The organism is Paenibacillus sp. E222 (genome assembly GCF_013401555.1).
Lineage (GTDB): Bacteria > Bacillota > Bacilli > Paenibacillales > Paenibacillaceae > Paenibacillus.
Genome location: NZ_CP058552.1, coordinates 2076169 through 2133839 on the forward strand (window position 1 = coordinate 2076169; position 57671 = coordinate 2133839).

The following is a 57671-nucleotide window of genomic DNA, read 5'->3' on the forward strand; positions in this document are numbered from 1 at the left end:
GTGTTGCTGGATGCCGCGAAAAAATATCAGGTTACCAAATATGTTCAGGTGTCTACGGATGAAGTATATGGCTCGCTTGGTCCAACAGGTTTGTTTACAGAAGAGACGCCTCTAATGCCGAACAGTCCTTACTCTGCCAGTAAAGCGGGTGGGGATTTGCTTGTAAGAGCGTATCATGAAACCTTTGGTTTGCCTGTAAACATTACACGTTGTTCGAACAATTATGGACCTTTCCAATTTCCAGAGAAGCTTATACCGCTTATTATATCTCGTGCATTAAATGATGAGGCTATTCCTGTCTATGGGGATGGGCTTAATATTCGTGATTGGCTCTATGTAGAAGATCACTGTAGTGCTATCGATCTGGTCATTCATAATGGCAAGATTGGAGAGGTATATAACATCGGGGGAAATAATGAACGTACTAATATATATATTGTTGAAAAGATTCTAGAACATCTAGGCAAACCTGCAAGTTTGATTCAATATGTAAAGGATCGACTGGGCCACGACCGACGTTATGGGATTGACCCGACCAAATTGCATACCGAACTTGGCTGGAAGCCCGTGCACAATTTTGAGACAGGGATCAAGGAAACCATCCAGTGGTATCTGAACCATCAGGAATGGTGGACACGAATTCAATCGGGTACGTATCAAGATTATGTAAAGCTTCAGTATGGTAATCGAATGGGTGATCCTGCAGAATGAAGTATAGAGTGATGGTTACAGGGGCTGCGGGACAGCTCGGATACGACGTTGTAAAGACCTTTCAAGCAGGTGGTCATGATGTCATGGCCTGTGACAGGGATCAATTGGACATTACAGACCAACAGCAATGCAGAGATACCATTAACGCTTTTCAGCCTCACATCATCGTTCATTGTGCTGCCTATACAGCCGTTGATAAGGCCGAGTCAGATGAGGATATGGCGTACACAGTCAATGTAACAGGCACTAGAAATATAGCCGTTGCTGCAGAGAAAGTGAAAGCCAAACTGATCTATATTAGTACCGATTACGTATTTGATGGCACCGCAACGAGACCTTATCAGGAATTTGATTTGACGAACCCGCAGACCGTGTATGGCAAGTCAAAGCTTGCCGGAGAGAGATTGGTCGAGAGTCTCTGCACGCGATGGTTTATTATACGAACATCATGGGTGTTTGGAGTACGCGGCAGTAATTTTGTCAAAACCATGCTGGAACTTCTGGAGAAGCGTCCCCGACTGCAGGTGGTTCATGATCAACAAGGGTCGCCCACATATACTGTGGATTTAGCCAGACTCGTGAGTAACCTTTCATTAACTGAGAAATATGGTATCTACCATGCCTCTAATTCTGGAACATGCACCTGGTATGAATTTGCACAGGCGATTGCAGAAGAAGCATCCAAGCAATCCAGATTCAAACAGAATGCTGTTCTCGAGCCGTGCACCACCGGACAATTCCCACGTCCTGCTCCTCGACCTCAATATTCCGTAATGGATCATCTCGCTATTCGTACAAACGGTCTGCCACCCATGAGAGCTTGGCGTGAAGCTTTGATCGCATTTCTGAATGAATTGAGTATACAACAAGCCGAATAGATGCTGCTTCTTATCCATCCGAAATACTGCACCCCTAGATTTAACAGCCGCCTTCGGGCGGCTTTTTGTTTTACACCTCTCCAATCAGGGTAGTTAGCTATCAAAAAGGAAATACCGCACATGCTTCGTCATATCATAATTATCATACTTTCTTTCTTCCCTACCACCTTACTAAGGATGTGAACGCCATATGAAACGAATTGCCGCCGTCATTATACTACTCATCGTAACCGTGGGCACACTCTTTTTTGCCTATGACAGTCAAAGTGAGGAGCAGCATGATGGGTTTACGGCCTATCGACTGATTGCTCATGCGATGGGCAGTATCCGTGAGCAGCCTTACACCAACGCCTATGAGGCGATGATTGCCAACTATGAGAAGGGTACACGGGTGTTTGAGATTGACTTTATGCTGACCTCGGACCGCAAAGCAGTAGCCAGACATGAATGGACCGCCAACATGAGCAAAATGCTGGGACAGGACGAGGAGTTACCCGAAGACAAACAGGCTGGAGCATTGACACATGATGAATTTATGAATACGCCCATTCTGGGCATGTACCAACCGATGGATGCCGAAGGCATTATGGATGTACTGGCCAAGTACCCGGATATGTATATCGTGACTGATACCAAAGAACAGAAGGACGAGGATATTCAGCAGGTGCTGAAATCACTCGTGGACGCAGCCAAGAAACATGACCCTTCAATCCTTAATCGGGTTGTAGTTCAGATCTATAACGAGCCAATGCTCGAAACCGTGAAAGAAATCTATGCGTTTCCTTCTATTATCTATACTCTTTACGCTACGCAGGATACTGAAGCTCAGGTGGTTGATTTTGTACAAAAGAATGACATCGATGCCGTAACCATGCCGGAATATAAAGTAAACCAGAATTTTGTTGCCAAGCTGAAGCAGGCAGGAGCCGTCACCTACGTGCATACCATTAATGACACCGACCAGGTAGCGAACTATGAGAAATGGGGCGTGTACGGCGTGTATTCGGATGTATTAACCGAGCAGGAACTGGATGAGATGAACACACGTTTTGCCTGGAAGCCTTAAGTATTAAATAGTGCTTCAAATCATGCAGTTGCTCCTACTTGAGACTGTTTAACCCCACCTAAGATATGCATGTTCGTGTTCGTAGTAACACCAGGCGCTGACTTAAATTTTGTTGCATTACACCCCTGCCATCTAAAATTACAGGCTTCTCCTGCAATTCCAGGGAAAAGTCTGTGATTTTTTGTTCCCCTTTTTATACGAACATTGACACTCACTCCCTGCTGACTTAGACTTAGTTTACAAGCTTTTTAGGATGCAGAAGAACCTCTGGAGGAATGTTCGTTGATAGACATGATTAAGCAGTGGAGACATGTACTTAAGCTAGACCCGGACCGGGAAATAACGGATGAAGCACTCGACCTGATCTGCATGTCGGGAACCGATGCCATTATTGTTGGCGGGTCTTCGGGAATTACCTATGACAACACGGTGGACCTGATGTCCAGAGTACGTCGCTACGAGCTGCCCTGCGTGCTTGAAGTATCCGAGCTGGAGGCAGTTGTGCCTGGTTTTGACGGATATCTGATTCCGATTGTGCTGAATGCAACGGATAGCAAATGGATGATCGGACAGCACCAGCAAGCCATCGAGCGTTACGGATATCTGATTCCATGGGATTTGCTTATTGCAGAAGGCTATATTGTCCTCAATGCCGAATCCACTGTTGCCCGAATGACCGGAGCGGATACGGAATTAACGACGGATGCTGCAGTTGCTTACGCCCAGGCTGCGGAACGTCTGCTGAACCTGCCTATCGTATATATGGAGTACAGCGGAACGTTTGGAGATATGGAGCTGGTTGGAGAGACACACAGACAACTCACCAAGGCGCATCTCATCTATGGCGGCGGGATTGATAGTCCGGAGAAAGCTGGACAAGCCGCACAGGTCGCAGACACCGTAGTGGTTGGCAACATTGTGTACAGTGATTTGAACAAGGCGTTGGAGACGGTCCAAGCTGTGAAACAATCCGTTTAATCGGTTTAGTTTACCATTCCCCCAATTTCCCCTCTTGATCTGTTAAAATAGAACTTTGACCTTACTGATTAAGCAAATAAGTTGTATAAACGGAATGTTGTATACACTACAACGGAGACTGCAGGACCAATCTGAAGAAACGAAGTGGTCGTGTTTATCACCGGATTTTCCCTTTGAAGAAGGGGATCAAAAAATCTGGGGATAACAACGATCGGAAGATGGTACTGCCATCGGAGTGACAAGTGTAACCTTCTGATTTTGCTTAACCGATTAACCAACGAAAGGAGCATGCATGCATGCAACCTGTAAATATACATGATGCCGTTGCACGGCTTAACCCCCCTCAACGGCAAGCCGTCGAGGCGACGGATGGACCGCTATTGATTATGGCCGGAGCGGGCAGTGGCAAGACCCGGGTGCTCACACACCGGATTGCCTATCTTATTGCAACACGCAAAGCACCCCCGTGGGGCATTTTGGCTATTACGTTTACGAACAAAGCAGCACGCGAGATGCAAGACCGGGTATCCCAACTGGTTGGCGGCTCTCAGGGTCGTGACATCTGGGTATCAACGTTCCACTCCATGTGCGTGCGTATTCTGCGCCGTGACATTGAACGCATCGGCTTCACCTCCAATTTCAGCATTTTGGATTCATCTGATCAATTATCTGTAATCCGTAGCTGTATGAAAGACCAGAACATCGACACCAAGAAATTTGAACCAAAAGCTGTTCAATCGATGATGAGTACCGCGAAGAATGAATTGATCAGTCCGGAGCAATATGAGAAGCAGGCTGCTGACTATTTTGAAGGCATTGTGGCGAAAGTGTATAAGATGTACCAGAAACGGCTCCGTGCTAACAACTCGCTCGACTTTGACGATCTCATCATGGCGACTATTCAACTTTTCAAAGAGGTACCGGAAGTTCTCGACTTTTACCAAAAGAAATTCCAGTACATTCACGTGGATGAGTACCAGGATACCAACCGTGCGCAGTACATGCTGTGCCGTATGCTCGCTGATAGTCATCACCGCATTTGCGTCGTAGGGGATAGTGACCAATCAATCTACCGCTGGCGTGGAGCGGATATCAGCAACATCCTGAATTTTGAGAAAGACTACCCTGAAGCCAATACGATTTTGCTCGAGCAGAACTATCGTTCCACTTCGAATATCCTGAATGCAGCGAATGAGGTAATCGGCCTGAATACTGGGCGCAAACCGAAGAAACTGTGGACGGACAAAGAGGGTGGCTCCAAGATCAAGGTGTACCGTGCGGATTCCGAACATGATGAGGGGTATTTTGTAACTTCCGAGATTAGTAAAAATGTGAAGAACGGCAAATCCTATCAGAATCACGCTGTTTTGTACCGTACCAATGCCCAGTCCCGGGTTATAGAGGAAATTCTGATCAAGTCTGATATTCCGTATCAGATCGTTGGCGGCATCAAGTTCTATGATCGTAAAGAGATCAAGGACATTCTGGCGTATCTGCGCCTGCTTTCCAACCCTGATGATGACATCAGCCTTACCCGGATTATTAATGTACCGAAACGCAGCATTGGTGATACAACGGTAGCGAAGCTGGCAGCTGCAGCAGGAGAACGAGGGATTTCAATATACCGTGTGCTTCAGGTCGTGGATGATCTCGGTTTTGCCGGTCGAACGCGGAATGCGCTGGTGGAGTTCTATGACATGATCGCCGCGCTGCATCAGATGGTAGAATACTTGTCTGTGACCGAATTGACCGAGAAGATTCTCGAGATGAGCCAGTACCGACTTGAGATGCAAAATGAAAACACACTTGAATCCCGTGCACGGCTCGAGAACATCGATGAGTTTCTGTCCGTTACCATGGAATTTGAGAAAAATAATGAAGACAAAACACTTGTTTCGTTCCTCACCGATCTCGCACTGATTGCGGATATCGACAGCATGAACGATGATGAAGAAGATCAGAGTGACGCGGTTACTCTGATGACGATGCACAGTGCCAAAGGTCTGGAATTCCCTGTCGTCTTTATCGTTGGTATGGAGGAGGGAGTTTTCCCGCACAGCCGGGCCTTTATGGATAACGAGGAGCTGGAGGAAGAACGCAGACTGGCTTATGTGGGCATTACGCGTGCGGAAGAACAACTCTTCCTGTCTTGCGCACAAATGCGGACCTTGTTCGGACGCACAACGGCGAACCCGCCTTCACGCTTCCTGGATGAAATTCCGGATGAGCTCAAAGAAGATACCTCCATCGCTCGTGACCGCTATCGTCGTGGTAGCAGCGCAGGTGGATCATATGGTGGCCGTGGACTTGGTGCAAGTGGAGGGAGCAATTTTGGTGGCGGAGCAAGCAAGCTGTTTGATCGTCAGAGCCAAAGCGGTTCTTCCGCTTCGTCAGTTACTTCCTCACGGGTTACCATGAGTACGTCGTCCAGCACATCCAGCACGCCTGCCCCGTCGTCGGCATCTAAACCGGTTGCTGCCGGAGCTGGTTCTGATGGTTTCAAAGCAGGAGATAAAGTACAACACGGAAAATGGGGAACAGGTACCATTGTTGGGGTGAAAGGCTCGGGTAATGACACAGAGCTTCAGATCGCATTCCCGGCCCCGGTTGGCCTAAAACGTCTGCTTGCAGGCTTTGCCCCAATCACCAAAGTGGAATAGATATTCATGAACGAACGTAGAGATTGCTCTAACGTTCGTTCTACATAGATCCAAATTATAATAACGGAGGGATGGCCCTGTATGGACCCGATGCACCGGATGGAGCAACTCGTTACCGAGCTGAACCAGCATAATTATCAGTACTACACGATGGATCAGCCGCAGATCAGTGATAAGGAGTATGATCTTCTGTACGACGAACTGGTTACGCTGGAACAGGAGAGTGGTATGGTTTTGCCTGATTCTCCGACACAGCGTGTGGGTGGTGAACTGCTCAAAGGGTTTACACCGCATCGACATTTATCCTCATTGTGGAGCTTGGACAAAGCCCAGAATATAGAGCAGCTGCGAAGCTGGAATACTCGCGTGCTCAAGCTGGTCAATGACTACAACACCAAAAATCCGGACAATCCGTTGCCCGAACCTGGCTATGTGATTGAACTGAAGTTTGACGGTTTGACCCTGAATCTAACGTACACAAACGGTGAATTGGTTCAAGCCTCTACGCGTGGAAACGGAACCGTAGGCGAGGGCATTTTGGCACAGGTTAGAACGATTAAGTCGGTTCCCCTCAAAATACCTTATACAGGCGGCACGATTGAAGTCCAGGGTGAAGGCATCATGAACCTGTCTGTATTGAATCGTTATAATGAAACAGCAGCAGAGCCGCTTAAAAATGCCCGGAATGCCGCAGCAGGAGCACTGCGCAACCTGAATCCGAAGACTACCGCTGAGCGGCGGTTGAACGCCTATTTCTATAATGTAGGTTATTCGGATGATATTCAGTTTGCCAACCATCAGGAGATGATGGACTTTCTCCGTGAGAATCGATTCAAAGTCAATCCATCCATTACGTATTTCCATGAGTTTGATGATGTGATGGAGCAATTGGCTGCGATACAGGAGAGCCGTGGTCAACTGGACTACCTGATTGATGGAGCTGTTATCAAAATCACAGACATGCGCACCCGTGAGGTACTGGGTTACACCGATAAATTCCCTCGTTGGGCGGTAGCTTACAAGTTTGAGGCGGAAGAGACCACGACCGTTCTGAACTCTGTTGTCTGGAATGTGGGCCGTACCGGTAAAGTGACACCACTTGCTCGAGTTGAACCGGTTGAGTTAGCTGGGGTAACGGTACAGAACTGCACGTTGAATAACGTAGGTGACATTGAGCGGAAAAATCTGAAATTTGCCTTGGGTACACGTGTCTTTATCCGTCGTTCCAATGATGTCATTCCTGAAATCCTGGGTAAAGTGACTGAAGAGAGTGACGGCGAGGAGATTGTATTCCCTGAGCAATGTCCGGCATGTGGATTCCCGCTGGAACAGCGTGGAGCGCATTTGTTCTGTAACAACAAGCTGGCGTGCAAACCGCAGACGGTGGCCCGGATTTCTCATTTTGCTTCCCGTGATGCAATGGACATTGAGACATTCAGCGAGAAAACGGCGATTCAACTGTACGATGAATTGAATGTGCGTGAGCCCGCTGACCTGTATACATTGCAATTCGATGATTTGGTGAAGCTGGAGCGGTTTGGTGAGAAGAAAGCAAACAACCTTATTGCTGCCCTAGAGCAGAGCAAGGATCGTGACCTCGCTTCGTTCCTATACTCACTGGGTATTCCGAACACAGGTAAATCAACTACACGTATGCTGGCTGACCATTATCGCGACCTGCATGCCATTATGAATGCAACGGCAGAGGAGCTCGTTGAACTTCCGGACGTAGGCGGCATTGTAGCTGAGAGCATCGTGACTTTCTTTGCAGACCCGTTTACACAGGCAGCTATCGAGAAGATGCTGAATTTGGGTGTGAAAGCCCAGGCACCTGAGGCACCAGCAGCGATTGTGGAAGATTCCTTCTTCAGTGGCAAAACGGTCGTGCTGACCGGAACGCTGCATCAACTCACGCGGGAAGAAGCGACGCAACGACTAGAAGCACTTGGAGCGAAGGTAACGGGCAGTGTCTCCAAAAAGACAGACCTCGTTATAGCCGGAGAGAAGGCAGGTTCTAAACTGACCAAAGCTCATGATCTCGGCATTCCTACCATTGAGGATGAGGACGAACTTGTACGTCTTTTGAATCAAGAAGGATAGATTCTGAATGTGGAGTAGGCTTTGATTAAATCGCAGCGTAACTCGAATAAGTAATAGATAACTTAAAGACCCCTGTACCACGATAAGTGGAACGGGGGTCTTTGGTTTGCACATTTATTTAAACTCAACTGTATATCGACAGTAACTCCAATCAGGAACGCGCCTGAGAAGCGCCAGTAAGCCATGCATCCTTGTCGTAACCTCGTTCTTCCCAGTATCCGATATGTTCGCTGTCAATCAGTTCAATACGATTCAGCCACTTGACGGACTTATAGGCATACATCTGGGGAATGACCAATCGTACCGGACCGCCCAGATCTGCTGGAATCGGTTTACCATCATGCATGACAGCTACCATAATATCCTCCATCTGAGCTTGATCCATCGTAATGGCGTCCGTATATACACCATCGCCGGAGTAGAACTTAACGCTGTGCGCTTCGGGTTTTACGCCGGCTTGGTTCAATAGTTGCTTAAGAGATATGCCTTCCCAGGTGTTCTTATATACAGACCAGCCTGTAACGCAATGAAAGTCACTGACCTGAACGGTACGTGCAAGCTTCACAAACTGCTCCCAGTTCCATACTTGCGCCCGTTCAACGAGCCCATCAATCCGGAATGACCAGTTTGCATTGGAAAAGGAAGGTATCGGTGTTACGGTGTATACGCGAAAATGTCCTTCAGCCCCGCCTCCGACGGGCGGTGAGGAAGCTGGCAGTGCTTGTGGCAAAGGCACCATGTGATTGGGATCGTTCTCCAGCATGCTATCTATACTGTTGTCTAGTTTGAGGTTTCGTCCAACCCATGATATAAAAGTAGGCCCTAAAGTCACAGCTAGGCTCACGCCTACAGCAGACCGAATAAAGGCCCGCCGTGTATACACGGGTTGAGGTTTCTCTGGTTGATGGACAGGACTCTCCTTAATGGTACGTATAGATTCGGTGGAAACTAACGCAGCTGGCGTCGTATTTTCATCAGGAGCATCAGCTGGATGCACCATATTTCTACCCTCTGCTACAACTGTCGTTGCTTTTACTGCACGGCGTGCAGGATCTTTTAACCATTTCGTTCGCGTGATGGAGTGGTAGATAATATAAGGCAGGCCAAACCATGTCAGCAAATCATGAACCAGAAGCGCGGTATTCGACAATCTCGGCCCAGCGAGCTTGAACTGCCATAACACAATTCCTGATAACAGCCACCCTACCAGCAGTATAAGAACAACGATTGTATTTGCTCTTTGCCAAGGCCGATTACGAAGTTGTTTCCAATGCTTTCCGGCCAAAAGTAAGTAATACACCACGGGTGCCAGCATAGCTAGCCCGACGACAATATGTAGCCACTTTAACCATACGCGTCCAATCCCAAGTAACTCGCGCCAGAAACCACCGACCAACATAAGGCCTGTTACCGCGAGGATGACAACAATCCAGGCATTCCAGGCATGAATGGAAACGAGCTTTTTACCATAACCCTTTCGAATGTTCTTCAGCCATTGCAGCATTTGCGTTCACCCCATATAGGTTATTCATCAGAGCATCTTTGATATAAATGAAGTCTTATTGTGATTAGAGAGAGGGTTCTGAATTTAGTATTATTGAGTATTGTGTCAGTGACTACTTGAGGGAGTATCATATTCATTCCTTATTCTATATTATATATACCTTATTATAGAGCGTTTGGATCACTTGCATCAAAAGGGGAGGGGAAACACCTCTTATATAAAAGTATCCTCTAAGTGGTTATCTAAATACTATTTGTTCACAAGTAGATGTGTTCATCTATTTTTAGTAAATAGAATTCATTTATTCAGTAACCCGAAGTATCTTTATGTAAATAGAGTTGATCCTTCTGCATTCATATAATCTGTCGAATGATGTAGTTGAGAGTCTCTTGAGTTAGCGGGAGTTGTGGATTATAAATCATTTATATAAAGGTTATTAAAAAGTGCTTGCTAAATAAATTAGATCATGATATATTATTTCTTGTCGCCTCAAACGAATGATTGTCGAAACGCTTTGAACGCTGACGAAAAAAAGAGTTGACAGTTAGTTAGTCAACATGATAAGATAAGATTCCTGTCCGGTTGACAAGCATTAACACGAACGGACAACAAGTTCCTTGAAAACTGAACAAATGGATAGTAACTTTTGATTCATAATGAATCGTCAGTTTCAAAATGAGCTTATCGCTCTTTTCAATACTTTATTGGAGAGTTTGATCCTGGCTCAGGACGAACGCTGGCGGCATGCCTAATACATGCAAGTCGAGCGGACTTGATGAGAAGCTTGCTTCTCAGATAGTTAGCGGCGGACGGGTGAGTAACACGTAGGCAACCTGCCCTCAAGCTTGGGACAACTACCGGAAACGGTAGCTAATACCGAATAGTTGTTTTCTTCTCCTGAAGGAAACTGGAAAGACGGAGCAATCTGTCACTTGGGGATGGGCCTGCGGCGCATTAGCTAGTTGGTGGGGTAACGGCTCACCAAGGCGACGATGCGTAGCCGACCTGAGAGGGTGATCGGCCACACTGGGACTGAGACACGGCCCAGACTCCTACGGGAGGCAGCAGTAGGGAATCTTCCGCAATGGGCGAAAGCCTGACGGAGCAATGCCGCGTGAGTGATGAAGGTTTTCGGATCGTAAAGCTCTGTTGCCAGGGAAGAACGCTTGGGAGAGTAACTGCTCTCAAGGTGACGGTACCTGAGAAGAAAGCCCCGGCTAACTACGTGCCAGCAGCCGCGGTAATACGTAGGGGGCAAGCGTTGTCCGGAATTATTGGGCGTAAAGCGCGCGCAGGCGGTCATTTAAGTCTGGTGTTTAATCCCGGGGCTCAACCCCGGATCGCACTGGAAACTGGGTGACTTGAGTGCAGAAGAGGAGAGTGGAATTCCACGTGTAGCGGTGAAATGCGTAGATATGTGGAGGAACACCAGTGGCGAAGGCGACTCTCTGGGCTGTAACTGACGCTGAGGCGCGAAAGCGTGGGGAGCAAACAGGATTAGATACCCTGGTAGTCCACGCCGTAAACGATGAGTGCTAGGTGTTAGGGGTTTCGATACCCTTGGTGCCGAAGTTAACACATTAAGCACTCCGCCTGGGGAGTACGGTCGCAAGACTGAAACTCAAAGGAATTGACGGGGACCCGCACAAGCAGTGGAGTATGTGGTTTAATTCGAAGCAACGCGAAGAACCTTACCAGGTCTTGACATCCCTCTGACCGGTACAGAGATGTACCTTTCCTTCGGGACAGAGGAGACAGGTGGTGCATGGTTGTCGTCAGCTCGTGTCGTGAGATGTTGGGTTAAGTCCCGCAACGAGCGCAACCCTTGATCTTAGTTGCCAGCACTTCGGGTGGGCACTCTAAGGTGACTGCCGGTGACAAACCGGAGGAAGGTGGGGATGACGTCAAATCATCATGCCCCTTATGACCTGGGCTACACACGTACTACAATGGCCGGTACAACGGGCTGTGAAGCCGCGAGGTGGAACGAATCCTAAAAAGCCGGTCTCAGTTCGGATTGCAGGCTGCAACTCGCCTGCATGAAGTCGGAATTGCTAGTAATCGCGGATCAGCATGCCGCGGTGAATACGTTCCCGGGTCTTGTACACACCGCCCGTCACACCACGAGAGTTTATAACACCCGAAGTCGGTGGGGTAACCGCAAGGAGCCAGCCGCCGAAGGTGGGATAGATGATTGGGGTGAAGTCGTAACAAGGTAGCCGTATCGGAAGGTGCGGCTGGATCACCTCCTTTCTATGGAGAATCGTTTCCTGCGTGGAAACATTCAAATACGCAGGTTCTTAGAACCTGCGGCAGCGATTCATTTCGGTCCATCACATTAGTGTGGATGAAATGAAGAGCAAAACACAGTTACTTATCCATTTGTTCAGTTTTGATGGAATTTGAGGGGCCATAGCTCAGCTGGGAGAGCGCCTGCCTTGCAAGCAGGAGGTCAGCGGTTCGATCCCGCTTGGCTCCACCAAAGAATTTCGTCTATTTAGCTTGTTCTTTGAAAACTAGATATCGAAACGAAAATTGCGAATTAGAACATTCCTTTTTAAGCTGAACTTGTGTTAAAACAAGTTTCAATAAAAACGGTAGATTGCATGAGCGAGTGATCGAAATGGAGCGACTTTTGGCTTTGGACGCAGTCCAAAACAAGCGGAGCGACAGCTCGAACACGAGCGGAATGGTTAAGCTACTAAGAGCACACGGAGGATGCCTAGGCGCTAGGAGCCGATGAAGGACGTGGCGAACAACGAAACTGCCTCGGGGAGCTGTAAGCAAGCTTTGATCCGGGGGTGTCCGAATGGGGAAACCCAGCTGGGGTAATTTCCAGTTACTCACAACTGAATACATAGGTTGTGTAGAGGCATACCAGGGGAACTGAAACATCTAAGTACCCTGAGGAAGAGAAAACAATAGTGATTCCGTCAGTAGCGGCGAGCGAACGCGGAGAAGCCCAAACCAGAGAGCTTGCTCTCTGGGGTTGTGGGACATCTCACATGGAGTTACAAAGGAGCCGGTTAAACGAAGAGGTCTGGAAAGGCCCGCCAAAGAAGGTAAAAGCCCTGTAGTTGAAAGTCTGCTCTCTCCGAGATGTATCCCGAGTAGTGCGGGGCACGTGAAACCCCGTATGAATCCGGCAGGACCATCTGCCAAGGCTAAATACTTCCTAGCGACCGATAGTGAAGCAGTACCGTGAGGGAAAGGTGAAAAGCACCCCGGAAGGGGAGTGAAATAGAACCTGAAACCGTGTGCTTACAAAAAGTCAGAGCCCGTTTTAGGGGTGATGGCGTGCCTTTTGTAGAATGAACCGGCGAGTTACGTTCCCGTGCAAGGTTAAGGTGAAGAGCCGGAGCCGCAGCGAAAGCGAGTCTGAATAGGGCGATGTAGTACGTGGACGTAGACCCGAAACCGGGTGATCTACCCCTGTCCAGGGTGAAGGTGCGGTAACACGCACTGGAGGCCCGAACCCACGCACGTTGAAAAGTGCGGGGATGAGGTGGGGGTAGCGGAGAAATTCCAATCGAACTCGGAGATAGCTGGTTCTCCCCGAAATAGCTTTAGGGCTAGCCTCGGAAAACAGAGTCGTGGAGGTAGAGCACTGATTGGGTGCGGGGCCCGCAAGGGTTACCAAGCTCAGTCAAACTCCGAATGCCATAGACTTACTTCCGGGAGTCAGACAGTGAGTGCTAAGATCCATTGTCAAAAGGGAAACAGCCCAGACCATCAGCTAAGGTCCCCAAGTGTGTGTTAAGTGGGAAAGGATGTGGAGTTGCACAGACAACCAGGATGTTGGCTTAGAAGCAGCCACCATTGAAAGAGTGCGTAATAGCTCACTGGTCGAGTGACTCTGCGCCGAAAATGTAACGGGGCTAAACACACCACCGAAGCTATGGCTTGATGCTTTGCATCAGGGGTAGGGGAGCGTTGTATAAGGGTTGAAGGTGTACCGTAAGGAGCGCTGGACATTATACAAGTGAGAATGCCGGTATGAGTAACGAAAAGATCAGTGAGAATCTGATCCGCCGAAAGCCTAAGGGTTCCTGAGGAAGGCTCGTCCGCTCAGGGTAAGTCGGGACCTAAGGCGAGGCCGAAAGGCGTAGTCGAAGGACAACAGGTCGAAATTCCTGTACCACCGTAAGCCGTTATGAGCAATGGGGGGACGCAGCAGGGTAGTGACGCGGACTGATGGATGTCCGTCTAAGCAGTGAGGCTGATGTGTAGGCAAATCCGCACATCATAAGGCTGGACTGTGATGGGGAGCGAAAATTATAGTAGCGAAGGTCATGATCTCACACTGCCAAGAAAAGCCTCTAGCCAGGTGATGGTGCCCGTACCGCAAACCGACACAGGTAGGCGAGAAGAGAATTCTAAGGCGCGCGGAAGAACTCTCGTTAAGGAACTCGGCAAAATGACCCCGTAACTTCGGGAGAAGGGGTGCCCCGGTAGTGTGAATAGCACGAGGGGGCCGCAGTGAAAAGGCCCAAGCGACTGTTTAGCAAAAACACAGGTCTGTGCGAAGCCGTAAGGCGAAGTATACGGGCTGACGCCTGCCCGGTGCTGGAAGGTTAAGGGGAGTGGTTAGGGGTAACCCGAAGCTATGAACCGAAGCCCCAGTAAACGGCGGCCGTAACTATAACGGTCCTAAGGTAGCGAAATTCCTTGTCAGGTAAATTCTGACCCGCACGAATGGCGTAACGACTTGGGCGCTGTCTCAACGAGAGATCCGGTGAAATTTTAATACCTGTGAAGATGCAGGTTACCCGCGACAAGACGGAAAGACCCCATGGAGCTTTACTGCAGCTTGATATTGAATTTGGGTACGATCTGTACAGGATAGGTGGGAGCCTTTGAAGCATGAGCGCCAGCTTGTGTGGAGGCACCGTTGGGATACCACCCTGATCGTATCTAGGTTCTAACCTGGTACCGTAATCCGGTGCGGGGACAGTGTCAGGTGGGCAGTTTGACTGGGGCGGTCGCCTCCTAAAGAGTAACGGAGGCGCCCAAAGGTTCCCTCAGAATGGTTGGAAATCATTCGAAGAGTGCAAAGGCATAAGGGAGCTTGACTGCGAGACCTACAAGTCGAGCAGGGACGAAAGTCGGGCTTAGTGATCCGGTGGTACCGCATGGAAGGGCCATCGCTCAACGGATAAAAGCTACCCTGGGGATAACAGGCTTATCTCCCCCAAGAGTCCACATCGACGGGGAGGTTTGGCACCTCGATGTCGGCTCATCGCATCCTGGGGCTGAAGTAGGTCCCAAGGGTTGGGCTGTTCGCCCATTAAAGCGGTACGCGAGCTGGGTTCAGAACGTCGTGAGACAGTTCGGTCCCTATCTGTCGTGGGCGTAGGAAATTTGAGAGGAGCTGTCCTTAGTACGAGAGGACCGGGATGGACGTACCGCTGGTGTACCAGTTGTTCCGCCAGGAGCACCGCTGGGTAGCTATGTACGGAAGGGATAAGCGCTGAAAGCATCTAAGCGTGAAGCCCCCCTCAAGATGAGATTTCCCAGTATGTAAGACCCCTTGAAGACGACGAGGTAGATAGGCTGGGGGTGGAAGTGCAGCAATGCATGGAGCTGACCAGTACTAATCGGTCGAGGGCTTATCCAAGATATGCAGGTTGTAAGTTGCAAATTTCGTTTCGGATCTAGTTTTCAGAGAATAATCTCTGAAATGAAAATTGGTACATCACAGAATGTGCGTATGATTTTCAGTTCCATATTGGATTTCAAGAAGCTATGCTTCGACAAATCGCGTTTGGTGGCGATGGCGGAGGGGTTCCACACGTACCCATCCCGAACACGACCGTTAAGCCCTCTAGCGCCGATGGTACTTGGACCGCAGGGTCCTGGGAGAGTAGGACGCCGCCAAGCGAAGAACCACTGCCGATGTTATTCGGTGGTGGTTTTTATTTGCGTTTTTTTACTATAGATCACAGGTGGAACAATTATTATACACGAAAAAAATATTCCCGAGAGATGCCCACGCATCTCTTGTTTGACTTTGTCCCGTTCCTCTGACACACTCATAAATAGATACATACATCACGTATCAGGCCATGATTTGAAAGATATCATAACTTAGAGAACGGGGTGCAGGACGACATGGAAATTCAGAAATTAACCGTAGATGATTTTGAGCCAGCTATGGCACTCTCCGAGTATGCTTTTCAAGTGGTAATGAGTGAAGAACAAACGGAGAAGCGACGGAGTCAATTTGATTCACAGGATATATGGGGTGTATTTGAGGAAGGACAATTGGGTGCCAAACTTCACATTATTCCTTTTCAAACTTATATTCACGGAAGATCGTTCGAGATGGGCGGTATTGCGGGAGTAGCCACATGGCCAGAATATAGACGCAAAGGCTGGGTAGCCGGGCTATTGAAGCATGCGCTGGAGGAAATGAACCGTAACAAACAAAGTATATCGTTTTTGCATCCGTTCTCTTTTGCATTTTATCGGAGATATGGATGGGAGACGTATGTTGAGTTTAAACGATATAAAGTGCCTACAGCTCATCTGCCTGCAAAAAAGGCAACCCCTGGAACAATTCGGCGTGGCGATCCGGGAATCAGCGTATTAAAGGAAGTATACAGTGCGTATGCTGAGCGCTATAACGGAACCTTAATCCGAGATGATGCGAGATGGGAGAATTCAGTTCTCACTAATGGAGCCAGCCAGAAGGCTGTATATTATGATGAAGCTGGTAAAGCACAAGGCTATGTTTTATATGAGGTTAAGGAAAGAAAGTTTACCATTAAAGAGATCATTTATCTGAATGAAGAGGCAAGACAAGGTTTGTGGACCTTTATAGCCAACCATGATTCCATGATTGAGGAAGTCACTTTACAGGCACCAGCCAGTGATATGCTTGCTTTTCAATTAGATAATCCGCGGATTCAGCAGGAAATTGTACCTTTCTTCATGGCACGTATTGTGAGTGTCGAACAATTTATTTCCCAGTATCCTTTTGCGAGCCCAGACTCACCAGTACAGATTAATCTCCAGGTAGAGGATGCATACGCACCATGGAATGAAGGGGTATGGCAATTAAATGTGGCGATGAACGGTACAGCTTCAATATGGAAAACATCTGAGCCTGCTGCTAAAGATCAGACTGTTAAAGTAGACATTCAGACGCTTACCGCTATGCTGATGGGGTATCGTAGGCCCACAGAGATGGCTCAGATAGGTAGAATGGAAGGACCAAATGAAGCAATAAAAGCTCTGGAACAAGCAATTCCTGATCGGGAAACGTATTTACTTGATTTTTTCTGATCCTCATAGAGTAAAGAGTTTTCTAGGATCAATTTCATAGATTTAACGTGTATAGCATTACGTTGCTAGTGTGAGACAAATGGACTTCTCCAGTTATTTTGGAGAGGTTTTTTTGTGTCAGCCGAATATTTCGTGTAAAATCGTAAAAAATGAATAGTGCTCCCTCTTGGCAAAACCACAAAATATGCTATAATGTATATAAAGTCAAAGAAAGTCAAAGTCAACTAAAGGTTAAATACTTACGTAGCTTTCTTTCTGCAATCCGGTGGTGGGAGCCATTTTAAAGGTAGTACACATCAGCGGATAAAGGCAATATTAAAGGACCTTCGAGCGTCCTTCGCTCTCCTGTTAAAGACCGTTGAAGATCAGTTTCGCTGTTTCCTTGATTGGTTAAATGGGTGGAGAAGGTGTACTCTGTAGGGGCGTGTGGGTCCTTATTGACTTAACGTTTCAGACAGTGGAGGATGAGTCGATGCGTAATATCTCTGATATTATCGAACAATATCTGAAGAGTATTTTGCATGAAAGTCCCGAAGGAATGGTCGAAATTCAACGTAATGATCTGGCTGACCAATTTTCATGTGTGCCTTCCCAGATCAATTATGTCATCAGCACCCGATTTACACTCGAAAAAGGTTACCTTGTAGAGAGTAAACGTGGAGGCGGCGGTTATGTTCGCATACAGCGAATCGAATTGCCAGCTCACTCGGCTCTGCATAACCATTTGCACCATAGTATTGGAGATGAGATCGGGCAGACAGCTGCCGAAGGTCTGATCTACCAACTGGAAGAAGCACGTTTCTTGAGCAAAAGGGAAGCCGGGTTGATGCGGGCAGCTGTATCGAGAGAGATTATATTGGTCAAACTTCCTTACCGGGATCAAATTCGTGCCAGAATGTTAAAGGCGATGTTAATATCTTTGCTCGGTAAATGAAAACTATCGGGATCAAGGGGGTACATCATTGTGCTGTGCCAAGAATGCAACAAACGACCGGCAACACTCCATTTCACGAAGATCGTGAACGGAGAGAAGACGGAATTCCATATTTGTGAGTCATGTGCTCGTGAAAAAGGGGAAATGATTCCCGGAACATCCAACGGATTTTCTATTCACAACTTATTGTCCGGGTTGCTTGATTTTGAACCCTCAGGCAAGAATGGCAATACGGGAGCAACACCTGCACAATCCCTTCGTTGTGAAGAATGCGGCATGACCTATTCACAGTTTAGCAAAATCGGCCGCTTTGGCTGTAGTTCTTGTTATAAATATTTTGACAGTCGTTTGGACCCGCTATTCAAACGGGTTCATGGCAGCACTTCCCACGTGGGGAAAGTGCCTGCACGAGCTGGTGGCCGCATCAAGGTCAAAAGACAGATTGCTGATCTGAAACGGGATCTTCAGGAGAGCATAACGCAAGAGGAGTTTGAAGAAGCTGCTCAAATTCGTGATCAGATCAGGGAACTTGAAAAAGAAATAGCTCAGGAGTAAAGTTTGTGATGAGTAGGAGGGATGCGTAATGCCTAATCTTCGTTTTACAGAGAAGGCGCTCAGCGACTGGATGCGTAGTGATGCGGCTGATTCCGAGATCGTCATTAGCAGCCGGGTCCGGATCGCACGCAACCTGCAGCATTATCCGTTTCCGATGCTGGCTTCCAATGAGCAATCGGAAGAAGTGCTGAATAAGCTGAGCGAAGTACTTCAATACGATGACGTTCATGCCTTTGGAGATTTTCATACTCTGGATCTGATTGATATCGATGACCTTGACAAACGGGTGCTGGTGGAGAAACATCTGATCAGTCCCAGTCTTGCGAACGAATCCAGAAATGGTGCTGTTATTCTCAGTGAGGATGAATCTGTAAGTATTATGATTAATGAAGAGGATCATCTTCGTATCCAGTGCCTCTATCCGGGGTTCCAGGTGAAAGAAGCCTGGGAGAAAGCTTCCGCCATAGATGATGCTTTTGAAGCGCATGTGGATTATGCTTTTGATGACCGCAGAGGATATTTAACCAGTTGCCCTACAAATGTAGGTACAGGTGTAAGAGCATCTGTCATGATGCATCTGCCCGCTCTGGTGATGACACAGCAGATCGGCCGCATTCTAACCGCAGTCTCCCAAGTCGGACTGACTGTACGGGGAATTTACGGTGAAGGCAGTGAGGCGATGGGTAACCTGTTCCAAATCTCGAACCAGATCACACTGGGGCAGACGGAACAAGAAGTCATTGATAACCTGCATAGCGTTGTGTTACAGATGATTGGGCATGAACGTACCGCCAGAGAACGGTTAATTACCGACTCCAGACTGCGTATTACCGACAGGGTTATGCGGTCATATGGCATTCTGTCCCATGCTGCAATTGTCGATTCGAAGGAAGCTGCACAGCGTTTGTCTGATGTTCGACTTGGTGTGGATCTCGGCTTGTTGGACGGCTTGTCCATAACCGTGATGAACGAGTTGAATGTGATGACGCAGCCGGGCTTTTTGCAGAAAACATTTGGGGAAGACATGCGGACAGATGAGCGTGACATATATCGGGCTCAGTTGATTCGTGATACGATCAGTGCAGCCAATCAATCTTAGGTTCAAGCGTTGTTTATAAAGGTTTCACGCCGCATCTGCGGCTTCTATATAATAGAGCATTTTCTATAACTGAATGCTGAATGATTTTATTCGCAGCACGGCTGCAAAAAAAATGATATGAAGAATACGGTGGGATCCTTTTAACAGCCCCCGTTTTATCCAAAACCATGGAGGTGCAGGAGATATGATGTTTGGAAGATTTACGGAACGGGCCCAAAAGGTGCTCGCATTGGCGCAGGAAGAAGCTGTCCGTCTTGGTCATAATAACATCGGTACAGAGCACATTTTGCTCGGCCTCATTCGTGAAGGCGAAGGCATCGCAGCCAAAGCGCTGATCGGCCTGGGACTCGGATTGGAAAAAATTCAAGATGAAGTAGAAACGCTGATTGGCCGCGGTCAAGAGCAACCTACGAACATTGCATATACGCCTCGAGCGAAAAAAGTAATTGAACTGTCTATGGATGAAGCGCGCAAATTGGGCCATACCTATGTAGGCACAGAGCATATCCTGCTCGGATTGATCCGAGAAGGCGAAGGGGTTGCGGCACGTGTGCTGAACAACCTGGGTATTAGTTTGAACAAGGCACGTCAACAAGTATTGCAACTGCTTGGCAGCAGTGAAGCTGTATCCAGTCATAACGGTACACCTGCCAATGTCAGCACACCAACACTGGACAGTCTGGCACGTGACCTCACGGCGTATGCCAGAGAGAACAACCTGGACCCCGTGATTGGACGTAGTAAAGAAATTGAACGTGTTATTCAGGTACTGAGCCGTCGTACCAAGAATAACCCGGTACTGATCGGTGAACCAGGTGTAGGTAAAACAGCCATTGCTGAAGGACTTGCACAAAAAATCATCGCGAATGAAATTCCGGAGACTTTGCGTGACAAACGTGTCATGACATTGGATATGGGTTCGGTTGTTGCAGGTACAAAATATCGTGGTGAATTCGAAGATCGTCTGAAAAAAATTATGGATGAGATTCGTCAAGCGGGTAACATCGTCCTGTTCATTGACGAATTGCATACCCTGATTGGTGCAGGTGGAGCGGAAGGTGCAATTGATGCTTCGAACATTTTGAAACCGGCGTTGGCCCGTGGAGAATTACAGTGCATCGGTGCAACAACACTGGATGAATACCGCAAATATATCGAGAAGGATGCTGCCCTGGAGCGTCGTTTCCAACCGATCACTGTGGATCAACCTTCTCCAGAAGAAGCAATTCAGATTTTACACGGCTTGCGTGATCGTTACGAAGCGCATCACCGGGTGAAAATTACGGATGAAGCGATTGTACAGGCGGTTAAACTGTCTGACCGGTACATTACAGACCGCTTCCTGCCGGACAAAGCAATTGACCTGATTGATGAGGCGGGTTCCAAAGTCAGATTGAACTCTTACACGATCCCACCAAACCTCAAACAACTGGAAAGCCGTCTTGAAGATATCCGTAAGGAAAAAGACGCAGCGGTTCAAAGTCAGGAGTTCGAAAAAGCAGCAGCTCTGCGTGACACGGAACAAAAAATTCGTGAAGAGCTGGATGTAACGAAGAACCAATGGAAAGAAAAACAAGGTCGCACGGATTCTGAAGTAACGCCTGAGGATATCGCGCAAGTGGTAGCCAACTGGACTGGAATTCCGGTGAACAAGCTGAAAGAAGAAGAAACACAACGCTTGATGAACCTGGAATCTATTCTTCATGAACGTGTCATCGGTCAAGATGAGGCTGTGAAGTCCGTCAGCCGTGCAGTTCGTCGTGCTCGGGCCGGATTGAAAGATCCGAAACGTCCGATGGGTTCATTTATCTTCCTGGGTCCTACCGGGGTAGGTAAAACCGAGCTGGCTCGTGCACTTGCAGAAGCCATGTTCGGCGATGAAAATGCAGTCATCCGGATTGATATGTCCGAGTATGGTGAGAAGCATTCCACTTCAAGACTCGTCGGAGCGCCTCCGGGATATGTGGGATATGAAGAAGGTGGACAGCTGACTGAGAAAGTTCGTCGTAAACCTTACTCCGTTGTCCTGCTCGATGAGATCGAGAAAGCACATCCGGAAGTATTCAACATCTTGCTGCAAGTGCTTGAGGATGGTCGTCTGACCGACTCCAAAGGACGCGTCGTAGACTTCCGGAATACGTTGATCATTTTGACATCCAATGTGGGTGCAGAAGCGATCAAACGTAATTCTACACTGGGCTTTACGGCAGTAGTGGATGCAGGTGCGGATTACGATAACATGAAGGGTAAAGTGATGGATGAGCTGAAGAAAAGCTTCCGTCCTGAGTTCCTTAACCGGATTGATGAAATTATCGTGTTCCACTCTCTTGAAGAGAAACATATCGCGGAGATTGTTACACTGATGAGCGAAGAGCTTCGCAAACGGCTGCGTGAGTATGAGGTCGACTTTGAACTCACCGACAATGCCAAGGCATTCCTTGCCAAAGCAGGCTTCGATCCAGCCTATGGTGCTCGTCCGCTTCGTCGGGCGATCCAGAAGCATATTGAAGACAAATTGTCTGAAGAGTTGCTCACGGGTAATGTGATCAAAGGTGATTCGTTACTCATCGATGAAGAGAATGGAGCATTGTCGGTAACGAAAAAAGAAGTTGTTGTTCCTTCTACTGAGGAAATCGAAACGAAATAAGTGACACATAGCTAGTGAATAGCTGGTGCTACTGAGTCTGATGTATAAAACAAAAATCCTTCCTGGCTTTTGTCGGGAAGGATTTTTGTTGTTTTAGTGCCAGTCAGAGCCCCAAAGCTGTTGTTTATCAGGAAACAAACGTTGAACTGGCTGCGAACATGTGTAAAGTTTGCGATAATCCTTTACGAAAAATCTCAAACAATGGTAAACTTTTATTAACCCTGCACGTCAGGGAGTTTAGGCAAAATTCGTCGAAAAATGCAAAATGCTGTTATAAAATAAATCCTAGGAGTGCTGAAGTGGCCAAAGTTAAAACCAAGTTTCAGTGTACGGAATGCGGCTATGAAGCCCCCAAATGGTACGGCAAATGTCCGGGTTGTCAGTCTTGGAATTCAATGGTGGAAGAAACCGAAACAGTGGTCAAAACACAAGGGAGAAATTCCCCTCTTTTTGAGAGTAAAGATAAGCCACTTCCCATCATAGATATAGATAGCGGTCAGGAACCGCGTGTACAGACTGGAATTGAAGAGCTAAACCGGGTTTTGGGCGGCGGAATTGTTCCAGGATCTCTCGTTCTGGTGGGCGGAGACCCCGGAATCGGAAAATCAACGTTAATGTTGCAAACATCTCATGCATTGACTCATTCAGGTTTGCGCGTGTTATATGTCTCAGGCGAGGAATCCGTTAAGCAAACGAAATTGCGGGCTGACCGTCTGGGTGCGCTGTCTCCTGAGTTATATGTACTATGTGAGACCAATATGGAGCGGGTTGAGGAAGCGGTGGAGCAGATCCAACCGCATTTTCTAGTCATCGACTCCATTCAGACCGTATATCTGCCAGAAGTCACCAGTGCTCCCGGTAGTGTAGCTCAGGTAAGGGAATGTACGTCACGGTTCATGCGGATCGCCAAAGGGCGAGGCATTGCAACCGTACTTGTGGGGCATGTTACGAAAGAAGGTGCTATTGCCGGTCCCCGTATGTTGGAGCATATGGTGGACTGTGTTCTTTATTTTGAAGGAGAGCGGCATCATACGTATCGCCTTTTACGTGCGGTCAAGAACCGTTTTGGTTCGACCAATGAGATCGGTATTTTTGAAATGGGCGAAGATGGACTTCGTGAAGTAGGCAACCCTTCTGAGCTCTTTTTGTCAGAACGTCCACTGGGTGTGGCTGGTTCTACCGTAGTGGCCAGCATGGAGGGCACACGTCCTCTGCTTGTGGAATTGCAGGCATTGATTTCTACCACACATTTCCCTTCTCCCCGACGTATGGCAACTGGGGTAGATCTCCATCGATTAAATTTGATTATTGCGGTACTGGAGAAACGGATGGGCATGTTCCTGCAAACACAGGATGCTTATCTGAACGTAGCTGGTGGTGTGAGATTAGATGAGCCGGCAGTGGACTTGGCGGTTGCTATAAGTATCGCATCCAGCTTGAGAGATGTGCCTACCAAGCCAGATGACGTCATCTTTGGGGAAATCGGCTTGACGGGTGAGGTTCGGGCCGTTTCGCGGGCTGAACAACGTGTGAAAGAAGCTCAGAAATTGGGCTTCAAGCGTGTCATTTTACCAGAAAAAAGCTTAAAGGGCTGGAAACATCCTCGCGGGATACAACTGATCGGTGTGAATACCGTGGCAGATGCACTAGCGGTTGCTTTAGATTAGGGGGCATAACAAGATGAAAGATTCGAGCCAACTGGATAATATGAACGAATTGTTAAGGCTGATCGCACCAGGTACACCTTTCCGCGAAGGTCTGGAGAACGTGCTGCGTGCCAAGACGGGTGCACTGCTGGTTGTAGGATACAGCCCTGAAGTGATGGAAGTAGTGGATGGAGGATTCTCGATTAATTGTGATTTCTCCCCGAACTATCTGTATGAACTCGCCAAGATGGATGGTGCCATCATCCTTAGCGAGGATTTAAAGCGTATTTTATACGCCAACACACAGCTCATTCCTGACTCATCCATCTCTTCATCTGAGACGGGGATCCGTCACCGGACGGCTGAGCGTGTCGCAAAACAAACAGGCAAATTAGTCGTATCCATATCGCAGCGCCGGAATATTATCACCTTATATCAAGGAACACTACGGTATTCCCTCAAAGAAATTGGGGTTATTTTGACCAAGGCGAATCAAGCGATTCAAACCTTGGAAAAATACAAAGCTGTATTGACACAGTCCCTTACGAATCTGAGTGCCTCCGAGTTCGAGGAACTGGTAACGATTCCTGAGGTGGTTAATGTCATTCAGCGTACGGAAATGGTTATGCGGATCAAAACGGAAATCAAGCGTTATATTCATGAACTCGGCAACGAGGGACGTCTGATCTCCATGCAGATGGAGGAACTCGTCGGTACTACGGAAGAAGAAGCCTGGTTGCTGTATAAGGACTATGCCCGTGATGACAGTGATGACAAAATCCGTGAGATTATCGTTGGTCTGAAAAGATTATCGGACGATGAATTGCTGGATGCACATCATATCGTACGTCTGCTGGGATACCCTTCGTCAGCAGCTACGTCCGAAGATTCGGTTGCACCTCGCGGATATCGGGTATTAAATAAGATCCCCCGCTTGCCGAATGTCATCATCCATAACCTGGTGGATCAGTTCGAACAATTGCCTCATGTCATCATGGCTACAATTGAAGAGCTGGACGAAGTGGACGGGATTGGAGAGGTACGCGCCCGAACCATTAAGGAAGGTCTCAAGCGTTTGCAGGAGCAGATGTTTATTGACAGACAAATGTAAGGGTTTGCCTATAACGGCTTGAAAATAATGAGGTGAAACAACGATGTTAACCAGATTCATTCCGAATCTCTTTACCTTGGGTAATCTGTTTCTTGGAATGATGGCAATCCTGCTTGCAATTGATGGGAATTATAGTTTGGCTGCGATTTTGGTCATTATTGCGATGTTGCTGGATGGTCTGGATGGCCGTGTGGCACGTGCACTTAATGCCCAGAGTGAGTTTGGTAAAGAGCTGGATTCTTTGTCTGACATGGTTTCATTTGGTGCAGCTCCAGCTCTGATTATATTCATGGTCTCGTTTCAGGATGCAACAACGGTTCTTGCCTGGATCGCAACCGCAAGCTTTCCCATTTGTGGGGCTATCCGGCTTGCCCGGTTTAACGTTCGCCCCGGCATCCCCGGGTACTTTACAGGTTTACCGATTCCAGCGGCCGGAGGGGTACTGGCTACACTGTCCCTGTTTAATAAGGATATCGGTCCCGTGAGTATGATGATTGCCACGTTGCTGTTATCGTATCTGATGGTAAGTTCGCTGAAATACCCCAATTTCAAAAAGGTTGGTCTGCCGCGCAAAGCGATTTGGATTGCACCTTGGGTTATCGTCTTCGCGGTAGTGGTGGCGGTCATGTTTCCAGAACAATTGTCCAAATTGATCTTTATTCCACTTGTGTTATACGCTCTTTATGGGATGAAGCATAATATGCGGACGGCAGCCTCACGTAACCGGGCCAAAAAGCGTAAAGAAGAGAAGTCTTCCCGTCCATCCGATCGCTAGGCAATCCAGTATGGTGTAAATCGGTTGGTCCGTGTTCCTAACCAATACAAAAAAGCACGTACGCTCCTGAACAGGAGCATGCGTGCTTATTTTTTGTTTTTCAAATCTATAAGGTAACTTAACCATTTGCAACGAAATACGTATTGTTTACGACAAATTGAACATCCCTAACGTCGAACATTTCTGTGACTCGTGATTTACGACCTCTTCCATGTTGATGTCCAGCAGATTGCAGAGAGCCGACATATAAAACAGGTTCCGCCCCAGTTCAGAGCTGATAACCTCTTTGCAATTCTCGCACAATTCACCTTCCACATGCGTTTCCAGCAGGCCTTTTGATTGAGCAATATCGCTCTCTGGGGCATATTTCTGCTTGGTGGCGTGCAGCTCAATGCAGCCGCATTCGGTAATGGCCTTTGACACGGCACGGTTGACAGAGGCGCCGGCTTGTCCTGTTTTGGACAGTACATCAATCAGGCTGCGATGACGCAGCAACAGCTCGGAAACTTGATCCTGAAAAGCCTGTAAACTTAGCGTACTCATTTTGCTACTCACCTCGGGATATGAATTGAATTCATTATATGCCAATAATTTACCTTCTTTCAACTGACGATTGCAACATTTCCAAAAAGTTCTTCAAAAGCGGGATTAGCAATCAGGGAATTGGATCATACTGGATATAAAGATGAAGATATATTGAAGGAGGTGCAGGGACTTATGTGGAAAAAAGGCATTTTAACTTTTACAGGATTGTGCGGTGCATGGTTCGGTTACACGGCATATCATCTGGCAGGAAAATCCGTCCCTTGGATGGCAGAATGGATTCAATCAGCGGGATTGTTGGGGGCTGGGGTATCAACCCTACTAGGTGCCGTATTGTTTATGTCCGTGTGTAACATCGGTGGGACATTAATGGCAACCAGACTGCATAATAGTATTGATTCTTTGGCCAAAGTACCGATGAATGAATTGGCTGCAGGTGCAGCGGGTACAGTTGCAGGACTATTGGTGGCCTTGCTGTTATATCCTTGTGTGGCATGGCTCGGGACGGCCGGAGAGGTGCTTCAGGTGGCGCTGACGGTCGTAAGTAGCTATACAGGCTATATGCTTGCCATGGCGAAGAAAGACGATCTGGCGGCCTTCTGGATGTCAGGACGTTGGGGGCATCCCGAGGTGGATGAAGACAGACGACTGGAAGAGCACAAAATTTTGGATACCAGTGTAATTATCGATGGTCGCATCGCAGATATATGCAAAACCGGATTTATCGAGGGCACGATTGTAATCCCGGAATTTGTTCTGGAGGAATTGCAGCACATTGCCGATTCATCGGACTTGCTCAAGCGGAACAGAGGACGGCGCGGGCTTGATATCCTGAATAAAATTCAGAAGGAATTGGACGTCAAAGTTCTCATTTACGAAGGTGATTTCGAGGAAATTTCCGAAGTGGACAGCAAGCTGGTCAAGCTCGCCAAGGTTCTTCAGGGCAAAGTTGTCACCAACGACTTCAACTTGAACAAGGTCTGTGAATTGCAAGGTGTATCCGTGCTAAATATCAATGATCTCGCCAATGCGGTTAAGCCCGTGGTATTACCAGGTGAGGAGATTATGGTGCAGATTATCAAAGATGGTAAGGAACACGGTCAAGGTGTAGCCTATCTGGATGATGGCACGATGATTGTTGTGGAAGGCGGACGCGAGTATATCGGCATGATGATGGAAGTGCTGGTGACCAGTGTGCTGCAGACGTCAGCAGGACGAATGATTTTTGCCAAGCCGAAACTGTTGGAAAAAGCCCAATAAAGCGGTATGATGGGTAGTGTATCGTTAGAGTTTATAATATAACTGTATTATATCTCCGAACGGTAAACTGACAGACAAGGCAGGGATTGCGGCATGGATAAAGGGTGGGGTGTTGTCATTGTGGCGGCAGGTCGGGGGACCCGGATGGGAACAACCGAGAGTAAGCAGTTTCTGCTGCTGCAGGACAAGCCCGTTTTCATACATACGCTTGAAGTGTTTGCGGCTATGGACGAGGTCAGCGAAATGGTGCTGGTCACGGGAGCTACCGATGTTGAACGCTGCCAGGAATGGGTAAAAGAATACCGACTGGAATCACATGTCCGTGTCATCCCCGGAGGGAAAGAGAGACAGCATTCGGTCCACGAAGGCCTTAAGGCACTAGGGACAGACTGGGTCCTCGTTCACGACGGGGTACGTCCTTTTATAAACCGTGAGCAGATTATGGGATGTATGAAGGCCGCCATGTCGGGTGGAGCAGCTGTATTGGCCGTTCCAGTGAAGGACACGATCAAACAAGTAAATGCGGATGGAATCGTTACGGCGACGCCGGACCGCAGCAGTCTGTGGAGCATTCAAACCCCGCAGGCTTTTCGTCTTTCTTCCCTGATACTTGCTTACGAATCGGCGGACCGGGACGGATTTCTAGGAACGGATGACGCAATGCTGGCTGAACGCCAGGGAATGTCGGTCAAGGTTGTGGAAGGCAGTTATACGAATATCAAATTAACGACGCCGGAAGATTTGGAATACGCCGCGTTTTTGCTCAAGGGAGAGAAGAAGCGATGATACGTGTAGGACAGGGATTCGATGTACATCAACTGGTAGAGGGACGCCCATGCATTATTGGCGGGGTCACGATCCCTTATGAAAAAGGACTGCTGGGTCACTCGGACGCAGACGTGCTGCTGCATGCCATCAGTGATGCCATTCTTGGTGCGCTTGCACTTGGGGATATTGGCAAACACTTCCCGGATACCGATCCGGAGTTCAAGGATGCGGATAGCCTGAAACTGCTGGAGCATGTGTGGCAGTTGGTGAAGGATCGTGGATACCGTCTGGGGAACATCGATTCAACCATTATTGCACAGAAACCGAAGATGGCACCTTACGTTCCGCAGATGGCCGAGGTTATTGCCAAGGCACTTGAAGCGGATGTAACTCAGGTGAATGTCAAAGCGACAACAACAGAGCAACTCGGATTCCCCGGACGGGGAGAGGGGATAGCTGCCCAATCGGTTGTTTGCCTTGTTCGCGTGTGATATCATCAACCAATTAGAGACGGAGGGGATATTATGAGCACCGAAGTTCGCGTGCGCTACGCGCCGAGTCCAACGGGACACCTGCATATCGGGAATGCCCGTACGGCGCTGTTTAACTATTTGTATGCCAAACATAATAACGGCAAATTCATTATTCGTATTGAGGATACGGACGTGAAACGCAATATTGCCGGTGGTGAGGAAAGTCAGCTGAAATATTTGAAATGGCTCGGAATCGAGTGGGACGAAAGTATTGATGTCGGCGGCGAGTACGGACCATACCGCCAGACGGAACGTCTGGACATCTATCGCAAATATACGCAGGAACTGCTGGACAAAGGTCTGGCTTATCGTTGTTATTGCACAGAAGAAGAGCTGGAGCAAGAACGCGAAGAACAGACAGCACGTGGAGAAACCCCGCGTTATTCGGGCAAACACCGTGATCTGACACCGGAGCAGCAGAGTGCATTTGAAGTAGAAGGCCGTGTGGCGAGTATTCGTTTTCGTGTACCGGAAGAACGCATTTATACGTTTGATGACATGGTCAAAGGAACAATTTCTTTTAACAGCAAGGAATCAGGCGACTTCGTTATTGTGAAAAAAGACGGCATTCCCACGTACAACTATGCAGTTGCTGTGGATGATCACCTGATGAAGATCTCTCACGTTCTGCGTGGCGAGGATCACATCTCTAACACACCGCGTCAACTGATGATTTATGAAGCGCTTGGCTGGGAGCCGCCGGTATTCGGTCATATGACGTTGATCGTGAATGAAAACCACAAAAAGCTGAGTAAACGTGACGAGTCCGTTATTCAGTTTATTGAACAATATGATCAGCTCGGCTATCTGCCAGAAGCGATGTTTAACTTCATCTCCCTGCTTGGCTGGTCCCCTGAAGGAGAAGAAGAGATCTTCTCGCAGGAGCAGTTAATCTCCATTTTTGATACGAAGCGACTGTCCAAGAGCCCGGCGGTATTTGATACCCACAAGCTGGCTCACTTGAACAACCACTACATTAAAAATGCGGACCCGGATCGCATTGCCGAAATGGCAATTCCACATCTGCAAAAGGCGGGACGTATTGCTGCTGAGCTCTCACCTGAACAGAAAGAATGGGCATATACGCTTGTTCATCTCTACCAGGAGCAAATGAATTCTGCCTCCGATATCGTGGAATTGTCGGAAGTGTTCTTCCGTTCCCATCTGGAGCTGGAAAGTGAAGGAGCTGCTGTACTCGCTGAGGAGCAGGTACCAACCGTTCTGAAGGCATTTGCTGATAAAGTACAGGCTAGCGATGAATTTACACCGAGCAAGATGGCTGCGCTGATCAAAGAAGTTCAGAAAGAGACCGGATTTAAGGGTAAACAGCTGTTCATGCCGATCCGTGTAGCTCTGACAGGACAGACTCATGGCCGCGATCTGAATCAAACGATTGTACTGCTTGGCCGCGATAAAGTGATCGATCGACTGCATGCTCAGGTAAAAGGCGCGTAAGTAACGCCCTTGTATAGTCTACTTTGGACTTAAGGATGGAACTTCGTTTATACCGTTATGAAGGAAGATTGTTGTCAGTCCATAACCTTTTCGCTATAATAGCAACACAAAGGTTAAATGGTATGATTTTATCATTCATCATAAAAACAGCAAAGACCGGGAGAAGTAGGCTGAACCGGACAGATTCAGAGAGGATGGTCCCGCAGTAAAGAATGAGATTCTTTGCTGAGGTGGCTGTGAGCCATCCGCTGTCCGCCAGTCGAAATGCACCCGTGAGCTGCATAGCCGAATCCGGCCCCGCCTCTTGTTTTGTAGGAGAGAGGAAAACGTCAGGATAGGTTGTGACGGTTGGTTCCCGTTACGGAACTGTTGAGGGTTCATTCTTGTGCAAGGACATGAGGCGGCTATAACAGGCAGCCTAGTTCTTGTATGTTAAGGCATGAACCGAGCAGAGTGGGACCGCGATAAACGCCTCTGCAGCTTACATAGCTGCAGGGGCGTTTTCTGTTTAGGTCGAGTCGGAAGTACACTACCATGAGGGCCGCGCCGTCCGGTAAGCCGGAGGACGAAGACCTGAACAAGAGGGGAACGAGCATGTTCAAGAAGATCAGATCAGATATCCAGGCGGTGTTTGAAAACGATCCGGCGGCCCGGGGATGGTTTGAAGTTGTATTTACCTACTCGGGGCTGCATGCGATATGGGCGCACCGGGTGGCACACTTTTTATACAAGCGGAAATGGTTTTCTTTTGCCCGGTTCATTTCACAAGTCAGCCGTTTTATGACAGGCATCGAAATCCACCCCGGAGCTACGATCGGCAATCGGTTGTTTATTGACCATGGCATGGGCGTTGTGATTGGGGAAACATGTGAAATTGGCGACGATGTTGTCATCTATCAGGGGGTCACACTTGGCGGAACGGGTAAAGAAAAAGGGAAGAGACATCCGACAATTGGCAATAATGTGGTTATCTCATCCGGAGCGAAGGTGCTAGGCTCCTTCAGCGTGGGGGATCAATGTAATATTGGTGCAAACTCGGTTGTGCTGAAGGAAGTTCCTCCAAACAGCACCGTTGTAGGCATACCGGGCAGAATCGTGAAGCAGGATGGCCGCCGGGTGGACCGTCTGAATCAGCAGCTTCCCGATCCGGTCATCGATTCCCTGCGCAATATGCAGCAAGAAATCGAACGATTGCGTGAAGAAGTGCGTACTCTGCAGAGTACGCGTGAAAGTGAGTTTTCCCGTGGTACAATAGAATAATGATGGAAACGGATGAAAGGAAAGTGACTATGACGCTTCAAATTTACAATACGATGAGTCGTACCAAAGAGAATTTTGTTCCTCAAGAGCCGGGGAAAGTGAAAATGTATGTGTGCGGGCCGACGGTATATGATTACATTCATATCGGGAATGCACGTCCAGTTATCTTTTTCGACACGGTTCGCGGATACCTGGAACAGACCGGTCTTGAAGTGAACTACGTCGTGAACTTCACAGATGTCGATGACAAACTCATTCGCAAGGCCGAGCAGCTTGGCACGGATGTTCCTCATGTTGCAGAGAAGTTTATTGCAGCGTATTACGAGGATCTCGAAGGGTTGGGTATTCCGAAGGCAAGCAGTAACCCAAGAGTGACGGAAAACATGCCGCTCATTATTGATTTTATCCGTGAGTTGGTTGAAAAGGACTTCGCCTATGAAAATGGCGGTGACGTATATTATCGCACAGGCAAGTTCGCGGAGTACGGCAAACTGTCGAAGCAAAACCTTCAGGAATTACAGTTCGGAATTCGTATTGGTGTAGATGAGCGCAAAGAGCATCCGGAAGATTTCGTACTCTGGAAAGCTGCAAAACCGGGTGAGATCTTCTGGTCCAGTCCATGGGGCGATGGTCGTCCGGGCTGGCATATTGAGTGTTCAGCGATGGCACGGGAGTACCTGGGCGACACGCTGGATATTCACGGTGGAGGACAGGATTTGCAGTTCCCGCACCATGAATGCGAATGCGCTCAATCCGAGGTACTGACTGGAAAACCTCTGGCAAACTACTGGATGCATAACGGATTTATCCGTATTGATAACGAAAAAATGTCGAAATCACTCGGTAACGGCGTGCTTGTTAAAGACCTCCGCAATCAATATAAACGCGAAGCCATTCGTTATTTTATGTTGTCTACTCACTATCGTAATCCATTGAACTTTACGGAAGATACGATGGAACAGGCACAGAATAGTGTAGACCGGATCGCCAATGCCGTAGGCAACCTTAATCATCGCTTGCAAGCTGTGAGTGTGGATCAGGCTGTGTCAGCAGAGTTCGCAGCGAGACTGGAGCAGATTCGTCAGCAATATCATGAGAAAATGCAGGACGACTTCAATACGCCAGATGCGATTACGGCACTGTTTGAATGGGCTGGGGAAGCTAACCAACTGTTGCAGCAAGATGTGGTAAACGCTGCGGACATTCGCGCTCTGCTGGAATTGTTCAATGAGCTGAATGCGGTGCTTCGCATCTATACGGAGGCTGAACCGGAGCTTTTGGACGAAGAAATCGAACGTCTAATTGAAGAACGTAACGAAGCGCGCAAGTCCAAAAACTGGGCGCGGGCTGATGAAATTCGGGATGAACTGTCTGCGCAGGGCATCTTGCTTGAGGATACGGCTCAAGGAATGAGATGGCGGCGCAAATGAGTGATGAACAACTGGAAAAGTTGTCTGAATCCGTCGAACATGCCGAGCAACGGGAGGAACAACAGACAGATGAACAATCTCTGAGCGTTGAGCAGGGAGGATGGTTTCCTTATCCTCCCTCTCGGCCTGCAAGGTTGATTCCTCCCATCGCTCTCGCCTATATTGGTGATGCGGTATATGAGGTAGCCGTACGGCAGTATCTGTTGTCCAAAGCCAATATGCGTCCCAACCATCTGCACCGTAGTGCAACGGGTTTGGTATCGGCGAAGGCGCAGAGCCGTATCCTCACAGGTATTGAGGCTGAGCTGACCGAGGAGGAACGTGACATTGTCAGACAAGGTCGTAATGCCAAGTCTGGCAGTATTCCCAAAAACGCAGATGTTTTGGAATATAGACATGCCACAGCTCTGGAGTGTCTGTTCGGTTACCTGTATAGCAGTGGTCGACATGACCGCATGATTGAACTAATTCGCCGGGGCATCGAGCATGCGGAGCAACATTCGCAATCACCGACAAAATAATATAAATTACAACAAAGCCGCTTCTGTAAGATGTGCCGAATAGGGTGCAGTGTAACACAGGGCGTTATAGAGAGGATCGAACAAAGATGGAAGAAGAATGGATTGCCGGTAAACACTCCGTAACGGAGGCGCTGCGTTCAGGCCGGACCATTAATAAAATATGGATTGCAGATACAGCGCAAAAACATTTGACGCAGCCCATTATCGCGGAAGCAAAAAAACTAGGGATTGTCATTCAACACGTGGACAAGCGTAAACTGGATCAAACAGTGCCGGGCGTTCAACACCAGGGTGTAGTAGCACAAGCGGCTCCTTACGCTTATGTGGAGGTTGAAGACATTCTTGCTGCAGCGGCTGCAAAAAATGAACATCCATTTTTGATTTTGCTGGATGAGATTGAAGATCCACATAATCTTGGATCGATTTTGCGGACGGCTGACTGCACAGGTGCACATGGCGTTATTGTACCTAAGCGGCGCTCAGCTGCAGTTACAGTGACGGTATCCAAAACATCAGCGGGTGCGGTGGAGTACGTGCCAGTGGCTCGTGTAAGCAACCTGGGTCAAACCATTGATCGTCTTAAGGAAGAGGGCGTATGGGTTGTGGGTACGGATGTTGCTGCTCAGGAGAGCGTGTTTGGGAACGGCGTCTTTACGGGTCCAGTAGCCGTCGTTATCGGGAACGAAAACAAGGGAATGGGACGACTGATTCGCGAGAAATGCGATGTGTTGATCAAACTGCCGATGCAAGGTCAGATTAATTCCCTGAATGCTTCCGTGGCAGCGGGTGTTGTCATGTATGAAGTGCTCCGCTCGCGCCAAGCGCAGGACTAGAAGATATGGCTGATTCCCGTGATGTGCTTCTTGTAGACGGGTACAACATGATTGGTGACTGGCCGGAGCTATCCAGATTGGCGGAGAGTGGATTGGAGGAGGCCCGCAACAGGCTTCTCTCTCGACTAGCCGACTATCAGGCGTTCTCCGGCCGGAGAGTCATTGTTGTTTTTGACGCCTACCTCGTGCCTGGACTCGGTAAATCCTTTACACAGAGCAAAGTGCAGATTTTTTTTACAAAGGAAAAAGAGACGGCAGACGAATGCATTGAGAGACTCGTTCGGGAACTAAGCACGCGAAGACGCCAAATCTATGTGGCTACAAGCGATATGGTAGAGCAGCATGTCATTTTTGGACAGGGAGCTCTGCGTGTATCCGCAAGGGAATTGCTGATCGAAGTAGAGCAGAACGAAAAAGAGTTACAGAAACGTCTGGAAGAAGATCAAGCTAAAGCAACGCGAAATACACTCGGCGGCAAGTTAAGTCCGGATGTTTTGAAGCAATTTGAGCGATGGCGCCGGGAATAACAGCACGATTTTACAAAAATTAGAATTTTGAAACTCTTGACAATTATGTTATTGATGTTCTTTTTTAGGCAGAGCGTGGTTGACGGTGTGAGGTACCATCATATATACTGATCCTATATTTCATAGAGTAGAGTAACGGGGTACCTTGCGTTGCAGCCGGAGGGATTGTCTGTGAGTGTCGACCTCAAAGATATCATGTTATCCAAGTATGATTACCAAAGTGACGAAGACATTGTCGAAGCGGTCCGTGAAGGTGAAAGCGAAGCGCTGGAGTTTTTGATTAACAAATATCGTAACTTTGTACGCGCCAAGGCAAGATCTTATTTTCTGATTGGGGCTGACCGGGAAGATATCATTCAAGAAGGAATGATTGGACTCTATAAATCCATTAGGGATTTCAAAGGGGACAAGCTCGCTTCTTTCAAAGCCTTCGCCGAGTTGTGTATTACACGACAGATTATTACGGCAATCAAGACAGCAACACGTCAGAAGCATATTCCGCTTAATTCTTATGTATCACTGGACAAACCTATTTATGACGAAGAGTCCGATCGTACGTTACTCGATGTGATTTGTGGAACACAGGTCAGCGATCCGGAAGAACTTATCATCAATCAGGAAGAGTTTGTAGGCCTGGAAGATAAGATGTCTGAGATTCTGAGTGATCTGGAACGTAAAGTATTGATGTTGTATCTGGACGGGAGATCTTATCAAGAGATTGCAGTGGATTTGGACAGGCATGTAAAGTCCATTGATAATGCACTCCAGCGCGTCAAGCGTAAACTTGAAAAGTACCTGGAAGTTCGAGATAATTGAACACATGTTGTCGTTGACGGAAAAGGCTCGGGGTTTGAGTCTTTTTTTGCTGCCTCAAGTTTATAAAGTTAAAGAATGATTATACTAGTAATCGCTTGGTCCATGCAGGAGAAGAGAAAAACAGAGATGAGAAACTGAATGTGTTTGATAGGAACTTTTTACCCACGGATGAAAGGCTATTCTTTCATTGACATGGTTATACCCTTGTGATAAAGTGTTTTAGGTAGGCCTAAATTCGCGGCTTTTTTTTAGGATCAATTTAGAGACTCCGCTTGAATGTGGAAGTCTTCGGGAGGTGTACATCATGCGGGTAATTATTACTTTGGCTTGTACAAACTGCAAACAAAGAAATTACACTACGACAAAAAACAAGCGTAATCACCCCGACCGCATGGAGATGAAGAAATTTTGCAAGTTTTGTAACGAGCAGACTTCTCATCGCGAAACCAGATAGTTTTTTGGAGGTGTAGTCGGCGTGAAACGTAGTTTCAAATCTCTGATTTCCTTTTTCTCTGAAAGCTGGGCTGAACTTAAAAAAGTTCGCTGGCCTAATCGTAAAGAGCTGACCAACTACACATTGATCGTTCTTGGTACTGTTGTGGTTATGACGCTGTTTTTTTGGGTCGTTGATATCGGCATCTCCGCTGTGATCGAAGCGATTATTTAAGAAGGGTCCCAGGTGGCTTGATATGGAAAAAAGATGGTACGTCGTTCATACCTATTCAGGGTATGAGAATAAGGTCAAAGCCAATTTGGAAAAACGCGTAGAGTCCATGGGCATGGAAGACAAGATTTTCCGCGTTCTTGTTCCGATGGAAGAAGAAGTGGTGAACAAAGACGGTAAGAAAAAAACCGTTATGCGTAAAGTTTACCCCGGATATGTCTTGGTGGAAATGGTCCAGACGGATGACTCTTGGTACGTTGTTCGCAACACGCCAGGTGTTACGGGATTTGTCGGTTCGACAGGTTCCGGGTCCAAACCAACAGCCTTGCTGCCTGAAGAAGTGGAACAAATTCTGAAGCACATGGGCATGGTTGAACCGAAGCCTAAAATTGAATTCGACATTAAGGAATCCGTACGTATTAAAGTTGGTCCTTTTGCGAATTTTGTGGGCTCCGTGGAAGAAATTTTGGTAGACAAAAGCAAGTTGAAAGTGCACGTGAACATGTTTGGACGGGAAACACCGCTTGAGTTGGAATATACGCAAGTGGAGAAGATATAGTCTCTTCAAGTTTCTTGTGGGAGGGCTGAGAGGCCCGTTAACCACTATTTTGCAAGGAGGTGTCAATCATGGCAAAAAAGGTAATCAAAATGGTAAAACTGCAAATTCCAGCAGGTAAAGCGAATCCAGCGCCTCCGGTAGGTCCAGCTTTGGGTCAAGCAGGTGTCAACATCATGGCATTCTGTAAAGAGTTCAACGCTCGTACAGCCGATCAAGCGGGATTGATTATTCCTGTTGAAATCACAGTATTCGAAGACCGTTCCTTTACTTTCATCACTAAAACTCCACCAGCAGCAGTTCTGTTGAAAGTGGCAGCTAAAGTAGAAAAAGGATCCGGCGAACCAAACAAGAAAAAAGTCGCTACCGTTAAACGTGATGCGGTACGTCAAATCGCGGAAACAAAAATGCCTGACCTGAATGCTGCTGACGTTGAGTCTGCAATGCGTATGGTCGAAGGTACTGCCCGCAGCATGGGTATCACCATCGAAGACTAATTTTTCATCTGAAACATGGCTTCGTAAAGCCGGCCGATTCGCGGCCGGTTGATGTGGGAGGTATATCCGCTAACACCACAAAGGAGGAATATAACATGGCTAAACACGGTAAAAAATACCTGGAAGCTGCTAAGCTGATTGACAGCGAAGCAACTTACGAGCCTTCAGAAGCTGTAGAGCTTGTGAAAAAGGCAGCCACTGCAAAATTCGATGAAACAATCGAAGCAGCAGTACGCTTGGGCGTTGACCCACGTAAACAAGACCAGGCAGTACGTGGTGTTGTTGTCTTGCCACACGGCACAGGTAAAACACAACGCGTATTGGTATTTGCAAAAGGTGACAAAGCGAAAGAAGCGGAAGCGGCTGGCGCGGACTATGTTGGTGATGCAGACATGATCAACAAAATCCAACAAGGCTGGTTCGAGTTCGACGTCTGCGTAGCGACACCGGACATGATGAGTGAAGTAGGTAAATTGGGCCGACTGCTCGGCGGTAAAGGTCTGATGCCTAACCCTAAAGCCGGAACGGTAACTTTCGATGTATCCAAGGCTGTTCAAGAAATTAAAGCCGGTAAAATCGAATATCGTCTGGATCGTGCAGGTCAAATTCATGCACCGATCGGTAAAGCTTCTTTCTCGGCAGAGCAACTGAATGAGAACCTTAAAGCTCTCATGGATGCTTTGACTCGTGCTAAACCGGCGGCAGCAAAAGGTGTTTATCTGAAGAATGTAAGTCTTTCTTCCACGATGGGCCCTGGCGCACGCGTGAACGCAGCATCTTTTAGATAATATCACTTGACAGGCTTGTCCTGTTCTGATAATCTATAAAAGTTGTGAGTCCGAGTGACTGACCGTTGACATTTGAATATGCTTACCGTAGACAGTAGGTGCCATTTTGGCTTAATTTCCTGCCGAGGTGTGATTATAGAACTTAGAACGATGCAAATCGGTTATGAGTATATATCAAGCCTTCGTGATTCTACGGAGGCTTTTCTTAATGGGATAAATTTGATCAGGAGGTGTACAGTTTGGCAAACGCAAAAGTGATTCAAGCAAAACAAGAGTCCGTTGATGCAGTAACAGCTAAATTGCGCGAGAGCGCGACTAGTGTTGTTGTTGACTATCGCGGTTTGAACGTTGCCCAAGTAACTGAGCTGCGTAAGCAGCTTCGTGAAGCCGGAATCGAATTCCAAGTGCTGAAAAACTCGTTGCTTCGCCGCGCAGCAGCTGCAGCAGAACTGACAGAACTTAACGAAGTACTGACAGGTCCTAGTGCAATTGCATTCAGCGTAGACGACGTAGTGGCTCCAGCCAAAATTCTGAACGACTTCGCGAAAAAGAACGATGCACTGGAATTGAAAGGTGCAGTCGTAGAAGGTCGCGTAATCGGAGTACAAGAAGTCAAAGCGTTGGCAGAATTGCCATCCCGCGAAGGTCTCCTTTCCATGCTCCTCAGCGTGCTTCAAGCGCCAGTGCGCAACTTCGCGCTTGCGGTTAAAGCTGTTGCTGAAAAAGAAGAACAAGGCGCGTAAGCAACTTGATCTGAATGCTGCTTAGGCAGTGATGAAATACAAAAAAATAATATTATATATGGAGGTTCAATCATGAGTAAAGAGCAAATCTTGGAAGCAATCAAAGGCATGACTGTACTGGAATTGAATGATCTCGTTAAAGCAATCGAAGAAGAATTCGGCGTAACTGCTGCAGCTCCAGTAGCTGTTGCAGGTGGCGGAGCTGCAGCAGCTGAAGCTGAGCAATCCGAATTCGACGTAATCTTGACTAACGCTGGTGCTTCCAAAATCAACGTTATCAAAGCAGTACGTGAAATCACAGGTCTTGGCCTGAAAGAAGCAAAAGAAGTGGTTGACAACGCTCCAAAACCACTGAAAGAAAAAGTAAGCAAAGAAGAAGCAGAAGCGGTTAAAGCTAAGCTTGAAGAAGCAGGCGCTACAATCGAAGTTAAATAATTTAGCTTTCATTAGCTAGATGAACAAAACAACAAACCCCTTGACTTATATCAAGGGGTTTGTTGCTGTAATTGTAAATGGAAAGTGAGTGAGGACATGTCCAATCATTATTATTCGGACAAACCGCAGGTGGCACATGACAGACGGGCTACAGAAGCGGAGCTACGCGGATGGAAATTACGACTCGTTACGGATGCAGGGGTATTTTCCAAAAACGGAATCGATTACGGCAGCAGAGTGTTGATTGATGCTATAGAGTTGCCTGCTGGAGCTCATGTACTGGATGTGGGCTGCGGGTATGGACCCATTGGTCTTACAGCAGCTAAACTTGTACCGGATGGACATGTCACCATGATCGATATCAATGAGAGAGCGGTTGAGCTTTCCAGGGAAAATGCAAAAGCGAACGGTATAACGAATGTAACGGTTATGCAAAGCAATCTTCTGGCTGAAGTTAAAAAGGAAGACTTTGACGCAGTTCTGACCAATCCTCCGATCCGTGCCGGTAAGGAAACCGTGCATGCGATCTTTGAACAGGCATATCGTCATTTGAAGTTGGGCGGAGCGTTATGGATTGTCATTCAGAAAAAGCAGGGAGCGCCTTCGGCGAAAGCGAAGCTGGAATCTCTCTTTGGACGAGTGGAGGAAGTAACGAAGGATAAAGGCTACCGAATTTTCAAAGCGGTAAAATTGGAAGAGGCGCCTTTAGACTAAATCCTGATTTGTAAAGTAAGCAGGGTGGTATTTTTTTTGCAATAGGACTATTGACTTGAAATTCAGGTCGTGGTATTATTGTAAAATGTCAGTATTAAGATGCCCTACTTGGCTTTAGCTAACTAAAAATGTCAACCTTTTTTTTACGCCGAACGGGCTTATTATGCCTACGTTTGGCGTATAATATGTACATTTTGGGCAAACTGGGGATATGTATGATTTGGAAAGACATCCGCCGATCAAAGTTGCTCTTTTTTCGAACGACATTCGAGTAAGGGCTTTTCTTTATTTGTGGATGCATTGCTTTGCTCTGTATGTGTACCATTATAAGGTTACAAACAGAGGTTCGCAACGAAATTTTTAAAGTGAGTAGACATTGAGGGGTGAGTTTAAGTTGGCAGGACATCTTGTTCAATATGGTCGACGCACTCGGCGCAGTTATGCACGAATTAACGAGATACTCGAAGTTCCGAACCTGATTGAGATCCAACAAAAATCTTACGATTGGTTTTTGGAGGAAGGGTTGCGCGAAATGTTCCAGGATATCTCGCCGATCCAGGATTTTACAGGCAACTTGATTTTGGAATTTATCGATTACAGTCTCGGTGAACCGAAGTATACAGTAGACGACGCGAAAGAGCGTGACGTTACTTATGCAGCACCGCTTCGGGTCAAAGTCCGGCTCATTAATAAGGAAACCGGCGAAGTCAAAGAGCAGGAAGTATTCATGGGAGATTTCCCGCTGATGACCGACACCGGCACATTTATTATTAATGGTGCGGAACGGGTTATTGTCAGCCAGTTGGTTCGCTCTCCTAGCGTTTACTTCAGTACCAAAGTAGATAAAAACGCCAAAAAAACGTATACCGCTACAGTTATTCCTAACCGCGGCGCTTGGCTCGAACTGGAGATGGACGCGAAGGATGTTGTTTACGTCCGGATCGACCGCACACGTAAAATACCGGTGACGGTTCTCCTGCGTGCACTTGGTTTTGGCACAGACGCTGAGATTCTGGATCTGCTCGGTAATGACGAATATATCCGCAATACGCTGGACAAAGACAATACGGATTCCACGGAGAAAGCGCTGATTGAAATTTATGAGCGTCTTCGTCCGGGCGAGCCACCAACGCTGGATAATGCGAAAAGCTTGCTCGTAGCCCGTTTCTTTGATCCAAAACGTTATGACCTGGCTAATGTGGGTCGTTACAAAATCAACAAAAAGCTTCACATCAAGAACCGTTTGTTCAACCAACGTTTGGCTGAGTCTCTTGTGGATACCGAAACTGGCGAAATTATCGCTGAAGCAGGTCAAATGATTGACCGCCGTTTGTTGGATGAAATCATGCCGCAGCTGGAGAAAAGCGTTGGTTTCCGCACATATCACGTGGGCAACGGCGTTTTGGATGCCAATGATATCCCGATGCAAACGATTGATGTATTTTCACCGATTGAGGATGGTAAGGTCGTTAAACTGATTGCCAATGCTAACATTGATAAATCAGTGAAGAACGTTACACCGGCTGATATCATTTCCTCCATCAGCTACTTCATTAACCTTTTGCACGGCATCGGAAGCACAGATGATATCGATCACCTGGGTAACCGTCGTCTCCGCTCGGTTGGTGAACTCTTGCAAAACCAATTCCGTATCGGTTTATCCCGTATGGAACGTGTAGTTCGTGAGAGAATGTCCATTCAGGATGCTAACGTAATCACGCCTCAGGCATTGATTAACATACGTCCTGTTATCGCATCCATTAAAGAGTTCTTCGGTAGCTCCCAATTGTCACAGTTTATGGATCAAACGAACCCACTGGGTGAGTTGACGCATAAACGCCGTCTGTCCGCACTCGGACCGGGTGGTTTGACACGTGAGCGTGCCGGCATGGAAGTCCGTGACGTGCATCCATCCCACTATGGCCGGATGTGTCCAATCGAGACACCAGAGGGACCAAACATTGGTTTGATCAACTCCCTGTCGACATTTGCCCGTGTGAACGAATATGGATTCATTGAAGCTCCTTATCGCTGGGTAGATCCGAAGACTGGTGTCGTAACCGAGCAAATCGATTACCTGACAGCAGACGAAGAGGACAACTATGTCATCGCGCAAGCGAATGCGAAGCTGAATGAAGACAGCACTTTTGCCGAAGAAGCGATCATTGTACGTTACAACAAGCAGTCGGATAACATCCTTACGATGCCGAGTGAACGTGTTGACTACATGGACGTATCTCCTAAGCAGGTAGTATCTGTCGCTACGGCGCTCATTCCGTTCCTTGAGAACGATGACTCCAACCGTGCACTCATGGGATCGAACATGCAGCGGCAAGCCGTTCCACTCTTGATTCCTAAAGCTCCGCTGGTCGGAACAGGTATGGAACACAAAGCCGCAAAAGATTCCGGTGTATGTATTGTCTCCAAATATGACGGGATTATTGAACGTTCTTCTGCGAATGAGATTTGGTTGCGTCGTGTTGAAGAAGTCGATGGTCAAGAAGTTAAAGGCGATATCGTTAAATATAAATTACACAAATTTATGCGTTCGAACCAAGGAACATGCATTAACCAACGTCCGATTGTCAAAAGAGGTGCTGTTGTCAAAGCTGGCGACATCCTTGCAGACGGTCCTTCGACGGAAATGGGTGAATTGGCTCTGGGACGTAACGTCGTAGTTGCCTTCATGACTTGGGAAGGTTACAACTACGAGGATGCGATCTTGCTCAGTGAAAAACTCGTTAAAGAAGATGTGTATACATCCATTCATATCGAGGAATATGAGTCTGAAGCACGTGATACTAAACTCGGACCTGAAGAGATCACACGTGATATCCCGAACGTTGGGGAAGAAGCGCTGCGTAATCTGGATGAGCGCGGTATTATCCGTATCGGTGCTGAAATCAGTGCCGGTGACATTCTGGTTGGTAAAGTAACACCAAAAGGTGTAACGGAACTGACTGCTGAAGAACGTCTCCTGCATGCGATCTTCGGTGAGAAAGCGCGTGAAGTACGTGATACTTCCCTGCGTGTACCTCACGGTACTGACGGTATCGTAGTTGATGTAAAAGTCTTTACCCGTGAAAACGGTGATGAACTGCCTCCAGGTGTTAACCAACTCGTTCGTGTCTATATCGCTCAAAAACGGAAAATTTCCGAGGGTGATAAAATGGCCGGACGTCACGGTAACAAAGGGGTCGTGGCTCGTATCCTGCCGGAAGAAGATATGCCTTTCCTGCCGGACGGTACACCAGTTCAAATCGTTCTTAACCCGCTGGGCGTACCTTCCCGGATGAACATCGGTCAAGTACTTGAAGTTCACTTGGGTATGGCAGCCATGCAGCTCGGTATTCACGTAGCTACTCCTGTATTCGACGGAGCGAAGGAGTATGACGTCTTCGATACGATGGAAGAAGCAGGTATGCAGCGTAATGGTAAAACCGTTCTGTACGACGGACGTACGGGAGAAGAGTTCGAACGTGAAGTTACTGTCGGCGTCATGCATATGATCAAGCTGGCGCACATGGTTGACGATAAAATCCATGCTCGTTCCACAGGTCCTTACTCACTCGTTACGCAACAGCCTCTGGGTGGTAAAGCCCAGTTCGGTGGACAACGTTTCGGGGAGATGGAAGTATGGGCGCTTGAGGCTTATGGTGCGGCCTATACACTGCAAGAAATCTTGACTGTTAAGTCCGATGATGTTGTAGGTCGGGTGAAAACGTATGAGTCCATCGTCAAAGGCGAGAATGTTCCGGAACCAGGTGTTCCTGAATCATTCAAAGTATTGATCAAAGAGCTGCAAAGCTTGGGTATGGACGTTAAGATTTTGAGCGAAGATGAGCAAGAGATTGAAATGAAAGAAATGGACGATGAAGATGACGCTGCGAGCGATAAGCTCAGCCTCAACCTTGAGGGTACAGAGGTCGGAGCGGAGTAACCGCTTCGGGCGCATGATGACCGGCGTTTTTCATCAGGCTCGCGTCTTGCTCCGGCTTCGGCCGGAGGGGGCGTAACCTAGAATACAGGACTTGGTTAAGGAGGGTTGCTCCTTGTTGGACGTCAACAATTTCGAATACATGAAGATCGGGCTTGCTTCCCCAGAAAAAATTCGTTCTTGGTCCCGCGGAGAAGTGAAAAAACCGGAAACGATCAACTATCGTACGTTGAAACCGGAAAAAGAAGGGCTGTTCTGCGAAAAGATTTTTGGCCCTACAAAAGACTGGGAATGTCATTGCGGTAAATACAAACGCGTCCGTTATAAAGGCGTTGTCTGTGATCGTTGTGGCGTTGAAGTGACACGTGCGAAAGTACGCCGCGAACGGATGGGCCATATTGAGCTCGCTGCTCCGGTATCGCACATCTGGTACTTCAAAGGTATTCCGAGCCGCATGGGTCTCGCTTTGGATATGTCTCCAAGATCTCTTGAGGAGATTATTTATTTTGCATCATATGTAGTAACTGATCCAGGAGAAACTCCACTGGAGAAAAAACAGCTGTTGTCCGAGAAAGAATACCGCAGCTACCGTGAGAAATACGGATATGGATTCCAAGCTGGCATGGGTGCAGAAGCCGTTAAAAAACTGCTTCAAGACCTTGATGTGGATAAAGAGCTCGAATTCCTGAAGGAAGAGCTCCGCACTGCACAAGGACAACGTCGTAACCGTGCGATTAAACGTTTGGAAGTTATCGAAGCATTCCGCAACTCGGGTAATAAACCTGAGTGGATGATCATGGATGTACTTCCTGTTATCCCGCCAGAACTTCGTCCTATGGTACAGCTGGATGGTGGACGTTTTGCAACGTCTGACCTGAATGACCTGTATCGCCGTGTAATCAACCGGAACAACCGTCTGAAACGTTTGCTTGACCTGGGCGCGCCAGACATTATCGTGCAAAATGAAAAACGGATGCTGCAGGAAGCTGTTGACGCATTGATCGACAATGGCCGTCGTGGACGCCCTGTAACGGGTCCTGGTAACCGTCCTTTGAAATCCCTCAGCCACATGCTGAAAGGTAAACAAGGACGTTTCCGTCAGAACTTGCTCGGTAAACGGGTTGACTATTCCGGTCGTTCCGTTATCGTAGTCGGACCTTACCTGAAAATGTATCAGTGCGGTCTGCCTAAAGATATGGCACTTGAACTGTTCAAGCCTTTTGTTATGAAAGAGCTTGTAAATAAAGGCCTTGCCCACAACATCAAGAGCGCTAAACGTAAAGTTGAGCGTGTAAGTCCTGAAGTATGGGATGTTCTTGAAGAAGTAATTAAGGAGCACCCGGTTCTGCTGAACCGTGCCCCAACACTTCACAGACTCGGTATTCAAGCATTTGAACCGATTCTCGTTGAAGGTAAAGCAATCCGTCTTCACCCGCTCGTATGTACGGCATACAATGCCGACTTTGACGGTGACCAAATGGCCGTGCACGTTCCGTTGTCTGCTGAAGCTCAAGCAGAAGCACGTATCCTGATGCTTGCATCAGGTAACATTTTGAACCCGAAAGACGGTAAACCGGTTGTTACTCCTTCCCAGGATATGGTCCTTGGTTCTTACTACCTGACCATGGACAACAAGGAAGAAAAAGGAACAGGTATGATTTTGCGCACAGTAAACGAAGCTGTATCCGCGTACCAACGTGGTACTGCAGGTTTGCATGCTCGTGTAGCGATCCCGGTTAGAGCACTTGGCAAAACAAGCTTCACCGACGAACAACAAGATGCAATGTTGCTGACTACTGTCGGCAAAATCATCTTTAATGAAATCTTCCCGGCAAGCTTCCCTTACATCAATGATGCAACTCGTGCGAACCTTTACCAAGGTACCGCTGAGCATTCATTTGTATATGAGAAGGGTGCTGACCTTAGAGAAGCGATTATGAACGCTCCTTTGGCTGGTGGTGTCGGTAAAGAATATCTCGGTTCGATCATCGCACGTTGCTTTGAAATTTATCATACAACGGAAACAGCCGTTATTTTGGATAAAATCAAACAACTCGGATTCACATACTCCACTCGTGCCGGTATTACGGTTGCGGTATCGGATGTTATCGTTCCGGAAGAGAAAACCGAAATTCTTAGACAGTCGGAAGAAAAAGCACAAATCGTTACGAACCAGTACCGTCGTGGTCTGATTACGAACGAAGAGCGCTATGACCGCATCATTGATATCTGGTCGAAATCGAAAGATGATATCACCGAGATTCTGATGAAATCGATGGATCGTTATAACTCCATCATGATGATGGTTGACTCCAAAGCGCGGGGTAACAAATCGCAAATTACCCAATTGGGCGGTATGCGTGGTCTGATGGCCAACCCATCTGGTCGAATTATCGAACTCCCAATCAAATCGAACTTCCGTGAAGGTCTGACAGTACTCGAGTACTTTATTTCCACTCACGGTGCGCGTAAAGGTCTCGCGGATACAGCCCTGCGTACAGCCGACTCAGGTTACCTGACTCGTCGTCTCGTAGACGTTGCACAAGACGTGATCGTGCGTGAAGATGATTGTGGTACAGATAAAGGCTTTACGGTAAGTCGTATTCAGGATGGTAAAGAGGTTATCGAGGATCTCTATGACCGTATTGAAGGCAGATACTGCTTCGAAACTGTTCGTCATCCGGAAACAAAAGAAGTTATTGCACACCGCAATGAGCTGATTGACTCCGATAAAGCAGAAGCAATCATCAAAGCTGGCGTAACTAAATTGCAAATCCGTTCCGTACTCAGCTGCCGTGCTCGTCACGGTGTTTGCAAGAAGTGTTATGGTCGCAACTTGGCGACTGGTAAACACGTGGAAATCGGTGAAGCAGTTGGTATTATCGCAGCACAATCCATTGGTGAGCCAGGAACACAGTTGACAATGCGTACATTCCACACCGGTGGTGTAGCCGGAGACGATATTACGCAAGGTTTGCCGCGTATCCAGGAATTGTTTGAGGCTCGTAATCCTAAGGGTCAAGCAACAATCAGTGAGATTGATGGTGTTGTCAAAGAGATTCGCGAAGCGAAAGATCGTCGTGAAATCGAAATTCAAGGTGAAGCAGAATCCAAAGTTTACTCTGTTACCTACGGTTCCCGTGTGCGCGTAAGCGAAGGCATGGAAATTGAAGCTGGTGACGAGTTGACAGATGGTTCTATCGATCCAAAAGAAATGCTGCGCATTAAAGGCGTACGTGGCGTACAGAACTACATTTTGCAGGAAGTACAGCGCGTATACCGTAACCAAGGCGTAGAAATCAATGACAAACACGTTGAAGTTATGATCCGTCAAATGTTGCGTAAAATCCGTATCGTCGATGCAGGGGACACTACGCTGTTGCCAGGATCATTCGTGGATACGCATGAGTACGAAAGAGCTAACAAAACAGCGATTCTGAGTGATAAAGAGCCAGCGGTTGCGAAACCAATCCTGCTCGGTATTACGAAAGCATCCCTGGAAACAGACTCATTCCTCTCAGCGGCATCGTTCCAAGAGACTACACGTGTCCTGACAGATGCAGCGATCAAAGGTAAAGTCGATCAGTTGCTCGGTCTGAAGGAAAATGTAATCATCGGTAAATTGATTCCTGCAGGTACGGGCATGAACCGTTACCGCAGCATCAAATTTGCTGAACCAGAAGATGGCCAATCTTCAGTAGAAGAACTTGAGCCAGTTTCGGTTGATTAAATTGATTTGCTAACTTTATTCTAATTAATAGGATAAGTTAAGGTTTTGTATGCCAGGGGGCGGACGACTGTTTTATACGGACGGACGTTTCCCGGTATAGCAAAACTTGCAAGAAAATGTTTTAGGATTAGCATTGACATTGCTTGCGCTAGATGCTAATATATCAAAGGTGCGTGGGCAGCTGATTGTATATGGTCCTATTCGGAGGAATGAACAATGTCTAATGAAAAAGGTCTGCAAGATGCTCATGTCAAAATTGGTACCAAACAGACCATGCGGATGGTCCAGTCAGGAATGGCTGCTGAAGTCTATGTGGCTGAAGATAGTGATCCGCAGCTCACTTCCAAAATCATTGCCTTGTGTGAACAACACAATGTGAAGTACACGAAAGTGGACACAATGAAAAATCTCGGCAAAGCTTGCGGGATTGGAGTGGGAGCAGCAATGGCTGCTGTCGCAAAATGATAGAGTAAGGAACGTTTTTGTCCGAGAACTTTTAGGGATTCTCCAAGGCAAAAACTTTTCATTTGTCTTTTTATGAACCGCCTGGGTCTGTGGACTTAGCGTAAAGAGGTTTATAAAGAAACATGAACAATTGAGGAAGGGGGTGGCAATCACATGCCAACTATTAACCAACTGGTTCGTAAAGGACGTCAAGCTAAAGTTGACAAGTCCAAATCGCCAGCTTTGCAAAAAGGGTTCAACGCTTTGAAACGTGAATCTACTAACATCAGTGCCCCACAAAAACGTGGTGTCTGCACTCGTGTAGGTACAATGACTCCACGTAAACCAAACTCTGCACTTCGTAAGTATGCCCGTGTTCGTTTGACGAACCGTCTCGAGGTAACTGCTTATATCCCGGGAATCGGACATAACCTTCAAGAGCACAGCGTTGTGTTGATCCGCGGAGGTAAAGTTAAAGACCTTGCAGGGGTTCGTTATCACATCGTTCGTGGAGCTCTTGATACTGCAGGCGTAAACAACCGTATGCAAGCTCGTTCGAAATACGGTGCTAAACGTCCAAAAGCTAAAAAAGCCTAAAACATTAATAAGTAGCCATCCTATTTACCTTTTGGATTAATATCTGAAAATGTTGGATTGGCTCAACAAGAAAGAAAGGGGGATATCCATGCCACGCAAAGGTCCAGTTACGAAAAGAGACGTGTTGCCAGATCCGGTATACAACTCCAAGTTGGTTACTCGTTTGATCAACCGCATCATGCTCGACGGAAAACGCGGTGTTGCTCAAAGCATTCTGTATAATGCGTTCAAGTTGATTCAAGAACGTACGGGTAATGACCCGATGGAAGTATTTGAAGCAGCAATCAAGAATATCATGCCAGTCCTGGAAGTTAAAGCTCGCCGTGTCGGCGGTGCCAACTACCAAGTACCAATCGAGGTAAAACCAGAGAGACGTACTTCTTTGGGATTACGTTGGCTCGTGAACTACTCCCGCAACCGCGGTGAGAAAACAATGGAAGAGCGTTTGGCGGCTGAGATCATCGACGCTTCCAACAACACAGGCGCTTCCGTTAAGAAACGTGAAGACACGCACAAAATGGCTGAAGCAAACAAAGCGTTTGCTCACTACCGTTGGTAGGATTCAGTTCACAATAATAACTTCAATTTTGAAGGGAGACCCAATTCATGGCAAGAGAGTTCTCCTTGAAAAATACACGTAATATCGGGATCATGGCTCATATTGACGCGGGTAAAACCACTACAACTGAGCGGATCTTGTTCTACACAGGCCGTACGCACAAAATCGGTGAAGTTCACGAAGGCGCTGCGACAATGGACTGGATGGAACAGGAACAGGAGCGCGGAATTACGATTACTTCCGCTGCGACTACCGCTGCTTGGAAGGGCCACCGCGTTAATATCATTGATACCCCGGGACACGTTGACTTCACTGTTGAAGTTGAACGTTCCCTTCGTGTATTGGACGGAGCAGTTGGTGTATTCAGTGCGAAAGAAGGCGTTGAGCCTCAGTCCGAAACCGTATGGAGACAGGCTGACAAGTACGGCGTACCTCGTATCGCTTACGTAAACAAAATGGATATCATCGGTGCTGACTTCCTGAACGTTGTATCTGACATGCGTGATCGCCTTCAAGCGAACGCTGTTGCGATTCAACTTCCAATCGGTGCTGAAAATGATTTCATCGGTATTATCGATATCGTTGAACAAAAGGCTCATATGTACAAAGATGACCTTGGTCAAAATATCGAGGAAACCGAAATTCCTGCGGAATTCAAAGAGCAAGTTGAAGAACTCCGTAACGAATTGATCGAGCGTGTCGCAGAACTGGATGAAGAATTGACAATGAAATACCTGGAAGGCGAAGAGATCACTATTGAAGAGATCAAAGGCGCTCTCCGTAAAGGTGTTGTAGATGTTAAGATCTTCCCTGTTATCTGTGGTTCCTCATATCGTAACAAAGGTGTTCAACTGATGTTGGATGCTGTTATCGACTACTTGCCAGCTCCAACTGATGTACCAGCTATCACTGGTCACCTCGAAGATGGAACTGAAGCTATTCGCAAGTCTTCCGATGAAGAGCCATTCTCTGCATTGGCCTTCAAAATCATGACTGACCCTTACGTTGGTAAATTGACATTCTTCCGCGTATATTCCGGTGTTCTTCAATCCGGTTCTTACGTATTGAACGCCACTAAAAATAAACGTGAGCGTATCGGTCGTATCCTTCAAATGCATGCGAACAGCCGTCAAGAGATCACTGAAGTTTACTCCGGTGACATTGCAGCTGCCGTAGGTTTGAAAGATACGGGTACAGGTGATACACTGTGTGATGAGAAAAATCCGGTTATCCTGGAGTCAATGAACTTCCCTGATCCGGTTATCGAAATCGCCGTTGAACCTAAAACCAAAGCTGACCAAGATAAAATGGGTGTTGCTCTCGGTAAGTTGACTGAAGAGGATCCTACTCTTCGTGCTCATACTGACGAAGAAACAGGCCAAACAATCTTGGCAGGTATGGGTGAGCTTCACCTTGATATCATCATTGACCGTATGCGTCGTGAGTTCAAGGTTGAAACTACTGTGGGTAAACCACAAGTAGCTTACCGTGAAACATTCCGTGCACCAGCGCGCGTTGAAGGTAAATTCGTTCGTCAATCCGGTGGTCGTGGTCAATACGGTCACGTATGGGTTGAGTTCGAACCTCTCGAGCCGGGTACAGGCAGCCAGTTCGAAAGTAAGGTTGTCGGTGGTTCCGTTCCAAGAGAATACATTCAACCAGCTCTTGCAGGTATCGAAGAGCAAATGAAAAACGGCGTTATCGCAGGCTTCCCGCTTGTTGACGTTAAGGCTACAATCGTAGACGGATCTTACCATGATGTCGATTCCAACGAGATGGCATTTAAAATTGCCGGATCAATGGCGCTGAAAGCTGCGAAAGACAAATGTAGTCCAGTTCTGCTTGAGCCAATCATGAAAGTAGAAGTAACCGTTCCAGAAGAGTACATGGGTGACGTTATGGGTATGCTTAACTCCCGTCGTGGCCGCATCGAAGGTATGGATTCCCGTAGTGGAGCCCAAATCATCCGTGCTAAAGTACCTTTGTCTGAAATGTTCGGATACTCTACAACTCTTCGTTCCGGTACTCAAGGACGCGGCGTATTCTCCATGGAGCTTTCTCACTATGAAGAAGTTCCTAAGAGCATCGCTGAAGAGATTGTTGCCAAAACAAAAGGAACCGAGTAGTTTTCTCTCATTGAATGAAAGTGCATAAGAGTCATATATTCTTTGCACTTCATTTAGTGAAAACATAAAATTATAATTTTAAGGAGGCCACGTTCAAATGGCAAAGGCTAAATACGAACGTAATAAACCCCACGTTAACATTGGTACTATCGGTCACGTCGACCATGGTAAAACAACTCTGACTGCTGCAATCACAACTGTATTGTCTAAAACTTACGGTGGTGCTGCTGTAGCATTCGACCAAATCGACAAAGCTCCAGAAGAGCGCGAGCGCGGTATCACAATCTCCACAGCTCACGTTGAGTACGAAACTGACACTCGTCACTACGCTCACGTAGACTGCCCAGGTCACGCCGACTATGTTAAAAACATGATCACTGGCGCGGCTCAAATGGACGGAGCTATCTTGGTAGTATCCGCAGCTGACGGCCCAATGCCACAAACTCGTGAGCACATCTTGCTCTCCCGTCAAGTAGGCGTACCTTACATTGTTGTATTCTTGAACAAATGTGACATGGTTGAAGACGAAGAGTTGTTGGAATTGGTTGAGATGGAAGTTCGCGACCTTCTTAACGAATATGAGTTCCCAGGTGATGATACTCCAATCACTCGTGGATCCGCTCGTGAAGCTCTGCAAAACCCTGATGGTGAGTGGGCTCAAAAAATCGTTGAGATGTTCAAAGAAATCGATACGTACATCCCACTGCCTGAGCGTCAAACTGACAAACCTTTCTTGATGCCTGTCGAGGACGTATTCTCCATCACTGGTCGTGGTACTGTTGCTACAGGTCGTGTAGAGCGTGGTACTGTTAAAGTCGGCGAAGAGATCGAAATCGTTGGTATTACTGAAGAAACTAAAAAATCCGTAGTTACGGGCGTTGAAATGTTCCGTAAATTGCTGGATTCCGCTCAAGCGGGTGACAACATCGGCGCATTGCTGCGTGGTGTTGACCGTACTCAAATCGAGCGTGGACAAGTATTGGCAAAACCGGGTTCTGTTAAACCACACACAGAATTCTCTGCACAAATCTACGTTTTGACTAAAGAAGAGGGTGGCCGTCACAAGCCTTTCTTCACTGGATACCGTCCACAGTTCTACTTCCGTACAACTGACGTAACTGGTATCATCAACTTGCCAGAAGGTACTGAAATGGTAATGCCTGGTGACAACATCACGGTTACTGTTCAACTGATCTCCCCAATCGCGATTGAAGAAGGAACTAAGTTCTCCATTCGTGAAGGTGGCCGTACAGTAGGTGCAGGTTCCGTAGCAACTATTCAAAAATAATTCAGCTTATCGCTGAGTAAGCATATGCAACAGTGTACTGGAACGAGTAACATTGTACTGTAACGAAGCTTCGGAAGAGTTCTTTATCCGACATCGGATAGAGAACTCTTTTATTATGTAAATGATTCGGAACCTGCGTCACAAGGTTTGAAGATCATTCGGAATTGTAAAGAAAGATTGGCTAAGGCAGCTAGTATAGAGTAGGAAAACAACATATTAAACGAAGTCATTTCACTCGAAAAGATTAGTTTAAATGTTTTTCTTAAATATGCTTGCAATACGCCCATCTTTTCTATATAATAATGAATGTTGTTCTGTGACGTTGCGATGATGTGAGAGGTTACTGGCACACCCGGCCCCTTTGCCATGGGAGAGTGGCTAGAAAATTTTCACGGAGTATGTCCGATACCAAATTGGGCGATAGAAGGAGGGACTAAAATGGCAAAGCAAAAAATTCGTATTCGTTTGAAAGCTTACGACCACAGAATTCTTGATCAATCCGCGGAGAAAATTGTTGAAACTGCAAAACGTTCGGGTGCTGGTGTATCCGGTCCGATTCCGCTTCCAACTGAAAAACAAATCATTACTATTCTTCGTGCGGTGCACAAGTACAAGGATTCTCGGGAACAATTCGAACAACGCACTCATAAGCGTTTGATCGATATCGTTAACCCGACTCCACAAACTGTGGATGCCTTGATGCGCTTGGATCTGCCGTCCGGTGTAGATATCGAAATTAAATTGTAATATAAAGCAACATTAGATTATTTATGAAGGAAAAGAGGTGTCAACATGAAAGGTATCTTAGGAAAAAAACTTGGAATGACTCAAGTATTTACACCTGAAGGTAACGTCGTTCCAGTAACGGTTATCGAAGCAGGACCTTGTGTTGTTTTGCAGAAGAAAGATCTTGAGAACGATGGCTACGAAGCAGTTCAAATCGGTTACTCCGATAAGAAAGAGAAAAATGCTAACAAGCCAGAAGCAGGACACGCTAAAAAAGCGAATACTGCACCTAAGCGCTACGTTCGTGAACTTCGCGGCATTAACATCGCGGAATATGAAGTTGGCCAAGAATTGAAAGCTGACATTTTCGCAGAAGGCGAGTTCGTTGACGTAACAGGTATTTCTAAAGGTAAAGGTTTTGCCGGCGTAATCAAACGTTGGGGACAAAGCACTGGACCTATGTCACACGGTTCTCGTTATCACCGTGGCCCAGGTTCGATGGGTTCGATCCAAGCTAACCGCGTTCCTAAAGGCAAACACTTGCCAGGACACATGGGACATGAGACTGTTACAATCCAACGTCTTGAAGTTGTTAAAGTAGACGCTGAGCGTAACGTGTTGCTCGTGAAAGGTTCCATTCCTGGACCGAAGAACAGCCTTGTAAAAGTTAAAGAAACGGTGAAAAAATAACCACTGAAGAAAGGAGGAACACAAAATGCCAAAAGTATCAGTTTACAATGTAGATGGTAGCCAAGTAGGCGAAGTTGAATTGAACGATGCGGTTTTCGGAATTGAGCCGAACCAACACGTTCTGTACGATGCAGTTCTTATGCAACGCGCTTCCCTTCGTCAAGGTACCCACAAAGTAAAAGGACGTTCTGAAGTACGTGGCGGTGGACGTAAACCTTGGAAACAAAAAGGTACAGGTCGCGCTCGCCAAGGTTCGATTCGTTCTCCACAATGGAAAGGCGGCGGTATCGTATTTGGTCCGACACCACGGAGCTATGCATACAAACTGCCTAAGAAAGTTCGCCGTTTGGCGATCAAATCAGCTCTTTCATCCAAAGTGATCGACAATGACATTATCGTTCTGGATGCTCTCACGCTGAGCACACCTAAAACAAAAGAATTTGCAGCCATCTTGAACAACTTGAAAGTTGGACGCAAAGCTTTGATCGTAGCTCCTAGCTATGATGATAATGTGGCTCTTTCCGCACGGAATATTCCTGGCGTGAAATTCGTAGCTGCTGACGGCATTAATGTTCTTGACGTGCTTTCGCACGACAAATTGATCATTACGAAAGAAGCAGTTCAGAAGGTAGAGGAGGTGCTCGCGTAATGAAGGATCCTCGTGATATTGTAAAACGTCCGATTATTACGGAACGTACTGCTGACATGATGAACGACTTGAAATATGTATTTGAAGTCGATATCCGTGCAAACAAAACCGAGATCAAAAAAGCCGTAGAAGCTATTTTCAACGTAAAAGTGAAAAACGTGAACACTCTGCGTGTTCCAGCTAAGCCTAAACGGTACGGACGTTATTCCGGATATACAAGCGAATGGAAAAAAGCGTTTGTAACGCTGACACAAGACAGCAAAACGCTTGAGTTCTTTGAAACTGTATAATTGAAATTTTTGAAGTAAGGAGGGAAACCTAGTGCCAATCAAAAAGTATAAACCAACATCCCCGGCAAGACGGAACATGTCCGTTTCTACATTTGAGGAAATCACCACAGATAAGCCGGAGAAATCGTTGTTGGCCCCGTTGAGCAAACAAGCAGGCCGCAACAACCAAGGTAAAATTACAGTTCGTCACCACGGTGGTGGACACAAACGTAAATACCGTATCATTGACTTCAAACGTACTAAAGATGGAATACCGGGCCGCGTTGCTACGATTGAGTATGACCCGAACCGTACATCCAACATCGCTTTGATTCACTACGCTGATGGTGAGAAACGTTACATTATCGCTCCTAAAGGTCTGAAAGTTGGCGATCAAGTATTCTCCGGTCCTGACGCAGACATCAAAATCGGTAACGCACTGCCACTTGAAAACATTCCAGTAGGTACCGTTATCCACAACATCGAGTTGAAACCAGGTAAAGGCGGACAATTGGTTCGTGCTGCTGGTACAGAAGCTCAATTGCTTGGTAAAGAAGAAAAATACGTATCCGTTCGTCTCTCTTCCGGAGAAGTTCGTCGTATTCTGAAAGTTTGCCGCGCAACAATCGGATCTGTTGGTAACCAAGACCACGAGCTCATCAAAATCGGTAAAGCCGGTCGTAGCCGTTGGTTGGGACAACGTCCTGAAGTTCGTGGTGTAGTAATGAACCCTAACGATCACCCACACGGTGGTGGTGAAGGTCGTGCTCCAATCGGACGTAAATCGCCAATGTCACCATGGGGTAAACCTACTCTTGGTTACAAAACGCGTAAGAAAAATAAAGCTTCTGATAAATACATCATTCGCCGCCGCACGAAGTAATACACACTGTGCATAACTTCGTGAGGCATCTGCGGATGCATAATAGCTACGTTTGAAGGGAGGATCTCCACATGGGTCGCAGTTTGAAAAAAGGGCCATTCATTGATGGCTACATGCTGAAAAAGGTAGAAGAGATGGAAGCATCCGGTAAAAAGCTTGTTATTAAAACCTGGTCCCGTCGTTCTACAATTTTCCCGCAATTCATCGGACACACATTTGGCGTATATGACGGTCGTAAACACGTACCAGTATACGTAACTGAGGACATGGTCGGACACAAATTGGGTGAGTTCGCTCCAACCCGTACGTACAAAGGCCATACTGATGATGATAAGAAAACAAGAAGATAAATGAACATCTTTAATGTTTGAGAGGAGGTTACACAATGGAAGCAAAAGCACATGCTAAGTTTATCCGGATTGCTCCTCGTAAAGTTCAACTCGTTGTTGACTTGATTCGCGGCAAGCAAGTTGGTGAGGCGGTTGCCATTCTCCGTCACACTCCGAAATCCGCTTCTCCGATTGTTGAGAAGTTGCTTAACTCCGCGATTGCAAATGCGGAACATAACTATTCTTTGGATGTTAATAACTTGGTCATTTCGCAAGCTTACGTGAACCAAGGACCGACAATGAAACGTTTCCGCCCTCGTGCAATGGGACGTGCAAGTCGTATTAACAAACGTACTAGCCACATCACTTTGGTGGTATCTGAAAAGTAGAAGGAGGGGAAATGTGTGGGCCAAAAGGTAAATCCAGTCGGACTCCGTGTCGGAATTATCCGTGACTGGGAATCTAAGTGGTATGCAGGTAAAGACTTCGGCGATCTTTTGATGGAAGACGTGAAAATTCGTGAATTCCTGAAAAATAAATTGAAAGACTCCGCTATGTCTCGTGTTGAAATCGAGAGAGCGGCTAACCGCGTAAACGTAACGATTCACACTGCGAAACCAGGTATGGTTATCGGTAAGGGTGGTTCGGAAGTTGAAAATCTGCGTAATCAAATTACGAAAATCGCAGGCGGTAAAAAAGTACACATCAACATTTCTGAAATTAAGAACCAAGACCTGGACGCAATCCTGGTAGCTGAAAGCATCGCACAACAATTGGAACGTCGTGTTTCTTTCCGTCGTGCTCTGAAACAAGCTATTCAAAGAACAATGCGCTCTGGTGCAAAAGGTATTAAAACTCAAGTGGGCGGACGTCTTGGCGGTGCTGAGATTGCTCGTTCGGAAGGCTACAGCGAAGGAACTGTTCCACTGCACACGCTTCGTGCCGACATCGACTACGGTACAGCAGAGGCTCATACTACTTACGGCCGTATCGGCGTAAAAGTATGGATCTATCGTGGAGAGGTTCTTCCTACGGCTAAGAAACAAGCTGCTAAGGAAGGAGGCAACTAATCATGTTGGTACCAAAACGTGTAAAACACCGTAAGCAACAACGCGGACATATGAAGGGCCAAGCTAAAGGCGGAACTACG

Annotated in this window: 50 protein-coding genes, 1 tRNA gene, 3 rRNA genes and 1 other annotated feature (2 of these 55 only partly in view); of the genes, 52 read left to right on the plus strand and 2 right to left on the minus strand. The window is 47.2% G+C overall.

Annotated features, from left to right (window positions below):
• From rfbB to ligA, 6 genes are all read left to right on the plus strand, one after another.
• A protein-coding gene (gene rfbB, locus HW560_RS09045) for a dTDP-glucose 4,6-dehydratase (protein WP_179262869.1) crosses the window boundary here: on the plus strand, positions 1–711 show its 3' portion. The gene continues 315 nt to the left of window position 1, outside the view; only the last 711 of its 1026 coding nucleotides appear in the window; its start codon lies beyond the left edge, outside the window; it ends in the stop codon at positions 709–711.
• Positions 708–1589: a dTDP-4-dehydrorhamnose reductase gene (gene rfbD / locus HW560_RS09050; RefSeq protein WP_090903596.1), complete on the plus strand. Its 882-nt coding sequence runs from the start codon at positions 708–710 to the stop codon at positions 1587–1589. Before rfbB ends, rfbD begins: the two co-directional genes overlap by 4 nt.
• A gap of 190 nt (positions 1590–1779) precedes the next feature.
• Entirely contained in the window at positions 1780–2655 is an 876-nt protein-coding gene (locus tag HW560_RS09055) for a phosphatidylinositol-specific phospholipase C/glycerophosphodiester phosphodiesterase family protein (RefSeq protein WP_090903597.1), read from the plus strand.
• A 291-nt stretch (positions 2656–2946) separates the two neighbouring features.
• The gene (locus HW560_RS09060; protein ID WP_373564994.1) at positions 2947–3633 is read left to right on the plus strand and encodes a heptaprenylglyceryl phosphate synthase; all 687 of its coding nucleotides are present in this window, start codon (positions 2947–2949) and stop codon (positions 3631–3633) included.
• Between the two features lie 296 nt (positions 3634–3929).
• Positions 3930–6293, plus strand: coding sequence for a DNA helicase PcrA (gene pcrA / locus HW560_RS09065; protein WP_179262873.1), 2364 nt, complete (start codon positions 3930–3932; stop codon positions 6291–6293).
• A gap of 81 nt (positions 6294–6374) precedes the next feature.
• The gene (gene ligA, locus HW560_RS09070; RefSeq protein ID WP_090903600.1) at positions 6375–8393 is read left to right on the plus strand and encodes an NAD-dependent DNA ligase LigA; all 2019 of its coding nucleotides are present in this window, start codon (positions 6375–6377) and stop codon (positions 8391–8393) included.
• A 151-nt stretch (positions 8394–8544) separates the two neighbouring features.
• On the opposite strand, the gene HW560_RS09075 is transcribed toward ligA, so the two are convergent.
• Positions 8545–9897, minus strand: a complete 1353-nt coding sequence (locus HW560_RS09075; RefSeq protein ID WP_090903601.1) for a molybdopterin-dependent oxidoreductase — start codon at positions 9895–9897, stop codon at positions 8545–8547.
• A 701-nt stretch (positions 9898–10598) separates the two neighbouring features.
• On the opposite strand from HW560_RS09075, the gene HW560_RS09080 reads away from it, so the two are divergent.
• From HW560_RS09080 to pssA, 12 genes are all read left to right on the plus strand, one after another.
• Positions 10599–12150, plus strand: a 16S ribosomal RNA gene (locus HW560_RS09080).
• A gap of 153 nt (positions 12151–12303) precedes the next feature.
• A tRNA-Ala gene (locus HW560_RS09085) sits at positions 12304–12379 on the plus strand.
• A 209-nt stretch (positions 12380–12588) separates the two neighbouring features.
• Positions 12589–15514, plus strand: a 23S ribosomal RNA gene (locus tag HW560_RS09090).
• Between the two features lie 146 nt (positions 15515–15660).
• Positions 15661–15777: ribosomal RNA gene (rrf, locus tag HW560_RS09095) — 5S ribosomal RNA — on the plus strand.
• Together the 16S, 23S and 5S rRNA genes with 1 tRNA gene alongside form the textbook arrangement of a ribosomal RNA operon.
• A 231-nt stretch (positions 15778–16008) precedes the next feature.
• Positions 16009–17184 (plus strand): GNAT family N-acetyltransferase, encoded by a 1176-nt coding sequence (eis, locus tag HW560_RS09100; RefSeq protein ID WP_179262875.1) that lies wholly within the window; start codon positions 16009–16011, stop codon positions 17182–17184.
• 472 nt (positions 17185–17656) lie between these two features.
• Positions 17657–18118, plus strand: a complete 462-nt coding sequence (locus HW560_RS09105; RefSeq protein ID WP_024633618.1) for a CtsR family transcriptional regulator — start codon at positions 17657–17659, stop codon at positions 18116–18118.
• Positions 18119–18148: 30 nt separating this feature from the next.
• On the plus strand, positions 18149–18673 hold the full coding sequence (locus tag HW560_RS09110) for a protein-arginine kinase activator protein McsA (protein ID WP_090905256.1): 525 nt from the start codon (positions 18149–18151) through the stop codon (positions 18671–18673).
• A 28-nt stretch (positions 18674–18701) separates the two neighbouring features.
• Positions 18702–19772: a protein-arginine kinase McsB gene (locus HW560_RS09115; RefSeq protein ID WP_053779232.1), complete on the plus strand. Its 1071-nt coding sequence runs from the start codon at positions 18702–18704 to the stop codon at positions 19770–19772.
• 184 nt (positions 19773–19956) lie between these two features.
• A complete protein-coding gene (gene clpC / locus HW560_RS09120; protein WP_110002403.1) occupies positions 19957–22419 on the plus strand; it encodes an ATP-dependent protease ATP-binding subunit ClpC in 2463 nt (820 codons plus the stop codon).
• Positions 22420–22718: 299 nt separating this feature from the next.
• On the plus strand, positions 22719–24086 hold the full coding sequence (gene radA, locus HW560_RS09125; protein ID WP_090905261.1) for a DNA repair protein RadA: 1368 nt from the start codon (positions 22719–22721) through the stop codon (positions 24084–24086).
• Between the two features lie 13 nt (positions 24087–24099).
• The gene (gene disA / locus HW560_RS09130) at positions 24100–25176 is read left to right on the plus strand and encodes a DNA integrity scanning diadenylate cyclase DisA (RefSeq protein ID WP_076292150.1); all 1077 of its coding nucleotides are present in this window, start codon (positions 24100–24102) and stop codon (positions 25174–25176) included.
• Positions 25177–25219: 43 nt separating this feature from the next.
• Positions 25220–25951, plus strand: coding sequence for a CDP-diacylglycerol--serine O-phosphatidyltransferase (gene pssA / locus HW560_RS09135; RefSeq protein WP_090905263.1), 732 nt, complete (start codon positions 25220–25222; stop codon positions 25949–25951).
• 147 nt (positions 25952–26098) lie between these two features.
• Here pssA and HW560_RS09140 read toward each other — a convergent pair whose 3' ends face one another.
• Entirely contained in the window at positions 26099–26494 is a 396-nt protein-coding gene (locus HW560_RS09140; RefSeq protein ID WP_024633611.1) for a nucleoside triphosphate pyrophosphohydrolase family protein, read from the minus strand.
• 174 nt (positions 26495–26668) lie between these two features.
• Between HW560_RS09140 and HW560_RS09145 the strand changes: the two genes are divergently transcribed.
• From HW560_RS09145 to rplP, 34 genes are all read left to right on the plus strand, one after another.
• The gene (locus HW560_RS09145) at positions 26669–27754 is read left to right on the plus strand and encodes a PIN/TRAM domain-containing protein (RefSeq protein WP_076292152.1); all 1086 of its coding nucleotides are present in this window, start codon (positions 26669–26671) and stop codon (positions 27752–27754) included.
• 93 nt (positions 27755–27847) lie between these two features.
• Positions 27848–28540, plus strand: a complete 693-nt coding sequence (gene ispD, locus HW560_RS09150; protein WP_099859249.1) for a 2-C-methyl-D-erythritol 4-phosphate cytidylyltransferase — start codon at positions 27848–27850, stop codon at positions 28538–28540.
• Positions 28537–29013: a 2-C-methyl-D-erythritol 2,4-cyclodiphosphate synthase gene (ispF, locus tag HW560_RS09155; protein WP_053779226.1), complete on the plus strand. Its 477-nt coding sequence runs from the start codon at positions 28537–28539 to the stop codon at positions 29011–29013. Before ispD ends, ispF begins: the two co-directional genes overlap by 4 nt.
• A gap of 33 nt (positions 29014–29046) precedes the next feature.
• Positions 29047–30510 (plus strand): glutamate--tRNA ligase, encoded by a 1464-nt coding sequence (gene gltX / locus HW560_RS09160; protein WP_179262877.1) that lies wholly within the window; start codon positions 29047–29049, stop codon positions 30508–30510.
• Positions 30511–31104: 594 nt separating this feature from the next.
• Positions 31105–31770, plus strand: coding sequence for a serine O-acetyltransferase (cysE, locus tag HW560_RS09165; protein WP_090905273.1), 666 nt, complete (start codon positions 31105–31107; stop codon positions 31768–31770).
• A 29-nt stretch (positions 31771–31799) separates the two neighbouring features.
• On the plus strand, positions 31800–33200 hold the full coding sequence (cysS, locus tag HW560_RS09170) for a cysteine--tRNA ligase (RefSeq protein WP_090905275.1): 1401 nt from the start codon (positions 31800–31802) through the stop codon (positions 33198–33200).
• Complete coding sequence (locus tag HW560_RS09175) at positions 33197–33721, plus strand: Mini-ribonuclease 3 (RefSeq protein ID WP_256222558.1); 525 nt, start codon at positions 33197–33199, stop codon at positions 33719–33721. Before cysS ends, HW560_RS09175 begins: the two co-directional genes overlap by 4 nt.
• Positions 33722–33807: 86 nt before the next feature.
• The gene (gene rlmB / locus HW560_RS09180) at positions 33808–34554 is read left to right on the plus strand and encodes a 23S rRNA (guanosine(2251)-2'-O)-methyltransferase RlmB (RefSeq protein ID WP_090905277.1); all 747 of its coding nucleotides are present in this window, start codon (positions 33808–33810) and stop codon (positions 34552–34554) included.
• 5 nt (positions 34555–34559) lie between these two features.
• The gene (locus HW560_RS09185) at positions 34560–35081 is read left to right on the plus strand and encodes an NYN domain-containing protein (RefSeq protein ID WP_076292158.1); all 522 of its coding nucleotides are present in this window, start codon (positions 34560–34562) and stop codon (positions 35079–35081) included.
• A 171-nt stretch (positions 35082–35252) separates the two neighbouring features.
• Positions 35253–35897, plus strand: a complete 645-nt coding sequence (gene sigH / locus HW560_RS09190) for an RNA polymerase sporulation sigma factor SigH (protein WP_024633601.1) — start codon at positions 35253–35255, stop codon at positions 35895–35897.
• Between the two features lie 304 nt (positions 35898–36201).
• Positions 36202–36351 carry a 50S ribosomal protein L33 gene (gene rpmG, locus HW560_RS09195; RefSeq protein ID WP_072735843.1) on the plus strand — a complete coding sequence of 50 codons (150 nt, stop codon included), beginning with the start codon at positions 36202–36204 and terminating at the stop codon, positions 36349–36351.
• Positions 36352–36372: 21 nt separating this feature from the next.
• Positions 36373–36564 carry a preprotein translocase subunit SecE gene (gene secE / locus HW560_RS09200; protein ID WP_024633600.1) on the plus strand — a complete coding sequence of 64 codons (192 nt, stop codon included), beginning with the start codon at positions 36373–36375 and terminating at the stop codon, positions 36562–36564.
• A 22-nt stretch (positions 36565–36586) separates the two neighbouring features.
• Complete coding sequence (gene nusG / locus HW560_RS09205; protein ID WP_024633599.1) at positions 36587–37120, plus strand: transcription termination/antitermination protein NusG; 534 nt, start codon at positions 36587–36589, stop codon at positions 37118–37120.
• Positions 37121–37188: 68 nt separating this feature from the next.
• Positions 37189–37614 carry a 50S ribosomal protein L11 gene (gene rplK / locus HW560_RS09210; protein WP_076292159.1) on the plus strand — a complete coding sequence of 142 codons (426 nt, stop codon included), beginning with the start codon at positions 37189–37191 and terminating at the stop codon, positions 37612–37614.
• Positions 37615–37709: 95 nt separating this feature from the next.
• Positions 37710–38402: a 50S ribosomal protein L1 gene (gene rplA / locus HW560_RS09215; protein ID WP_024633597.1), complete on the plus strand. Its 693-nt coding sequence runs from the start codon at positions 37710–37712 to the stop codon at positions 38400–38402.
• 67 nt (positions 38403–38469) lie between these two features.
• Positions 38470–38618: a sequence feature (ribosomal protein L10 leader region), on the plus strand.
• A gap of 23 nt (positions 38619–38641) precedes the next feature.
• Positions 38642–39145, plus strand: coding sequence for a 50S ribosomal protein L10 (rplJ, locus tag HW560_RS09220; RefSeq protein WP_076292160.1), 504 nt, complete (start codon positions 38642–38644; stop codon positions 39143–39145).
• Positions 39146–39217: 72 nt separating this feature from the next.
• The gene (rplL, locus tag HW560_RS09225) at positions 39218–39580 is read left to right on the plus strand and encodes a 50S ribosomal protein L7/L12 (RefSeq protein WP_090905279.1); all 363 of its coding nucleotides are present in this window, start codon (positions 39218–39220) and stop codon (positions 39578–39580) included.
• Between the two features lie 96 nt (positions 39581–39676).
• The gene (locus HW560_RS09230) at positions 39677–40294 is read left to right on the plus strand and encodes a class I SAM-dependent methyltransferase (protein ID WP_179262879.1); all 618 of its coding nucleotides are present in this window, start codon (positions 39677–39679) and stop codon (positions 40292–40294) included.
• 394 nt (positions 40295–40688) lie between these two features.
• Positions 40689–44234 (plus strand): DNA-directed RNA polymerase subunit beta, encoded by a 3546-nt coding sequence (gene rpoB, locus HW560_RS09235; RefSeq protein WP_090905283.1) that lies wholly within the window; start codon positions 40689–40691, stop codon positions 44232–44234.
• A 112-nt stretch (positions 44235–44346) separates the two neighbouring features.
• A complete protein-coding gene (rpoC, locus tag HW560_RS09240) occupies positions 44347–47961 on the plus strand; it encodes a DNA-directed RNA polymerase subunit beta' (RefSeq protein ID WP_076292164.1) in 3615 nt (1204 codons plus the stop codon).
• A 216-nt stretch (positions 47962–48177) separates the two neighbouring features.
• A complete protein-coding gene (locus HW560_RS09245) occupies positions 48178–48426 on the plus strand; it encodes a ribosomal L7Ae/L30e/S12e/Gadd45 family protein (RefSeq protein ID WP_076292165.1) in 249 nt (82 codons plus the stop codon).
• Positions 48427–48579: 153 nt separating this feature from the next.
• Positions 48580–49002, plus strand: coding sequence for a 30S ribosomal protein S12 (rpsL, locus tag HW560_RS09250; protein WP_056697677.1), 423 nt, complete (start codon positions 48580–48582; stop codon positions 49000–49002).
• A gap of 88 nt (positions 49003–49090) precedes the next feature.
• Complete coding sequence (rpsG, locus tag HW560_RS09255; RefSeq protein WP_007432586.1) at positions 49091–49561, plus strand: 30S ribosomal protein S7; 471 nt, start codon at positions 49091–49093, stop codon at positions 49559–49561.
• 47 nt (positions 49562–49608) lie between these two features.
• On the plus strand, positions 49609–51687 hold the full coding sequence (gene fusA / locus HW560_RS09260) for an elongation factor G (protein WP_090905285.1): 2079 nt from the start codon (positions 49609–49611) through the stop codon (positions 51685–51687).
• Between the two features lie 97 nt (positions 51688–51784).
• Positions 51785–52975: an elongation factor Tu gene (gene tuf, locus HW560_RS09265; protein WP_076292167.1), complete on the plus strand. Its 1191-nt coding sequence runs from the start codon at positions 51785–51787 to the stop codon at positions 52973–52975.
• 438 nt (positions 52976–53413) lie between these two features.
• Positions 53414–53722: a 30S ribosomal protein S10 gene (gene rpsJ / locus HW560_RS09270; protein ID WP_017692074.1), complete on the plus strand. Its 309-nt coding sequence runs from the start codon at positions 53414–53416 to the stop codon at positions 53720–53722.
• Between the two features lie 45 nt (positions 53723–53767).
• Positions 53768–54391: a 50S ribosomal protein L3 gene (rplC, locus tag HW560_RS09275; protein ID WP_090905287.1), complete on the plus strand. Its 624-nt coding sequence runs from the start codon at positions 53768–53770 to the stop codon at positions 54389–54391.
• Positions 54392–54416: 25 nt separating this feature from the next.
• Positions 54417–55040, plus strand: a complete 624-nt coding sequence (gene rplD / locus HW560_RS09280) for a 50S ribosomal protein L4 (RefSeq protein WP_062329471.1) — start codon at positions 54417–54419, stop codon at positions 55038–55040.
• Positions 55040–55330, plus strand: a complete 291-nt coding sequence (gene rplW / locus HW560_RS09285) for a 50S ribosomal protein L23 (RefSeq protein ID WP_024633586.1) — start codon at positions 55040–55042, stop codon at positions 55328–55330. The genes rplD and rplW overlap by 1 nt, the downstream gene beginning before the upstream one ends.
• Positions 55331–55361: 31 nt before the next feature.
• Positions 55362–56192, plus strand: a complete 831-nt coding sequence (rplB, locus tag HW560_RS09290) for a 50S ribosomal protein L2 (RefSeq protein WP_076292169.1) — start codon at positions 55362–55364, stop codon at positions 56190–56192.
• Between the two features lie 71 nt (positions 56193–56263).
• The gene (rpsS, locus tag HW560_RS09295) at positions 56264–56542 is read left to right on the plus strand and encodes a 30S ribosomal protein S19 (RefSeq protein ID WP_024633584.1); all 279 of its coding nucleotides are present in this window, start codon (positions 56264–56266) and stop codon (positions 56540–56542) included.
• Positions 56543–56577: 35 nt separating this feature from the next.
• Positions 56578–56910 carry a 50S ribosomal protein L22 gene (gene rplV / locus HW560_RS09300; RefSeq protein WP_024633583.1) on the plus strand — a complete coding sequence of 111 codons (333 nt, stop codon included), beginning with the start codon at positions 56578–56580 and terminating at the stop codon, positions 56908–56910.
• Between the two features lie 15 nt (positions 56911–56925).
• Positions 56926–57591, plus strand: a complete 666-nt coding sequence (rpsC, locus tag HW560_RS09305) for a 30S ribosomal protein S3 (RefSeq protein ID WP_024633582.1) — start codon at positions 56926–56928, stop codon at positions 57589–57591.
• A gap of 2 nt (positions 57592–57593) precedes the next feature.
• Positions 57594–57671: the 5' portion of a 50S ribosomal protein L16 gene (gene rplP / locus HW560_RS09310; RefSeq protein WP_076292170.1), read on the plus strand. 357 nt of this gene lie beyond the right edge of the window; the window shows 78 of its 435 coding nt (coding positions 1–78); its start codon is at positions 57594–57596; its stop codon lies beyond the right edge, outside the window.

Coding starts and splice junctions, on each gene's coding strand:
- rfbD (WP_090903596.1), top strand. CDS start 708: ATGAAGTATAGAGTGATGGTTACAGGGGCTGCGGGACAGCTCGGATAC.
- HW560_RS09055 (WP_090903597.1), top strand. CDS start 1,780: ATGAAACGAATTGCCGCCGTCATTATACTACTCATCGTAACCGTGGGC.
- HW560_RS09060 (WP_373564994.1), top strand. CDS start 2,947: ATGATTAAGCAGTGGAGACATGTACTTAAGCTAGACCCGGACCGGGAA.
- pcrA (WP_179262873.1), top strand. CDS start 3,930: ATGCAACCTGTAAATATACATGATGCCGTTGCACGGCTTAACCCCCCT.
- ligA (WP_090903600.1), top strand. CDS start 6,375: ATGGACCCGATGCACCGGATGGAGCAACTCGTTACCGAGCTGAACCAG.
- HW560_RS09075 (WP_090903601.1), bottom strand. CDS start 9,897: ATGCTGCAATGGCTGAAGAACATTCGAAAGGGTTATGGTAAAAAGCTC.
- eis (WP_179262875.1), top strand. CDS start 16,009: ATGGAAATTCAGAAATTAACCGTAGATGATTTTGAGCCAGCTATGGCA.
- HW560_RS09105 (WP_024633618.1), top strand. CDS start 17,657: ATGCGTAATATCTCTGATATTATCGAACAATATCTGAAGAGTATTTTG.
- HW560_RS09115 (WP_053779232.1), top strand. CDS start 18,702: ATGCCTAATCTTCGTTTTACAGAGAAGGCGCTCAGCGACTGGATGCGT.
- clpC (WP_110002403.1), top strand. CDS start 19,957: ATGATGTTTGGAAGATTTACGGAACGGGCCCAAAAGGTGCTCGCATTG.
- disA (WP_076292150.1), top strand. CDS start 24,100: ATGAAAGATTCGAGCCAACTGGATAATATGAACGAATTGTTAAGGCTG.
- pssA (WP_090905263.1), top strand. CDS start 25,220: ATGTTAACCAGATTCATTCCGAATCTCTTTACCTTGGGTAATCTGTTT.
- HW560_RS09140 (WP_024633611.1), bottom strand. CDS start 26,494: ATGAGTACGCTAAGTTTACAGGCTTTTCAGGATCAAGTTTCCGAGCTG.
- HW560_RS09145 (WP_076292152.1), top strand. CDS start 26,669: ATGTGGAAAAAAGGCATTTTAACTTTTACAGGATTGTGCGGTGCATGG.
- ispD (WP_099859249.1), top strand. CDS start 27,848: ATGGATAAAGGGTGGGGTGTTGTCATTGTGGCGGCAGGTCGGGGGACC.
- ispF (WP_053779226.1), top strand. CDS start 28,537: ATGATACGTGTAGGACAGGGATTCGATGTACATCAACTGGTAGAGGGA.
- gltX (WP_179262877.1), top strand. CDS start 29,047: ATGAGCACCGAAGTTCGCGTGCGCTACGCGCCGAGTCCAACGGGACAC.
- cysE (WP_090905273.1), top strand. CDS start 31,105: ATGTTCAAGAAGATCAGATCAGATATCCAGGCGGTGTTTGAAAACGAT.
- cysS (WP_090905275.1), top strand. CDS start 31,800: ATGACGCTTCAAATTTACAATACGATGAGTCGTACCAAAGAGAATTTT.
- HW560_RS09175 (WP_256222558.1), top strand. CDS start 33,197: ATGAGTGATGAACAACTGGAAAAGTTGTCTGAATCCGTCGAACATGCC.
- rlmB (WP_090905277.1), top strand. CDS start 33,808: ATGGAAGAAGAATGGATTGCCGGTAAACACTCCGTAACGGAGGCGCTG.
- HW560_RS09185 (WP_076292158.1), top strand. CDS start 34,560: ATGGCTGATTCCCGTGATGTGCTTCTTGTAGACGGGTACAACATGATT.
- rpmG (WP_072735843.1), top strand. CDS start 36,202: ATGCGGGTAATTATTACTTTGGCTTGTACAAACTGCAAACAAAGAAAT.
- nusG (WP_024633599.1), top strand. CDS start 36,587: ATGGAAAAAAGATGGTACGTCGTTCATACCTATTCAGGGTATGAGAAT.
- rplK (WP_076292159.1), top strand. CDS start 37,189: ATGGCAAAAAAGGTAATCAAAATGGTAAAACTGCAAATTCCAGCAGGT.
- rplA (WP_024633597.1), top strand. CDS start 37,710: ATGGCTAAACACGGTAAAAAATACCTGGAAGCTGCTAAGCTGATTGAC.
- rplL (WP_090905279.1), top strand. CDS start 39,218: ATGAGTAAAGAGCAAATCTTGGAAGCAATCAAAGGCATGACTGTACTG.
- HW560_RS09230 (WP_179262879.1), top strand. CDS start 39,677: ATGTCCAATCATTATTATTCGGACAAACCGCAGGTGGCACATGACAGA.
- HW560_RS09245 (WP_076292165.1), top strand. CDS start 48,178: ATGTCTAATGAAAAAGGTCTGCAAGATGCTCATGTCAAAATTGGTACC.
- rpsL (WP_056697677.1), top strand. CDS start 48,580: ATGCCAACTATTAACCAACTGGTTCGTAAAGGACGTCAAGCTAAAGTT.
- rpsG (WP_007432586.1), top strand. CDS start 49,091: ATGCCACGCAAAGGTCCAGTTACGAAAAGAGACGTGTTGCCAGATCCG.
- fusA (WP_090905285.1), top strand. CDS start 49,609: ATGGCAAGAGAGTTCTCCTTGAAAAATACACGTAATATCGGGATCATG.
- tuf (WP_076292167.1), top strand. CDS start 51,785: ATGGCAAAGGCTAAATACGAACGTAATAAACCCCACGTTAACATTGGT.
- rpsJ (WP_017692074.1), top strand. CDS start 53,414: ATGGCAAAGCAAAAAATTCGTATTCGTTTGAAAGCTTACGACCACAGA.
- rplC (WP_090905287.1), top strand. CDS start 53,768: ATGAAAGGTATCTTAGGAAAAAAACTTGGAATGACTCAAGTATTTACA.
- rplD (WP_062329471.1), top strand. CDS start 54,417: ATGCCAAAAGTATCAGTTTACAATGTAGATGGTAGCCAAGTAGGCGAA.
- rplW (WP_024633586.1), top strand. CDS start 55,040: ATGAAGGATCCTCGTGATATTGTAAAACGTCCGATTATTACGGAACGT.
- rpsS (WP_024633584.1), top strand. CDS start 56,264: ATGGGTCGCAGTTTGAAAAAAGGGCCATTCATTGATGGCTACATGCTG.
- rplV (WP_024633583.1), top strand. CDS start 56,578: ATGGAAGCAAAAGCACATGCTAAGTTTATCCGGATTGCTCCTCGTAAA.